Origin of the sequence: Vibrio sp. ABG19 (assembly GCF_029962385.1) — a bacterium.
Lineage (GTDB): Bacteria > Pseudomonadota > Gammaproteobacteria > Enterobacterales > Vibrionaceae > Vibrio > Vibrio ostreae.
Genome location: NZ_CP071708.1, coordinates 2,187,136 through 2,244,453, shown reverse-complemented (window position 1 = coordinate 2,244,453; position 57,318 = coordinate 2,187,136). Strand labels below are relative to the sequence as shown.

At 48.9% G+C, this 57,318-nt stretch carries 56 protein-coding genes, 1 tRNA gene and 3 pseudogenes (2 of these 60 cut by a window edge); 24 read left to right on the top strand and 36 right to left on the bottom strand.

What is annotated here, in order from left to right; genetic code table 11:
* Positions 1–455 carry the beginning of an excinuclease ABC subunit UvrB gene (gene uvrB, locus J0X00_RS16610; RefSeq protein WP_282477246.1) on the bottom strand. The gene continues 1,576 nt to the left of window position 1, outside the view, so only the first 455 of its 2,031 coding nucleotides appear in the window; its start codon is at positions 453–455; its stop codon lies beyond the left edge, outside the window.
* 577 nt (positions 456–1,032) lie between these two features.
* Between uvrB and J0X00_RS16605 the strand changes: the two genes are divergently transcribed.
* Positions 1,033–1,108: transfer RNA gene (locus J0X00_RS16605), tRNA-Asn, on the top strand.
* Positions 1,109–1,273: 165 nt separating this feature from the next.
* Positions 1,274–1,477, top strand: a pseudogene (locus J0X00_RS16600) (integrase arm-type DNA-binding domain-containing protein); the annotation flags it as partial.
* A gap of 4 nt (positions 1,478–1,481) precedes the next feature.
* On the opposite strand, the pseudogene J0X00_RS16595 reads toward J0X00_RS16600, so the two are convergent.
* The 14 genes and pseudogenes from J0X00_RS16595 to J0X00_RS16530 all read right to left on the bottom strand — a co-directional run.
* Positions 1,482–1,877: pseudogene (locus J0X00_RS16595) on the bottom strand (winged helix-turn-helix domain-containing protein); the annotation flags it as partial.
* Positions 1,878–1,961: 84 nt separating this feature from the next.
* On the bottom strand, positions 1,962–2,363 hold the full coding sequence (locus J0X00_RS16590) for a YbaN family protein (RefSeq protein ID WP_282477245.1): 402 nt from the start codon (positions 2,361–2,363) through the stop codon (positions 1,962–1,964).
* On the bottom strand, positions 2,344–2,916 hold the full coding sequence (locus J0X00_RS16585) for a hypothetical protein (protein ID WP_282477244.1): 573 nt from the start codon (positions 2,914–2,916) through the stop codon (positions 2,344–2,346). Before J0X00_RS16585 ends, J0X00_RS16590 begins: the two co-directional genes overlap by 20 nt.
* Positions 2,913–3,443 (bottom strand): TadE family protein, encoded by a 531-nt coding sequence (locus tag J0X00_RS16580; RefSeq protein WP_282477243.1) that lies wholly within the window; start codon positions 3,441–3,443, stop codon positions 2,913–2,915. Before J0X00_RS16580 ends, J0X00_RS16585 begins: the two co-directional genes overlap by 4 nt.
* Positions 3,443–4,285 carry a tetratricopeptide repeat protein gene (locus tag J0X00_RS16575; RefSeq protein ID WP_282477242.1) on the bottom strand — a complete coding sequence of 281 codons (843 nt, stop codon included), beginning with the start codon at positions 4,283–4,285 and terminating at the stop codon, positions 3,443–3,445. The genes J0X00_RS16580 and J0X00_RS16575 overlap by 1 nt, the downstream gene beginning before the upstream one ends.
* A gap of 11 nt (positions 4,286–4,296) precedes the next feature.
* Positions 4,297–5,241 carry a type II secretion system F family protein gene (locus J0X00_RS16570; RefSeq protein WP_282477241.1) on the bottom strand — a complete coding sequence of 315 codons (945 nt, stop codon included), beginning with the start codon at positions 5,239–5,241 and terminating at the stop codon, positions 4,297–4,299.
* Positions 5,238–6,218: a type II secretion system F family protein gene (locus tag J0X00_RS16565; protein ID WP_282477240.1), complete on the bottom strand. Its 981-nt coding sequence runs from the start codon at positions 6,216–6,218 to the stop codon at positions 5,238–5,240. The genes J0X00_RS16570 and J0X00_RS16565 overlap by 4 nt, the downstream gene beginning before the upstream one ends.
* A complete protein-coding gene (locus J0X00_RS16560) occupies positions 6,218–7,582 on the bottom strand; it encodes a CpaF family protein (RefSeq protein ID WP_282477239.1) in 1,365 nt (454 codons plus the stop codon). The genes J0X00_RS16565 and J0X00_RS16560 overlap by 1 nt, the downstream gene beginning before the upstream one ends.
* Positions 7,579–8,790, bottom strand: coding sequence for a hypothetical protein (locus tag J0X00_RS16555; protein ID WP_282477238.1), 1,212 nt, complete (start codon positions 8,788–8,790; stop codon positions 7,579–7,581). Before J0X00_RS16555 ends, J0X00_RS16560 begins: the two co-directional genes overlap by 4 nt.
* A 16-nt stretch (positions 8,791–8,806) precedes the next feature.
* Positions 8,807–9,448 (bottom strand): CpaD family pilus assembly lipoprotein, encoded by a 642-nt coding sequence (locus tag J0X00_RS16550; RefSeq protein ID WP_282477237.1) that lies wholly within the window; start codon positions 9,446–9,448, stop codon positions 8,807–8,809.
* Positions 9,449–9,466: 18 nt separating this feature from the next.
* Positions 9,467–10,822: a type II and III secretion system protein family protein gene (locus tag J0X00_RS16545; RefSeq protein WP_282477236.1), complete on the bottom strand. Its 1,356-nt coding sequence runs from the start codon at positions 10,820–10,822 to the stop codon at positions 9,467–9,469.
* Between the two features lie 128 nt (positions 10,823–10,950).
* Entirely contained in the window at positions 10,951–11,862 is a 912-nt protein-coding gene (gene cpaB / locus J0X00_RS16540) for a Flp pilus assembly protein CpaB (protein ID WP_282477235.1), read from the bottom strand.
* A 14-nt stretch (positions 11,863–11,876) separates the two neighbouring features.
* Positions 11,877–12,440 (bottom strand): prepilin peptidase, encoded by a 564-nt coding sequence (locus J0X00_RS16535; RefSeq protein ID WP_282477234.1) that lies wholly within the window; start codon positions 12,438–12,440, stop codon positions 11,877–11,879.
* Between the two features lie 19 nt (positions 12,441–12,459).
* Positions 12,460–12,657 (bottom strand): Flp family type IVb pilin, encoded by a 198-nt coding sequence (locus tag J0X00_RS16530; RefSeq protein ID WP_068718075.1) that lies wholly within the window; start codon positions 12,655–12,657, stop codon positions 12,460–12,462.
* Positions 12,658–12,987: 330 nt separating this feature from the next.
* Here J0X00_RS16530 and J0X00_RS16525 point away from each other — a divergent pair, with 330 nt between their 5' ends.
* Entirely contained in the window at positions 12,988–13,656 is a 669-nt protein-coding gene (locus tag J0X00_RS16525) for a response regulator transcription factor (protein WP_282477233.1), read from the top strand.
* 9 nt (positions 13,657–13,665) lie between these two features.
* Entirely contained in the window at positions 13,666–15,042 is a 1,377-nt protein-coding gene (locus J0X00_RS16520) for a HAMP domain-containing sensor histidine kinase (RefSeq protein ID WP_282477232.1), read from the top strand.
* Positions 15,043–15,411: 369 nt separating this feature from the next.
* Here the strand turns inward: J0X00_RS16520 and J0X00_RS16515 are convergent, their stop codons facing one another.
* From J0X00_RS16515 to J0X00_RS16470, 10 genes and pseudogenes are all read right to left on the bottom strand, one after another.
* Entirely contained in the window at positions 15,412–17,250 is a 1,839-nt protein-coding gene (locus J0X00_RS16515; protein ID WP_282478311.1) for an HlyD family efflux transporter periplasmic adaptor subunit, read from the bottom strand.
* 272 nt (positions 17,251–17,522) lie between these two features.
* A complete protein-coding gene (locus tag J0X00_RS16510) occupies positions 17,523–18,947 on the bottom strand; it encodes an HlyD family secretion protein (protein WP_282477231.1) in 1,425 nt (474 codons plus the stop codon).
* 12 nt (positions 18,948–18,959) lie between these two features.
* Positions 18,960–19,742: an efflux RND transporter periplasmic adaptor subunit gene (locus tag J0X00_RS16505; protein ID WP_282477230.1), complete on the bottom strand. Its 783-nt coding sequence runs from the start codon at positions 19,740–19,742 to the stop codon at positions 18,960–18,962.
* Positions 19,732–21,444 carry a TolC family protein gene (locus J0X00_RS16500; protein WP_282477229.1) on the bottom strand — a complete coding sequence of 571 codons (1,713 nt, stop codon included), beginning with the start codon at positions 21,442–21,444 and terminating at the stop codon, positions 19,732–19,734. Before J0X00_RS16500 ends, J0X00_RS16505 begins: the two co-directional genes overlap by 11 nt.
* 128 nt (positions 21,445–21,572) lie before the next feature.
* A complete protein-coding gene (locus tag J0X00_RS16495) occupies positions 21,573–26,756 on the bottom strand; it encodes a putative Ig domain-containing protein (protein ID WP_282477228.1) in 5,184 nt (1,727 codons plus the stop codon).
* 18 nt (positions 26,757–26,774) lie between these two features.
* Entirely contained in the window at positions 26,775–28,373 is a 1,599-nt protein-coding gene (locus J0X00_RS16490; protein ID WP_282477227.1) for a Tad domain-containing protein, read from the bottom strand.
* 197 nt (positions 28,374–28,570) lie between these two features.
* Positions 28,571–29,128 carry a heme utilization protein HutZ gene (gene hutZ, locus J0X00_RS16485; RefSeq protein WP_282477226.1) on the bottom strand — a complete coding sequence of 186 codons (558 nt, stop codon included), beginning with the start codon at positions 29,126–29,128 and terminating at the stop codon, positions 28,571–28,573.
* 10 nt (positions 29,129–29,138) lie between these two features.
* The gene (gene hutX, locus J0X00_RS16480) at positions 29,139–29,645 is read right to left on the bottom strand and encodes a heme utilization cystosolic carrier protein HutX (protein WP_282477225.1); all 507 of its coding nucleotides are present in this window, start codon (positions 29,643–29,645) and stop codon (positions 29,139–29,141) included.
* Positions 29,646–29,815: 170 nt separating this feature from the next.
* Positions 29,816–30,139: pseudogene (locus tag J0X00_RS16475) on the bottom strand (hypothetical protein); the annotation flags it as partial.
* Positions 30,140–30,422: 283 nt separating this feature from the next.
* Positions 30,423–31,268 carry a hypothetical protein gene (locus J0X00_RS16470; RefSeq protein WP_282477224.1) on the bottom strand — a complete coding sequence of 282 codons (846 nt, stop codon included), beginning with the start codon at positions 31,266–31,268 and terminating at the stop codon, positions 30,423–30,425.
* Positions 31,269–31,865: 597 nt separating this feature from the next.
* On the opposite strand from J0X00_RS16470, the gene J0X00_RS16465 reads away from it, so the two are divergent.
* From J0X00_RS16465 to J0X00_RS16435, 7 genes are read left to right on the top strand one after another with little or no spacing between them, the layout of a single operon-like run.
* The gene (locus tag J0X00_RS16465; RefSeq protein ID WP_240798153.1) at positions 31,866–32,276 is read left to right on the top strand and encodes a DUF350 domain-containing protein; all 411 of its coding nucleotides are present in this window, start codon (positions 31,866–31,868) and stop codon (positions 32,274–32,276) included.
* A 10-nt stretch (positions 32,277–32,286) separates the two neighbouring features.
* Positions 32,287–33,111 carry a DUF1190 domain-containing protein gene (locus J0X00_RS16460; protein ID WP_282477223.1) on the top strand — a complete coding sequence of 275 codons (825 nt, stop codon included), beginning with the start codon at positions 32,287–32,289 and terminating at the stop codon, positions 33,109–33,111.
* Between the two features lie 9 nt (positions 33,112–33,120).
* Positions 33,121–34,290 carry a glutathionylspermidine synthase family protein gene (locus tag J0X00_RS16455; RefSeq protein ID WP_218562149.1) on the top strand — a complete coding sequence of 390 codons (1,170 nt, stop codon included), beginning with the start codon at positions 33,121–33,123 and terminating at the stop codon, positions 34,288–34,290.
* 12 nt (positions 34,291–34,302) lie between these two features.
* Positions 34,303–34,695, top strand: coding sequence for a DUF2170 family protein (locus J0X00_RS16450; protein ID WP_136484360.1), 393 nt, complete (start codon positions 34,303–34,305; stop codon positions 34,693–34,695).
* A gap of 10 nt (positions 34,696–34,705) precedes the next feature.
* Positions 34,706–35,389, top strand: a complete 684-nt coding sequence (locus J0X00_RS16445) for a PspA/IM30 family protein (protein WP_282477222.1) — start codon at positions 34,706–34,708, stop codon at positions 35,387–35,389.
* Between the two features lie 54 nt (positions 35,390–35,443).
* Complete coding sequence (locus J0X00_RS16440) at positions 35,444–36,094, top strand: DUF2491 family protein (RefSeq protein WP_282477221.1); 651 nt, start codon at positions 35,444–35,446, stop codon at positions 36,092–36,094.
* A gap of 3 nt (positions 36,095–36,097) precedes the next feature.
* Positions 36,098–37,135 carry an ion channel gene (locus J0X00_RS16435; protein ID WP_282477220.1) on the top strand — a complete coding sequence of 346 codons (1,038 nt, stop codon included), beginning with the start codon at positions 36,098–36,100 and terminating at the stop codon, positions 37,133–37,135.
* A gap of 53 nt (positions 37,136–37,188) precedes the next feature.
* On the opposite strand, the gene J0X00_RS16430 is transcribed toward J0X00_RS16435, so the two are convergent.
* Genes J0X00_RS16430 through J0X00_RS16415 form a run of 4 tightly spaced genes read right to left on the bottom strand, consistent with a single transcriptional unit; the run spans position 37,189 to position 39,343 of the window.
* Complete coding sequence (locus tag J0X00_RS16430) at positions 37,189–38,283, bottom strand: AI-2E family transporter (RefSeq protein WP_282477219.1); 1,095 nt, start codon at positions 38,281–38,283, stop codon at positions 37,189–37,191.
* A gap of 48 nt (positions 38,284–38,331) precedes the next feature.
* Positions 38,332–38,622: a hypothetical protein gene (locus J0X00_RS16425; protein WP_282477218.1), complete on the bottom strand. Its 291-nt coding sequence runs from the start codon at positions 38,620–38,622 to the stop codon at positions 38,332–38,334.
* Entirely contained in the window at positions 38,588–39,082 is a 495-nt protein-coding gene (locus tag J0X00_RS16420; protein WP_218562152.1) for a phage holin family protein, read from the bottom strand. The genes J0X00_RS16425 and J0X00_RS16420 overlap by 35 nt, the downstream gene beginning before the upstream one ends.
* Before the next feature lie 12 nt (positions 39,083–39,094).
* The gene (locus tag J0X00_RS16415; protein ID WP_136484367.1) at positions 39,095–39,343 is read right to left on the bottom strand and encodes a hypothetical protein; all 249 of its coding nucleotides are present in this window, start codon (positions 39,341–39,343) and stop codon (positions 39,095–39,097) included.
* Between the two features lie 445 nt (positions 39,344–39,788).
* Between J0X00_RS16415 and J0X00_RS16410 the strand changes: the two genes are divergently transcribed.
* Positions 39,789–40,220, top strand: coding sequence for a DUF2383 domain-containing protein (locus J0X00_RS16410; protein WP_168796992.1), 432 nt, complete (start codon positions 39,789–39,791; stop codon positions 40,218–40,220).
* Between the two features lie 58 nt (positions 40,221–40,278).
* Positions 40,279–40,668, top strand: coding sequence for a hypothetical protein (locus J0X00_RS16405; protein ID WP_218562153.1), 390 nt, complete (start codon positions 40,279–40,281; stop codon positions 40,666–40,668).
* 114 nt (positions 40,669–40,782) lie between these two features.
* Here the strand turns inward: J0X00_RS16405 and J0X00_RS16400 are convergent, their stop codons facing one another.
* The 3 genes from J0X00_RS16400 to J0X00_RS16390 form a co-directional block, all read right to left on the bottom strand.
* The gene (locus tag J0X00_RS16400) at positions 40,783–42,396 is read right to left on the bottom strand and encodes a diacylglycerol kinase family protein (protein WP_282477217.1); all 1,614 of its coding nucleotides are present in this window, start codon (positions 42,394–42,396) and stop codon (positions 40,783–40,785) included.
* Between the two features lie 322 nt (positions 42,397–42,718).
* Positions 42,719–42,898, bottom strand: coding sequence for a hypothetical protein (locus J0X00_RS16395; RefSeq protein WP_256612997.1), 180 nt, complete (start codon positions 42,896–42,898; stop codon positions 42,719–42,721).
* A 105-nt stretch (positions 42,899–43,003) separates the two neighbouring features.
* Positions 43,004–43,555, bottom strand: a complete 552-nt coding sequence (locus J0X00_RS16390) for a BON domain-containing protein (protein ID WP_282477216.1) — start codon at positions 43,553–43,555, stop codon at positions 43,004–43,006.
* 354 nt (positions 43,556–43,909) lie between these two features.
* On the opposite strand from J0X00_RS16390, the gene J0X00_RS16385 reads away from it, so the two are divergent.
* Positions 43,910–45,259 carry a sigma-54 dependent transcriptional regulator gene (locus tag J0X00_RS16385; protein WP_136484373.1) on the top strand — a complete coding sequence of 450 codons (1,350 nt, stop codon included), beginning with the start codon at positions 43,910–43,912 and terminating at the stop codon, positions 45,257–45,259.
* Positions 45,260–45,406: 147 nt separating this feature from the next.
* Here the strand turns inward: J0X00_RS16385 and J0X00_RS16380 are convergent, their stop codons facing one another.
* The 3 genes from J0X00_RS16380 to J0X00_RS16370 all read right to left on the bottom strand — a co-directional run bounded on the left by J0X00_RS16380 (position 45,407) and on the right by J0X00_RS16370 (position 47,511).
* Complete coding sequence (locus J0X00_RS16380; RefSeq protein ID WP_282478310.1) at positions 45,407–45,667, bottom strand: SMP-30/gluconolactonase/LRE family protein; 261 nt, start codon at positions 45,665–45,667, stop codon at positions 45,407–45,409.
* Between the two features lie 109 nt (positions 45,668–45,776).
* The gene (locus tag J0X00_RS16375) at positions 45,777–47,105 is read right to left on the bottom strand and encodes a PepSY-associated TM helix domain-containing protein (protein WP_218562161.1); all 1,329 of its coding nucleotides are present in this window, start codon (positions 47,103–47,105) and stop codon (positions 45,777–45,779) included.
* 37 nt (positions 47,106–47,142) lie between these two features.
* Positions 47,143–47,511, bottom strand: a complete 369-nt coding sequence (locus J0X00_RS16370; protein ID WP_168796993.1) for a DUF2946 domain-containing protein — start codon at positions 47,509–47,511, stop codon at positions 47,143–47,145.
* Positions 47,512–47,892: 381 nt separating this feature from the next.
* On the opposite strand from J0X00_RS16370, the gene rsxA reads away from it, so the two are divergent.
* The 9 genes from rsxA (at position 47,893) to J0X00_RS16325 (ending at position 55,815) form a co-directional block, all read left to right on the top strand.
* Complete coding sequence (gene rsxA / locus J0X00_RS16365) at positions 47,893–48,474, top strand: electron transport complex subunit RsxA (RefSeq protein WP_136484405.1); 582 nt, start codon at positions 47,893–47,895, stop codon at positions 48,472–48,474.
* Positions 48,474–49,082 carry an electron transport complex subunit RsxB gene (gene rsxB / locus J0X00_RS16360; RefSeq protein WP_218562163.1) on the top strand — a complete coding sequence of 203 codons (609 nt, stop codon included), beginning with the start codon at positions 48,474–48,476 and terminating at the stop codon, positions 49,080–49,082. The genes rsxA and rsxB overlap by 1 nt, the downstream gene beginning before the upstream one ends.
* Positions 49,083–49,090: 8 nt before the next feature.
* On the top strand, positions 49,091–51,727 hold the full coding sequence (gene rsxC, locus J0X00_RS16355; RefSeq protein ID WP_282477215.1) for an electron transport complex subunit RsxC: 2,637 nt from the start codon (positions 49,091–49,093) through the stop codon (positions 51,725–51,727).
* On the top strand, positions 51,727–52,773 hold the full coding sequence (rsxD, locus tag J0X00_RS16350) for an electron transport complex subunit RsxD (RefSeq protein ID WP_136487938.1): 1,047 nt from the start codon (positions 51,727–51,729) through the stop codon (positions 52,771–52,773). Before rsxC ends, rsxD begins: the two co-directional genes overlap by 1 nt.
* Before the next feature lie 11 nt (positions 52,774–52,784).
* On the top strand, positions 52,785–53,411 hold the full coding sequence (rsxG, locus tag J0X00_RS16345) for an electron transport complex subunit RsxG (protein WP_136487939.1): 627 nt from the start codon (positions 52,785–52,787) through the stop codon (positions 53,409–53,411).
* A 4-nt stretch (positions 53,412–53,415) separates the two neighbouring features.
* Positions 53,416–54,108: an electron transport complex subunit E gene (locus tag J0X00_RS16340; protein WP_136487940.1), complete on the top strand. Its 693-nt coding sequence runs from the start codon at positions 53,416–53,418 to the stop codon at positions 54,106–54,108.
* A gap of 47 nt (positions 54,109–54,155) precedes the next feature.
* A complete protein-coding gene (nth, locus tag J0X00_RS16335; protein WP_136487941.1) occupies positions 54,156–54,797 on the top strand; it encodes an endonuclease III in 642 nt (213 codons plus the stop codon).
* Between the two features lie 9 nt (positions 54,798–54,806).
* Complete coding sequence (gene gloA / locus J0X00_RS16330) at positions 54,807–55,223, top strand: lactoylglutathione lyase (protein ID WP_282477214.1); 417 nt, start codon at positions 54,807–54,809, stop codon at positions 55,221–55,223.
* Positions 55,224–55,377: 154 nt separating this feature from the next.
* A complete protein-coding gene (locus J0X00_RS16325) occupies positions 55,378–55,815 on the top strand; it encodes a DUF2753 family protein (RefSeq protein ID WP_136487943.1) in 438 nt (145 codons plus the stop codon).
* A gap of 154 nt (positions 55,816–55,969) precedes the next feature.
* Here J0X00_RS16325 and J0X00_RS16320 read toward each other — a convergent pair whose 3' ends face one another.
* Entirely contained in the window at positions 55,970–56,854 is an 885-nt protein-coding gene (locus J0X00_RS16320) for an OmpA family protein (RefSeq protein WP_136487944.1), read from the bottom strand.
* Positions 56,855–57,155: 301 nt separating this feature from the next.
* Between J0X00_RS16320 and rnt the strand changes: the two genes are divergently transcribed.
* Positions 57,156–57,318 carry the beginning of a ribonuclease T gene (gene rnt / locus J0X00_RS16315; protein ID WP_282477213.1) on the top strand. It continues 494 nt past the right edge of the window, so only the first 163 of its 657 coding nucleotides appear in the window; it begins with the start codon at positions 57,156–57,158; its stop codon lies off the right edge, out of view.

Below are 57,318 nucleotides of genomic sequence, written 5' to 3'. Positions count from 1 at the left end.
TCAGGATCGCCCAGACCATAAATCGCAGACACAGACGCAACGATAATGGCATCTTTACGCTCGAGCAGGGCTTTAGTGGCCGACAGACGCATCTGCTCAATGTGTGCGTTGACTGCCGCATCTTTTTCAATAAAAGTATCGGTCGTCGGCACATAAGCTTCTGGCTGATAGTAATCGTAGTAAGAGACGAAATACTCGACCGCATTGTTGGGAAAGAAACTCTTCATTTCGCCATACAGTTGGGCCGCCAGGGTCTTATTGGGCGCCAACAGGATGGCCGGACGCTGAGCCTGAGCAATCACATTAGCCAAGGTAAAAGTTTTCCCCGAACCGGTGACACCAAGCAGGGTCTGGTGGGCCAGTCCGGCGTCTATCCCCTCTAATAACTGTCGAATCGCTTCTGGCTGATCACCGGAAGGTTGATATTCAGACACCAATTCAAATGCTTTGCTCATGTCGTCCTCATCAGGCCTGTTTTTCTGTACAGGTTATTGTCGCCGTTCGCGCCGGGCAATGGCAAGCGAATATTGGCAGCAATGGCCGTTAAGATTAGATACGCAATTGTTGTGCTGCCGATCGACGAAATCACACAAATACTGTTGGCATATGCTGACGGGGTTTGTTATTATCTTCCACCCCATCAGCCGTTCGGCACATAGTTCCCTTTAAAATAATCCACTGGTTTTCCCCAGTTCACCCCATTTTGACTTTTTTCAGCCCTGACGCATCCCGCCACCTAGCAAAGATACAAACAGTGTATAACCTATAAAAAATCAAATAAAACAACAATTTAAAACAAAAAAGCAAACGATTACATTTAGAGTATTCACTTAAGCTTTGCCGATAAACATAATTACTAAGAATCCATTAACACACTTATCCACAAAATTAGTGGATAACTAAATCCAGCGTAAGCCCGGTAAGGGATACAGAAAAGTAAAGCCTTTCTCGCAAAAAAAATCTTATCTTTTTCTCGGAGAAAGGTTGACACATTCCGGCCAGCTGGATACCATCTTTCCCGCTTTAATCAATTCCCCCTTAGTTCAGTCGGTAGAACGGCGGACTGTTAATCCGTATGTCGCAAGTTCAAGTCTTGCAGGGGGAGCCAAATTCCAGAAAAAAGACGTCCTAGGACGTCTTTTTTTGTATCTAAACCTAGCTATTTCAAGGGATTGCATTCTCTTAACGTCTTTTCCCGACTCGTATTAGCTTAGAAGTTTTGGGACACAAATAGGTACATTGTCCGTATGTTCCAATTTACGGTGTACCAATCATGGCAAGAACAACTCAATCTTTAACAGATAAACAAATCTCTAACGCTAAACCACAAGATAAAGAGTACACGCTCTTTGATGGTAACGGTCTTCGTCTACGTGTAAAACCAAACGGCACAAAGACGTGGCTATTCAACTATACACGCCCACACAACGGTAAACGCGCTAACATGACGTTTGGCAGTTACCCTGGCCTTTCCCTAACAAACGCTTGTAGCTAAAACCATTGTGGTGAAGCCATTTGTTCATGCCAGAAACCGTGTAATCAAGTCCAAATGTCTCTTTAACGTAGTCGACAATTTGATGAGTGTGAGAATAGGTTTTCTCAGTCAAATGCTCGATTAGGTGCATGGTTTGAGTAGCAGAAAGTTTGCTTTGGCTTCCACCATTCTCAGGCTTAAGTTTTTCAGAAAGAATGTAGTCACTGAGGTGGCGGGCAACGGTCGATTCATGAATACGAAGAGCTTGTGAAATCATAGTCTGACTCCAGCCTTCAGAAGCCAGTAAAACAGCCTTAATACGGTCGCAGACTCGACTATCACGTTCAATGTCGTGCATTTGTTCGAGTTGTAGTTTCTGCTGAGGAGTCAGTGTAATTTTCATGGTTCATAACATGATCTTGATTCTAAAGAAAATTAAGCATCTTCAATGATCACAGGTATATATCAAGTTCAATGATTTTGTTCATCACAGGTTATCCCGTGTCTCTGGGCGACGCCAAATAAAAAACGCGCTAATACCCATTCCGAATGCAGCAACCGCAAGCCACAGATAGTCAATTTTCATGACCATCAGAAGCGTAAAACACGCCAGCATGGAAAGCGCCGAATGCACTTTGTTGCGTCTTGATATCACTCCACCATGTTGCCAGTTATCGATGATACAACGAAAGTACGGTACTGACATAATCCACTGGTGAATGGTCGGCGAACCTTTGGCTGCGGCCCAAGCGGCTAGAATAACAAACTCCGTTGTTGGTAATCCCGGTAGCAAAATTCCCAGCACTGCCATGGCAAGACTGGCAAGCGCCAAAAGCTTATACAGCCACATGGAGAGCGCTGAACGCTTATTAACTTGAACTGTCATCATCTTCATCGATTCCTAACTCCCCTGCCAGAACCTTATCCACTTCGATGGTTTTTTCTCGCGCTCGGTTAGATGCCACCACTTGAATGGTTTTAGGCGACAATAATGACGCAAAAGGCGTTAGCCCCTCTGACTGACGACAAAGCTGCACCACGATCACTGCGTTTTGATCATCTTCGCTATCCTCTTCTGGCATATCAGCACTGAACCTGCCACCTGCACTGAGCTCAGGACAAATACCCTCCAACGATCCACGTTTTAACGGGCTCCACGCCATACTGCGATCCAATTTCACATTGTAGATATAGAGTTCATACTCTCCGATATCCGCTTCTGGCATGTTTCGCGTAATCAACAGATTCAGATCTTTTGCACTGATATAGCGTTGAATGGAAATAATAGAGGCTAAGTTGTGAGACATTCGGTCGTAGTGGCTACGCAGTTGGCTGGCCGTATAAAGATCAGCAATGATGGCCACCGCCCCCACAAACATCCCCATCATCAGCGTCAATTCCATCAGAGCGAGCCCTTTGGCTTTACGTAAACTGCCTCTCATGATTCGTCCTCATCGTCATCAATGACCAAATCACCTAATACTTGTTGGAATTCATGCTGATACGATGTTCCCAAATTGAAAAGCGAAGGTAATGGGGTGATGAACGTTTGCTGTAACGTCAAGGTCAGGTTTAACACTGGCGAATTGGTATAGTCCGGCGTTTCATCGCTGTCACGGCTGTCGTCGCCGCTTTTGGTTGATGAACCAGAAAACTCACCCAAATTAGAAAACGTGTGCACCTCTAACGAGACATTCTCTTCATTCACCAAGCCATAAGACTGGTTCACGATCTTATCGGTAATCATCTGGTTAAGCTGATTTTGCTTTAGGGCGTAAAAATTGTCTTCAAAGCGCAGTTGTTGCACTGCCCGTTCCAGTGACGTGTTGACAGCGATGATCACCAGCGCAATTCTGGCTAACTCAAAAAACATCACCAAAATAAACAGCAACACCGGAAAAATCAGCGCGGCTTCAACCGACACGATTCCCCTTTGTTTGCGCTCAAACGCACGCAGCAACCTTGCCATCAATGTTCCTCCGCCAATTTCACTGGCGTTTGACTTAGTGCAGCAATTTCTATGCTGAGCGGTGTTCCTTGCTCGACACGCTGGCGCAGCTGTTCAAATTGCGTGATGGCTCGTTCGGTTTGCACTGTCGGTAACTCACTGCTTAACACTTGGCGCGCTTTATCGGTTCGCTCACTCAAAATGTAAGCCAATGCTAAATTCAACTTACCCGACAATGGCAAGGTATTTTGCCGTGCTTGGAGCAATTCAATGGTGCGATGGATATCGCCACTGACCAAGTAAGTCATGGCTAGGTTATTGAGTACCATAGGGTTATTGGCATCCACCTTCATCGCACGTTGCAAATAAGCCAACGCATCGGGTGTGCGCCCTTGATAATTGGCAATCACGCTTAAGCCATTTAACGCCGTCGCGTTATTAGGATTATGACTGAGCACCAGTTCAAAGTGACGCTGTGCTTCTTCTCGTTGTGCCAATTGCAAATAAGCTCGGCCTAAACCAAGTTCAATTGCCTCGCTTTGCTGAGGTTGAATCTTCTGCCCGAGCGCTTGTTGCGCTCGTTGATAAAGATGAATCGCCGTTTCTGGTGGAACCACTAACGCTGCAACGGAGGCGTATTCCAGTAGATACGCATCGCTCAGTTCATGCTTATCATCCATCTTTTGGTACACCTCATAAGAGGCTTTATAACGACCGTTATCACGCAGTAAATGCGCTAGAGTCAGCGCCTCTTGCGCTTCTCCTTGCAGCGGTTTAGTCGCCGCATTGAGGTTCGTTGATTGAGTTGCACAGCCGCTAAGCAGTGCCAATACAAGGCCAGTTAATACCAGTTTAGTGTTCATTGTCATGCTCCTTAATTGGCCAAAATCCGCACAATACGTACCATCGCGGGTGCGCCCATCATCGCGATCACTGGTGGCAAAATCAGCGTCATGAGCGGCACACTTAACTGAGCCGGTAACTTACCGGTTTTCTCTTCCAGCTCTAGTACCAAGGCCTTACGACTCTCTTCAGAAATGGTTTTCAACGCTTGAGATAAGGGGGTTCCGTAACGTTCCGCTTGTACTAATGTCGCTACCATGGCTGAAATGTTGTCGACACCACAACGCTCAGCAAGATTTGTCAGTGCTTTACGGCGATCGGTCAGAATTTGCATTTCCATGTAGGTGTAACCCAATTCTTGCGCCACTTCAGGGGCAGAGAACATCAACTCTTTGGAAATCACTTTCAAAATACGCGCGAGTGGCAGACCGGCCTCAGCACAAATCACCATCAGATCAAGGGCATCAGGCAAGTCATTTGATAGGCGTTCACCACGGCGTGCGGCGCGCACTTTTAGCCACAACTCAATGAAAAAGCCACTAAGGAACATCAGCATCAAGCTCCCCGCAAGACCTGTTAGCGTAAGGCGATGCCCTGCATCCAAGCCAAAGAGCAAAAACGACATCACCAACACCACACCGGTGGCGTATTTACTGGACGTGAGCAGACCAATAAAGCGGCGGTCTTGAAAGCCTGCCATCGCCAATAGGCGGTAGGTTTTCATCCGGTCAGATTGAGTACCTGCCAAACTCTCACCGGCTTTAGCAAAACCGAGCAGAAAAGGGAAACGTTCAAAAAGTGGTTGATTCACTGCGCGTTGCAGATCTTCATCTTTGCTTTGTTCTTGTGACACCGTGGTATTTAAACGTTCTGACAAAGTAACCTGCTTCGCAAAATGGTAGATGCCCATTAGCACTAACCCTACCGCTAAACAGATCAATCCCAAGCCAAGAAACAACACGTTAGATTCCATCATCGCAGCACTCGCTTAATCATAAAGTGAGTAATACCCAACCCAAGTGCCACGCTGCAGACCGCGTAGATCAAGACACTATTGCCGGTGGGATCATTGATTAAAAATTCAAAATCTTTAGGGGAGTTAAACGCCATGTACGCCAAAGAGAGCGGTGCAAGTAACGCCACAATGGTGGCAGAAGCACGGACTTCCGATGTTTTGGCTTTGATTTTTAGCGCTAACTCTTGGCGATCGCGCAAGGTTTCACTCAGCTTTTCTAACGTGTCACTGAGCTTGCCGCCCGTTTCTTGGTTAATCACCAAAATCACCACGAAAAAGCGGTATTCATTTAAAGGCACACGTGCAGCAGAGTCGCGCATCGCTTCACGCAACGGAACCCCGACTTTGAGCCAGTTATCAATCAACATAAATTCGGTTGCTAACGGGCCTGGTAAGTTGCTCGCCACCATGGCAAAGGTATTGGTGACAGGCACGCCCGCACGTGCGGCGCGAATAATCGCATCAATCGCTTGGGGCAAATTTTGCTTAAATTCATGGAGATGGCGTTTCATCGCACGAAAATAGGCAAACCATACCAAGGTGACAAAGAAAATCACCGTTAATCCCAACGCCAGCAGCAAAGGCGAAGTAGAAGATTTTGCTACAAAGATGGCAACCATAAACGATGGCGCCAGCAGCATCATTGCTCGTTTTTTCCATGCGTCTTGCCAGCCCAAGAGCGACAAATCCATCCAAAACCGCTGCGCTGCTTTGCCAATCAAAGGCCAAGAAGAAAAACGATCCTCTTCAATAAAGCGTCGAATTTCATCTTCTTGTTCACTCTTCTCTTCTGGTTGCGGGCCAATAATTTTCTCCCTCAATTGCGAGAAAAATGCAGTGCGCGATGTCTTCTCGTTGTGCGCTACTACAGCGTAACGCACACTTAAAATCGAACTGAAAATCAGCACAAACAGGGCTAATGTGATGAGATCCCACATTATTCATACTCCCTAAAATAGTGAGCATGTGAGCTGTAGAAATTCGGCTGCAAACCCGACGAGACATAGTGACCAATCACTTTGCCGTGACGATCGATTTCCTGAGTGGCAAAACCAAACAGCTCTTGCGTTTGAATCACATCGTCTTCCATGCCACACACTTCGGTAATCGACACCACGCGACGACCACCGTCACTCATACGTTCAACTTGGACGATCAAGTCCACCGCGCTGGCGATTTGGCGACGAATAGCCTCAAGTGGCAACTGCATGTTGGCCATCATCACCATGTTTTCCAAACGCATGATCGCATCTCTGGGTGTATTGGCGTGCACAGTACAGAGCGAGCCATCGTGACCGGTGTTCATGGCTTGCAACATGTCAAAGCTCTCTCCGCCACGTACCTCACCCAAAATAATCCGGTCAGGACGCATACGCAGTGCATTTCGTACCAAATCGCGTTGGTCGACTTTACCCGCGCCTTCTGCGCTCACTGGGCGAGTTTCTAAACGCACCACGTGAATTTGTTGCAGTTGCAGTTCGGCGGCATCTTCAATGGTGATGATGCGGTCTTCATTACTGATGTTTTGTGATAACGCATTGAGCAGCGTGGTTTTACCCGCACCAGTACCACCAGAAATAATCACGTTTAAACGCGCTTTCATCGCGCGTTTTAAGATGGTGATCATCTCGTCGTTCATCGCTCCTTTGTCAGCCAGAATTTCGAGTGACATATTGCGTCGCATGAATTTACGAATCGAAATAGTGGTACCATCAAGCGCCAAAGGATGAGTTATGATGTTCACACGGCTGCCATCTTCCAAACGCGCATCCACCATCGGATGGGTTTCGTCGATACGACGCCCTACTCGCGCAGCAATACGCTGGGCAATGTTGAACACATGCTCTTCATCGATAAAATGAATCGGTGTTAGCACCAATTTGCCAAAGCGTTCAACAAAGACCTGTCCCGCACCGTTGACCAAAATATCGTTGACTGAATCGTCGGCCAATAGCGGTTGGATTGGACCGATACCGATCATCTCATTGAACATCGTCTGACTAATGTGGCGCTCTTCTTCTGCAGAAAACTGCAAGCGATGGGTATCGCAAATCGAGCGGATCAAATCGTTGATCTGCTGCTGCAATTTTTCTGGCTTCATCGACGCCACTTTCATCGGGTCGATCTGCTCGTAAAGATAATCGCGCACCACACGTAAATGGGCATTAGCTGCGGCAGACTCGTTACTCGCTTGCTGTGAAGTACGCTCTACCTTCGTCAGCCCACTCTCTTGATCAGGCTGGATTGGCTCACTTTCTCGTACAGGTTCGCGCACTCTATTGCGCGGCATTTTCAACATCATGATGCTTTCCTCTCAAACACAGTTGAGAAGAGCGCTAAGAGATTACGCTTCTCTTTTTTTACGGTGGGACGACCACACGCTAAATCTACCAAATGCGCTATTGCAGATCTAAATTCTCCTAACTCAGAGACCTTTAACGGGCCTTTAAGCAGCTGCTGTTCCAATACCTTACCCGCGGTTGGCAATTGAAGATCGATACGGCGACCGATGAATTTTTCAAACTCTTCACGGCTGATCGATTGTGACGTCTCTTGACGCAGATTCGCCACGATAACAATGCGCTGACCGTCCGTTTCATCGCCGATACTCTCCAACAGGCGCAAGGTATTGCGCGCTGCAGTCACGGTGTAATCGACTACGATAATGCGACTTTGCGCGCAGTTGAGTACGTCAAGTGAGCCTTGCGGTTGGCTTGCTGGCAAATCCCACACCACTTGATTAAACATTTGGCACAAGGTTGCACCGAGAGTCAGCACGTGATCGTCAGCTAATCGCTCCGCCGCCACTTGATAGTTTGGCGCTTGGTTAAGCAGCGACAATTTATCCGACACTTGGGTCATCGAGCGGTGTAAATAGCGAACGTCCAGATTGTCTGATTTGAGAACGCCATCCAAACCGCCATCTTGATTGATGCCCGCCAGTAGACCTAAACAGCCATTGGTACGGTCATAATCGACCAGCGCCGTTGAAATACGCGACTGATTAGCCAACATTTGCGCAATACCAAAAGCGATAGTTGACGACCCTAAGCCCCCTTTCACACCAGTGACAGCAATTGTCCGGCCGATCAATTGCTCTTCAAGTACGCCTTTCTTCATGCTGCTTAACGTCGCGGCGAGGCGATCTAAGGTGACCGGCTTTAGCAGGTAGTCAAAGATGCCTTGCGCCAACATATTGCGATACAAATCAAGGTTAACCTGCGAGCCTAAGGCAACGATTTTGCACGTTGGGCCAGTCACTTCAACCAGGCTAGCTAGGCTCTCTAATGGGTAGTGCTCCTGATCGATATCAACAAACATCGCCATAGGGATTGCGTTGTCTTTTACCCATTGCGTTGCCTTTTCAATATTGCCGAGAAACACATTTTCCGGCGCACAGTTAAGGCGTTGAAAATCCTCGGAGTACAAGGCCACCTGATCTTTTTGAGTCGTAAACAGGACAATCGAACCGAGCTCATCTGCTGTGTATTGGAGTTGTTGTTCACTCATGATGCTCACCTCGTGGTTAATCTTCGTTGAAATCGATATCGAGCAATTCTTTTAGCTCATCTTCTTGATAACGCTTAACTGCTTGCAAAGCGGCTTCGCCATCGCCTGGCTCAAGCTCCTTGGCACGTAATAAATCGGCAGGATCGCTCACCATGCGAGCAAGGTTAGCGCGCGTTGCACAGCCTAAAGGACCAATCGCTTCATAAGGTTTTATCGTCCATGTGCTTGCATCGTGAATTCGGCAATCTGGCACCGTAACCACCAATGCCTGCGACTGCACGCGCAAGTCCCACTGCGCCTTATCGGCTTGATAGGTCATCGGCAAAATGCGCACATCAATAGCGCCAGCCTGCTGCAATGCGGCATGTAATTTGTTGGCAAACTGCTGACCATCATTGGAATAAGGCTGAATTGTGAGCTGCTGCTTGGTCAATCTGCCCTGATTGGTCAGCAACGAGTTGAGATTTTGCATCGATTCAGGGCTTAATCCCTGATGCTCAGTGAGTTGCAAAGAGACGGCGGATACCGTTGGCGCCACTTTAATCGGGTAATTTTTCCCGGTCGCAACGGTTTCATCACCTTCACGCCAATAGTTGATGGTTTGCTCACACCCGGTCAGCAGAACACATGCAATCGCTAAAGAAATGGTTAAACGCATAATGTCACTCCCAGATGATTAAAATAGGTAGCCAGCAGAGGCTTTTTCAGGAATCGAGTTATCCAGCGGTTTAATGCCTTTACCTGGAGTTTGCAGCTCACCAGCTTGAGTTGGACTCACCACATACGCGGTGGCGATGATCACCAGCTCAGTCTCTTCTTTCTCGTTAGATTCCGATTCAAAAAGACGGCCTAGCATCGGGATATTGCGCAGCCCAGGTACGCCATTGACGGTTTGGCTAACGTTAGAACGCAGCATGCCTCCCAGAGCAAAGCTCTGTCCGCTCGCCAGCTCGACAGTGGTATCAGCGCGGCGCACTTTAAACGCAGGGATAACATTACCCGCTAACTCAACCGACCCCTCATCAGAGAGATCGCTCACTTCTGGCGCAATGTGCAAACTAATGCGATTTGGCGACAGCAGAGTTGGCGTCATACGCATGATCACCCCGTACTGTTTGTAATCGATAGTGATGTTGTTGTTGGTCATAATGATGATTGGCACCTCACCACCCGCCGCAAAGCCAGCGGTTTCACCGGACATAGCGGTTAAGTTCGGCTCAGCCAAAATGCTCGCCATGCCATTCGAAGAGAGCGCCGTTAATACGCCTGCCAATTTACCGCTATGAGAAACACCACCTGCCATTGCATTGGTGACGGTGCTACCGGAAAAGACGCCCGTTGTGGCATCAAACAGAGAGGTGCCAGTATTGCGGATAAAGCTGTTGCCGTTATCAAGCAAGGCTTCCCAGCTAAAGCCCAATTGTGAGCTTAAGCTACGCGCCACTTCGACAATACGGACACTGATATTGATTTGCGCCGACAGTTCCACTTTCAATTGGTTAACCACGCGCACCGCCTGACCTTGACCGCCAGGCGCCCCTTGGCCACCTTGACCACCGCCGCCCTTGTTGTCAGAAGATCCACCGGTAAAGGCAGTAATCGCGTCAATCACTTGTTTAGACTGTTGGGGAGTTTGCACAGAGCCACGAACAATGATGCCGTTTTCCGTTGAACGCATCAGCTTAACGTTAGCACCTTCAATTTCGGTATTGATCTGTTTGGTTAACGCAGGCAAATCAAAATCCGCTTGAATAGCGGCAGCGAGAACCACTTTGTCCTCACTATTTAGCGCATATAAGGTGGTGCTGCCTGCGCTTTCTGCATACACGAAAATGGTATTGGTAGATGGCGTATGAAAACTGGCCACATTTGGATCAGCAATAAGAACGCGTGTCACCCTTTCAGGCATGGTCAGTAACGTGCCGTGTTTTACGGTCAAGTTAATCTTGTCCGTTACTTTGGCTTGCGAAAAAGCCTGAGCTGAGGACATGGTCTGCGGTGTGGTTTGACCCGCAGGGGCTGCTTGTGCCACAGTCATTCCGTAGCATGCGTTGAGCAACATAAAAGCCGTAAAGAGTTTTCTTGAAGAGTGAAAAGTCTTCATTAACGTTATTTCCTTTTATTCAGAAGGCTGTGAGAGATATGGGTAGACTAAACAATCTAGTTAGAGACTTGGGCTGCTTTCATGACTGAACCTTGATATTGAATGACGGTCGCCGCCGGACTCTGTAATTGTTTATAAATATCGGTCGTGTCACTTAAGGTCGTCACATCGCTTGCCGCGAGTTCAACGGTGGAAGCCTCTTCCGTCGTTGAATCGTTCACGGCACGAATCACCAATTGCAACTTGCCAAGCTCTCGCGCAACCGTTAGGCGTTCTGCTTGTTTTGGCGTTACTTCTAAAGTCACTGTTTCTGGGTAAACCGCTTTTTCTTTGGTCTTCTCTTCGACTTCTTTTATGCGCAGGGCACTGCGCTCTTTGTTGTTGAGCGCGAGCACTCGCACGTTAGTCACTAACGTTTGTGAAGCCACAAAAGGAAAGTTCATTAACACATTGTCTTTGTCTGATTTTTTGCCGCTTTGTTTATCTTCAAGTCCCAAAATGACATCGACATGATCCCCGGCTTGCACAAGACCTGAACTACTCGAAACCGCATCAGTCGGTATCGCAACCGCGCGTTTTCCTGGTGTTAATACCGATGCAATAAAGCCCGGCTGACCTGGTTTTACCACCACGTCATACGTAAGCAGTTCACCTTTTGGCACCAGTTGATTGACGGTCGAACCGTAAATTTCAGTTAAACCACCCGCCTCTTTTTTGAAATAAAATTCACTCGGATAATCTCGGTCAACTTGCTTCCAGTACACATCGTTTGCACCGATAAAATCGCCAGGATGAAGCTCACGGCCAGCGGTTAACACAGGGGCATAAATCGGAGCCGGCTCAGGGGTGATATCCACTTTAGGATGAACAGGCTTGGCCGGAGTAACGGTCATTCCTCGGACGATAAACGCGCCACCTAGCGCGAATACCAGAGCACCAGAAACAAACAACACTGATGAAATTTTCATAGAAAAAACAATCTCTAATGAGTTAAAGGAGTAGTTAGGGAGACAATAGCTCCAGCGGTGATCGCTAAGCCGTAAGGCAAACCGGCGGTATTGGGTCTTGTATACGCTGCTTGTGGCACTGGAATTCGTAGCCAAGGCATCATGGTCGAGAATTGCAAAATCCACTTTGCGCCTGCCATTTCAACGATGCGGATAAAGGGCATAAGCAATGCCAGCACGCCACCGGCGAGCGCTGTGATGAGCAGAAATGCGACCTGATTATTGCCACCGACCAAAAGGCACAGTACCGCCATCAACTTGACGTCCCCTGCGCCCATTTGCCCAATTGCAAATAAACCGAAACCGATGCACAACACAGCCAGTGCGCCAACGAGCGACCAACCAAACTGTGCTGCGGCATGCGTCAGCGAAAGTGAGGCATAACTGCCCAGTCCAACGAAAAACAGCACGCCATTACCCAGCGCCAACAACAAAAGAAACAAAATTAAGTGGTTATGGATCTTGCGATAAAACAGGTCACTAACAACGACCACGCCTAATGGAATAAATAAGCTTTGCAGCACCAATAAATTATTCATAACCACGTTTGCCTAGAACTTATTTGCCATCGGTGGTTGCGGTATCGGTAATTTGGTCAGCAATTGAGGCGAAACGCTCTTTCAATGCGGTCACAAATACACCATCAGAACCAAAAATAACGCCGATGGCTGCTGCCATTGCTGCTGCCAAAATTCCATATTCAATCGCCGTTACACCACTTTCATCAGCGATAAATTTTTTCAGTTGAGCTTTCATGTTTTTACTTCCTATTTACAAATGACAAGGAGAGAACCCATTGTGCGGGTGTCTCTCTTTTCTCGTATTAAGAGTCATTCTCATTTGCATTTCAAGATGGCAAACATTAAGAATGCTTAATAATGGAAGTAACAGTCTTTTCTAATTCTCTGTTTTTGCTTAAGTTATTACCCTAATAATGACCTAATAGGTAACATATCAAGCCCTTAGATCCCAATATCAAAAATAATTAAAATCGTTATACAATAACAGTTGATATTGAGAATGGTTATCATTATTATTGTTCGCGTTTTGTAAATATGTGTCAGTTTTGTCAACTAAGGAAAAACCATGCGTGTTCTCATCGTTGAAGATGAAATTCCTGTCAGTCATTGGATCAGCAGTAAACTGCAATCTAACGGGCACACATGTAAGCTCTCTGATAACGGAGCGCAAGCGTTAGCATTAATTCAAAACGAAGTGTTTGATGTGGTGGTATTGGATAATATGCTGCCTGAAATGACCGGGATTGAAGTATTAGAAAATTTGCAAAATACCCCTCACCCACCGGTATTAATTCTCTCGGCAAATGATCAAACATCCGACCGAATATTAGGCCTTAAATCGGGCGCAGATGATTATTTAGGCAAACCTTTCGACTTTACTGAATTATTGCTCAGACTCGAACGACTCTATCATCGTTCGCAAAAAATCACCTCGCAGCACACCACGCAAATTGGCAGTGTGAATATCGATGTAGAACAACAGAAGGTGACACGGAACGGCAAAAATGTATTGCTCACCAGCAAAGAATTCAAACTGTTACAAGTGCTGCTGGAGCATCGGGGCAAAACGGTGACTCGCAACATGCTGCTTGAGCGAGTGTGGGGCTATAACTTTGATCCACAAACCAATATTTTGGATGTGCATCTCTCTAAATTGCGTAATAAATTAAATAGCAATGAGGATGCAGAGCCGCTTATTCGTACTATTCGTTCGAAAGGTTATTCACTAGGGTAAACGTTATCTATGCCTGTTCGTTTAATTATTCACAGTAGCAGTTTTCGCCAAGCTGCTTATGTCGCCTTCTTTTGTCTGATTATTTCATCAGCCTCTATTTTATTAAGCGACAAATTATTAAAAAATGTCATGCTTGATCATGTGAAAAATATGATATTAGATGACATTAAAAATAAGCAAAATATGAATCTCTTCAGTAGCAGCCAGAAATTGGCTGACTACTTAAATCAACGTAAATTGACCAATCAGTACGATGAACTTATTACCTATACCTTTAATCCATTAGGCGATCTGCTCTATGGTGACGCGCAAATTCTCACGTTAGAAGAGATCCAGACAATCCTTACTCGGCAAAAAGCACATATCTCAACGCTCAGTTTTCATAAACCACAGAAAGAGCTGTATGGCATGGTGATTCCCATTGCCGATGGTGGCTCATACTATGCCTCTTACAATATGTCACCAATGCTCAATAGCACGCGTATTATTCCTCTGATGACGGGGGCGGTGTTATTTACGGTATTACTCTCTATTTTATTGATTAGTTTACCTTTTAGTATTAAAAACTTGCTGCGCGTAAACCGCATTTTGAAAGTGATGGAAGAATACGCCAAAGGCGATCACCATGCGCGTATTACCGATGCTGGTTATAACGACGAATTTGGTCGACTCAGCAGTGAAACCAACTTGCTACTAAGCCGCACGAAACTGCTGATGGAGCAAGTCAAAACCGCCAACAGCCACATCGCCCATGAACTAAAAACGCCATTAACGCGTCTCAAGCATCGCCTCATTAACACCTCTGAAATGGTCGATGGTTCAGCCCTTGACGAGCTGGATGCGGCAAGTATGGAAATCGACCGAATCCTCTATCTGTTTCGCGCCATCATGCAGTTGTCTGAAATTGAAAATGGCCAGCTGTCATTGCAACGAGAGTCGATTGACGCGCAACATTTGCTGTCTGAAGTGCGTGATTATTATGAGCCGTTATTAGAAGACAAAGGCATCGAACTGAAAATCAAAGCCACGCACAAGGCCGTGTTTTATGCCGACTACGCCTTGATTTTTCAAGCAGTGGCGAACCTTTTGGATAACGCCATCAAATACGCGCCACAAAGCTCGATGATCAAACTACAAGTTGAGCAGCAGCTCGAAACCACTTATATCCATGTGATTGACGAAGGACCGGGGATTCCAGACGACCAACTCAGCTTGGTGCTCAAACGCTTTCATCGCCTTGAGCGAGTAAAAAGTATCGAAGGTTTTGGCCTTGGCCTACCCTTTGTTCAAGCGGTTGCCGAACGTCATCAAGGTCGCTTTACCCTGGTAAATGGTCAAACAGGACTGATTGCGACCATCAGCTGCCGCGCTATGCCAATGTCCTAATGGGTGTCACTGAGAATCAATTTTTCTCATCCACACTGCGCCAATACGGCTATCACACCGAATCACCGACGCCCAAGTAATTGGTCAAGTATCCAATTCGAGATACACGACACTTCTGCGCACATTCTTTTACTTCCCCCTCTAACTCCCCCCTGATCTGACTGCATCGTATAACGATACTTTTATGCAGGGGGGGAGTTAGAGGGGGGATTGTGCGCAGAAGCCTATATTTGCCTCGTAATACACTGAATTTAAAAATATTAAACAAACACCGGTTTATAACTTGGCAGTCATTCTGTAGCTTCCCTCACACTAAAGCGAACACATCATTTACACAAACCTATCATTACAAACGGTATCGCTGGCACCTTACATCACCGACTCGCGGATCAGGACTTTCATTATGGCTTGCCACACACGACTGAGAATACTTTGCCCTTCTCCTTCGATGGTGACTTGGCCGCGCATTTGAAATGCGGGGGCGTTCGTGTCATGGACTTGCAACGTCGCTAGATAAAGGGCTTGCTCGGGTATCGGTTGATGGATTTTCCGATCAATGGTCGCGGCAATCGGGCCAAGATAAGGAGAGCTGAGTTCCGGGTGAGAGCTAAGGTTATCAATGGTGCCAAGTGATAGCTTGGATAGCTGCAGTGCAACTGGCGGTTGATTGAGATTTTCAGCCATAAACACCGCGGTTGTGCCTGCGTTTAGACGCCCGTATTGATGCTCATCGATATAGGCATCAACGCGGCTCTCTTGATTGCTGATGAGTGTCGCTAATACTTGCCCTGTCGCGAGCCAATCCCCTGCCAAAAGGTAGGGATTCACATCGACGACCTGTCCAGAGAATGGCGCACGCACGGTTAATTCGTCCAGTAATGTTTGCTGCTGAGCCAGTCGCTGAGTAATAACCACCAGCTCATCGCGGATGATGGCTAAATCCGCCGAGGCTTTTTTATCAAAAGGATAGGATTGCAACTGCTTGAGTAAACTCTTCTGGCGGTAGGTCAGCTCGGTTATGCTCTGCAAAAGTAAAGGAGAACTTAGACGAAACAGCACCTCACCCGCTTGCACTTGCTGACCAGATTGAACCTCGATGGTTTGCAACTGGGCATCTTGCGCCACAAACAGAGTTTGCTGCTTGGCTAGCCACATGGCTGGTGCACTGATGGTTTGATGCCACGGCACAATTAAGCCAATCAGTAACAGCAGACTCGTGATAAGTGTCAGTTTGGTATTGAGATTAAAGGTCATTTTTTGTTTTTGGCTCAGCCAATAGCGAATTTCATGAACACAAGGACGAACCAGCAGATACGCGATTTCGACCATAAACAGCACCACACCTAACGCTTTGAACACCAAGTGATAAACCCCAAAGGCAATGCCAAAATAGAGGGTTAAGCGATACAGCCACATGGCAAACGCATAGCTGATAACTAACCGTTGGCGCGCTTTGAGCATTGGTTCTGGTGCTGCATCCTGCCACCCCCACAACCATGAACGAATTTTCCATTGCGCCATTTTGGTTGCGCGCTGCTGCAAATTCGGCATCTCTAGCCAATCAGAAAAAATAAAGTAACCATCAAAACGCATTAAAGGACTGAGGTTGACCGACAGCGACAACAATAGCGACGTGGTGGCAAGGGTGAGTAACACGCTACGCGCGATCCCTGGGTCAAAGAAGTTCCACAGTAGCAGCGCCCACGCGGCAATAACCGCCTCGGTGAGCATACCAGCAGCACTGATCAGCATACGCGGGCGCTGCTGTTTTAGACGCCATGCTGTAGTGACATCGGTATAAAGCACTGGCCAAAACAGAATGAAGTTCACCCCCATGGTCGCCACTCGCCCATGATATTTTTTGCAGACAAATGCGTGTCCCAATTCGTGCAGCACCTTTACGACAATCACTGTAGTAACGGAAAGCACGATTCCAGAAAAGGAAAACAGATACGAAAACCCAGCGCTAAACTCCTGCCACTGATGAGACGCTAACCATAGCCCTATCAGCCAGACTAAGGCACTGAGTTGAATAAAGTGCCGGGACAACAATGGCCTCACCCAAGGCAATGCTTTGGTTAACCACGCATCCGGAGAGCAAAGCGGCACCCGAAAGGAAAGATGACGCTGAAACAGCCATTGCCACCATTTTTGAGCTCTTCGCCGCTGTTTATCTTGTTCGATAAGATCTTCACATTCAGCCTGCACCAATTGGTTGTGTTGCAGAAAACGAATAAACGCCCCAAGCTGTGTGGCATTGGGGCTTAAGGTCGTGGTTTGGCAAATGCGTTTAAGCAGCTCCTCTACCGATGACTGCCAATGGGCCAGAAACTCCGTTTCTAACCAACCCAGTTGAAAGAACAGCCCGCGAACGGGATCTTCCAGTGTCCAGCGCGGCGAGCCATTATCTGCGGCTGGCGCGGCATGCAAACGCAGCTCTTGACGCAGTGGAGGTAAGCATTCAGGCAAGCTTGAGCTCATCATAAGCCGCCCCACCACATGCGTAAGTGTGACAAAGGACGACGCAATAGGTAATACATTAACGAGGTACGCTCACCATAGATTTTTGCCATCCCTTTTAGCCCCATGGTGGGCGAGTCTTGTTCTGCGTCCATTTGTGCTTTGAGTTCAAACGCGTACTGGCCATCGTCTTGTAGAGTCGAGCGATAAGCAACGTTGCTTAACTTAGCAGGAATGGCATCCGTTGGGCGGCTATTAAGAAAAAAGCGCACTTCATCGCCTTGGCTAAGCGCCATTCGATCTTCCACTGCGAGCTGAATTTTAATTACGGTATGGGTAGGATCGGCAATGTCCATCAAGGGTTCACCTAAGCGAATAGGACGTCCAACCCAGTCCCCTTGATCGTCAAAAAGAGCAATACCATCTTGCTGTGCCACTAAACGAGTTTGTGCAACTTTCTCTTGCAGATAAACCACTTGAGAATGAGCAAGAGCCTGTTTCCCTTCCAAAATGGCAAGGCTGGCTTTACGACTGGCATCGTAAAAAGATTGTTGCTGCGCTACCCGCAGTTCCGCACTGGCAATTGAGAGCTGTTGCTGAGCTTGGGCAAGTTGATCATCGAGGGTTTGTGAATCAAGCTCTAGCAGCAGATCGCCCTTTTTCACTGCGCTATTGGGTTTAACCCACAGCTTTTTGACCACACCATCTAATGGCATGCGCACCGTCATTGGCGTAGCAGACACCACTTCTGCCGGAGCCAATACCGATTGACGCACCGGCACAAACAGCGCCCCAACAGCCAATACCGCAACCAAGCACCAAAGCTTTTTGTGATTCACCATTTTGCTACGCAAAGAACGACCTTCAAACCACGCCCGCGTTCGACTTTGCTGGGCTAAGGCTTGCCAAACAAAACCGACTTGTTCGCTCCAAAATGTGAGCAACCTTTTTTCTCTCAAAGAGAGCGCAGTGGAACGAAACAGCCATACCGCCGCTACCAGCTCATGGTGTGAATTAAGTAACGGCACCCACACCGCCACTTGGGTAAAAGCCTCTCTGTTTAAGGAATCTGTATTTGAGGCCTCTGGGTTTAAGCCATCAGCCTCAGCACTGAGTGTATCAAGCTCGACTTTGTGGATCTGTTTGCCCTGCTCTTGGCGAGCAACCTGCTGACTTAATTTGGCAATCCATTGACTAAACGGCGCTTTCGGGTCGACGGTGGTGACAGCCGAAGCGCCGCACACGACTTGGCGTTTGGCGTCCCACAGCACGGCTTGCTCATAATCAAGCAAGATTTTGGTTTGATTCAACACCACAAAATGAAGCTGATTCAGTGACTCGGCCTCGCGCGCTTTTTGCTGCAGTTGTAGCAGTGTCAGCAGGGCTTGCTCAATCTCGTTACTCTGGTGGAAGGTGCTCGTGTGTTGCGAGTGGGTCGTGCTCATCACTTGTTCCTATTACAACTGCGGAGTGAGCGTCATCTGCGCGCTCCCGCTCATACCCGGCATCAGAACCAGCCCTTCATGGGCCTGAATTTCGCCAAACACTTTAAACGATTGGCTTAGCGCATCGATCACACTGCCTAATCGGGTCACTTTGGCGGGATAGGTTTGACCGGTTTCATCCAACTGGACGGTAAAGGCTTGACCAATTTGCAGCGCAGTTACCCAACGCGATGGCACAATCATTTCCACATCGTACGCGTCAGTACTGTAGATATTGAGCAACTTAGTGCCTTCACTGACAAATTCGCCCGGCTCGACCATGCGTTCAGATACCCGCCCGGCAAAGGGCGCGTGAATTGCGCAGCGTTTGACCATGATATCGGCTGCGCGCTGCTCTGCCTTGGCTTTAGCGAAATCGGCACTCGCCTGCCCGACTTCCAGAACACTATTGGATTCGAGGGTATTTAGCCGTTTTGCCACTTGGTATTTTTGCTCAGCCAGCTCGCTTTGCGCCAAGGTTTGTTGGTATTTGGCTTGATACAAATCGCACTCGATGCTGGCGATAACGTCTCCTTTAGCAAAGTGTTGACCCTCTTTAAACGGAACACGTTGCAAGCGCCCAGCAAGTTCACTGGACACCACCAGCTGCGCGGCTGGTTCGAGTTGAATGCGAATGCTGTCTGTTAACTGCTGGCTTGGCATATCACTGGCAGCAGCATGAAAGCCAATCCCAAGGCAAACGCCGCTAAGCAAAGCGGCGCTGCATCCTTTAGTCAGTAAACCCTTACTTGGCATTCGTTTCCTCCACTGGGCGGGTGTAATCATGGATAATCGCCGCTTTCAGTGAACCTAAGGAATCGTAAACCGAAACATACTCAGCAGGCTTGGTGCTGTTGCTCTCGTTAGCCACAGATTGAGCAGGTGAAGTTGACTCGTGAGTGGCCACTTCCCCTTGTTTGACCAGCGCAATCACCTGCTGTTGCTGAGCAGTTAACGTGCCCTTGGTCAGCAGCTGGTTTTGCTCCGCAATCGCTTGAGAGAGCGTGGCGACACTGGCATCGTGAATGGTTTTTGGCAGTGGATCTAACCCTGCTGCTTGGTAAATCGCGCCATACGCAGTGTAAGCCTGTGCCAGCTGTTGATCGCGATGACGAGTGATCAGCGCCGTTTCGGTGAGCATTTTGATCTGCTCTAAACGCGATTTCAGGTCACTTTGGAAAGCACTTTGGGTTTGCTGAGCGATACCTTGTTGCAAACGCAGTAGCTCGGCAGCTTGCGCATATTGCGTTTGCGCTTGGCTATATTGTTGCCACGCCAAGTGAACTTGAGTGAGCACCGCCATGCGCAGCGCCTGACGTCTTAGCTCTGCCACGTCTTCTTTGGCTTTGCCCGCCTGTTTAATCGATGAATAGGAGAAGACATTCATCAAGTTCCAACTCACACGTACTCCAGCATCAGCCCAATGTTGATTAACCAGATAACTGTTGCTGTCGTAGTGACCGCCAACAAACAGCGATGCGCCCGGTAAGAGGTGCGTCAGCTGTGAGCGTGTTTCTAGCACTGCATTACGCGCTTTGTAGATCTCTTCATTGATTTCTGGACGATTAACCATCGCCAAGGTTTCTAAATGATCCAGTTGATAACCCACCGCTGGCAGTTGCGTTTTTGCCGTGGCAATGGGTGCCAGCGTAAACGGAGTACCGGGGGCTAGATTCATTAGGCTAGCCAGTTCGGTTTTCGCCATCACCAACTCTGCCGATAGGTTTTGTAACTGGGCAATCATCTGCAGCAGACTTTTTTGATACTGCATCGCTTCAATTGGCGCGACCAAACGCTCTTGTTCCGTCAACTTCGCTTTGGCTAACGCTTGTTTGGCCTGCGCCAGTGCTTGGTTTACAGTCGGCTCTAGCTGCTGGGCGGTCGCTGCTGCCCAGTAGGCTTTACGCACTTTTTGCATGATGTCGGCAACCACAGCGCGTTTTTGCTCCGCAGCCGCCAACACATTGTTGCCTTGGGCTTTGGCGCCAAAGTAACCAATACCAAAATCAAGTACGTTCCAACTCAATGATAAATCACCATTGGACAGATTGCGGTCTTGGCTGGTGGACGCCTCAAGTGATTGGGTGCCGGTAGATACCGATTCGCTGGATGACGCAGCTTGGTTATCACGGGTACGCCAACCGGCACTGGCTGCCATCGAAGGCAATAGATCATAGCGCTTACTGTCGAGCAATTGATTTTCGTAAGCGTGTTTCATCAGTGCTAAACGCTCTTGTAAGTTGTACTTCACTGCACGCGCCATCGCCTCTTCTAGGGTAATGGCATGCACAATCGGCTCTTGTTGTGCAAACATAGCGAGCTTATCTTGCGCCAACAGTGCACTTTTTTCCTGATCGGTCACGGCTTCAGGTGTTAACGAACAGCCAGATAAAACCACTAGGCTGGCCACAGAAAGACTTAATGCGCTCTTTTTAAAATAACGAGTTGTGTTTTTCACTACGGGTTACCACTGCTGATGAAGCCACTTTCCTTTTTGCTTGTTTAGAACGGGAAAGCTGGCCTCGATTAAAGGTGAATAAGAGTGCGCGGAGCGCGCTCTTATTACGGATTCAATTAGGCAAATCGTTAGCTCAGTTCTGCCAATAGACGTTGATTCTCCACGACCATCGCTTGCTGACTTACCTGTTGGGTTTGCTGCCCTAACGTCATGTGTTCAGAAACGGTGTGTTGCAACATGATGTGCTGCACACTTGCCTGAACTGATTGGCTATCAACCGGCACGCTTTGAATCTGTAAGGTCAGCTCTTTAACCTGACCATTGGCATCTTGCACAGTCACGGTGATGGTTGGGTTCGACAGTCGATTGGCAGCCTCACTGTCCACCGTAAGCACACCCGTCTGTGAGTTAAAACGGATACCATCAGGGAGTGGCTGACCGTGTTCGCCAGTGACATTCACCACTTTTAGCCCTGACAAAGCAGGCAGTTCGAACAGATCGCGTTGCACGCTAGAAGCTTCGTCTTCACTTGCAGATAACTCACTGTTTTCAGATCCATCATTTTGCTGCAGCTCTTGCCACCAAAGCTCCGTTGTTGAAACAGTACTGGCTGAAACCGTATTTAACGCTCCATTAAACAGCCCAGAAGCATCGGCAGTGTTGACTAGTGTCGTATCACCACTTGAGATCAACGATTGAGCTTGTGGCGCGCTATTCACACTATTCATACCCGCGCCCATGATTGGCTCTGGAGCAAACGGCTCTTGCGCCGAAAAATCATGAATATGAGTAAATCGCTCATCTCTGGCAGAATTGTTGCCATCGGGTTGTTCAGGTGAATTAGGATCGGTTGGTGTGCTCGGATCCGTAGGTGTTGACGGTTCACTTGCTGTGCTCACCGCCAAAACAAAGCTAAAGGTCGTGCTCATGCCGCCACTGTTAGTCACGGTGACTGTTATTGAATAATTACCAACTTGCGTTGGCGTACCGCTTAACGTGTGGGTAGTGGCATCAAAGCTTACGCCATCTGGCAAGCCTGCTATCTGCCACGTAAGCGCCAAATCTTGAGGGTCCGTGACGCTATCTTGGGCGAATTGATATTGGAACGCTTGGTCTTGCTCTGAACTTACCGAAGCTTGATCAAAATTCACCAGTGGCGGTTCAATAGCATCCACCACCGCCATCGTCCAACTGTTGCTGTTTTCAGCTCCTTCATTATCGGCCGTGGTTAATGTAAAGGAGAGCTGCTCACCACTGTTGCTATCAGCGCTAACCGTATACTGCACCGCGTGCAACAGAGTATTAATCTGGCTATGACTCACATTACCAGTAATGGTGAGAACCCACTGCCCATTAGTAAAGGCATAGGTGGCGACGGTTTCACCATTGAAAGTGATGTTGCCATCACTGGCAGAAAAACCTGAACTGCTGTCGAGAGAGAGGTTATCTGCCGACAAGTTGGCATCGCTGCTGGTGAGAGTAAAAGTAAATCCCGCGTATGAATCGCTCAACGCACTATCAGGATCGGTCACCTCAATCGTCGGCATGAGAACCCCACTACTGCCAATCGCTAGGCTAGGTTCATAAACCGTATGGTTAAAATAGGTAAACTCATTGCCACCTAGCAACAGATGTCCATCGCTGGTGACCTGTAAATCGGCATCGGTTGACGAGATAGCCACGCTATCGATCAATGTTAAGTTTGAGCCAGAAATCTGGTAACGCTGTAAATTGCCCTCACTGGTGGTGACATAGAGCACAGAGCCATCTGGCGAGAGTGCACTATCGACAACATTACTCAGCTCTGCTGAGCCAACGGTGGTAAAGGTATTACTCTCACTATCAAAGTGATACAGGCTGATGCCACTATTGGTTATTGCATAGATACTTTGCCCATCTTCCGCCACCACCAAATCTTTAATGTCCGTGCTTATCGACATAGTGGCACCGTTAGCATCGGTGTTGCCATTACGAATGTAACCCACCCAGTTCACACCCGAGTCTTCGATCTTATAAGCGATTAAGGTCGCCGATGAGTACTCAGTGGTGACGAACAGATAGTCACCGGAGACAGCAATGGCCGTCACTTGATAAATGTAAGGCTCAGACCAGGCACCACTGTAGGTTTGGACATTTGTTAATTCTCCCGTGGTGCTGTCAACCTGATAAGAGTAAAGACTGTCATCCGACGTAAAGAACAGATAACGACCATCGTCTGATAAAGTAAAGTTACTCATCGCATCGTAAACAGAAAAATCCGTTGAGGTCATAGAGACCACTTGCTGCTGCGTTAACTCGCCTGCGCTATCGACGGTATAGACGGTCACTTCGCTGTAGATAGTGCTGTATTGATTCAATTTAGAAGTAATGGCAAACAGTTGACTCCCGTCGGCATTCGTCACCAAGGTTTGTGCTGTACTCTCACCAGCCAAAGTGTACAGATGGCTAAGGGCACCGGTGGTGCTGTCCAGCGCGTAAACCGCGATATGTCCTTCATTATCAGAAACAAACAAGCGATTACCTGATTCAGATACCACGGTGTCGGCGATATCCGTAAGGTCAGTCAGTTGGTCAGAAGAGGTTATCGAATCAAGCAAACCATGATCGAACAAAGCCCCCAGCGAGGTGATCGGCGCATCATTGACTTGCGTAAACGCTATCGACTTGGTGTACACCTGCGATGCTTCCCCAAATGAATCAGTCACGGTTAACGACACCAGTGTACTATCGGCAAGCGCATCGGCATTGTTGGTGTAATGAATCAGCGATAATACTTGATTGACATCCGCGGTGGTCGGAATGGTTTTATACGCTTCGGTGAAGGTAATCGTAATCCCCGTATCGGTATTTGCGACCGTGGCTATCACTACACCATCTTTAAGAATCTGCTGCGATTTGTAGGTGTACGTATCATCGCCCTCGATTGTGATTTCGCCATCGGTATCACCACTCTCTTTGCTAATGGTGATAAGAGCACCGGCGTAGTTACCTTGCCCATCATTGCGCGCATCCATTTCCGCATCGGAGACGGAAACACCATCGAACAGAGTGTGTGCGCCGCTGTTTTCCGTGTAGGCAAGCGTGCCGCTATCACCGGTGATCTCCGGTAGCTCGTTTGCTGCAGATTGGGCAGTGATATTGACCGTAGCATCCACTGATGTCGTGCTCGCTGATGCATCACTTTCCATCACTTGCAGAGCAAAACTCACCTCACCTTCACTATTTGGTGTCGTGGAGCGATAACTGATGCTATTGATCACATCGGCTGATGACTGAGCGTCTTTATTGAGGAAGATCACCACGGTTTTCACCCCGTCACCACTGTTCATCACCTGATAGCTCAAGCCATTTTCAGTAGTACGAAAACCACTAAAGGTCGCCAAAGTAATAACGTTGCCATCGACTTTGATCGTATCCGTATCACTGGAGCCTTCAACCGTTATGCTCGCTTTCCAAATCGATTGCCCCTCTTCAACGGTATCAATGGTCACATCAGAAAACAGAGGCACATACTCACTACCCGATGTGTAGTCCAACGTGGTATTGGTTCCTTGCAGAACGGGAGCGTCGTTCACATCATTGATATTTAGGGTCACGTTGAGCGTGCTTTGTGCACCATCACCATCTGCCACGGTTACATTCATGGTGACATTGGCACCTGCCGCATCTGGGTCATCACTGGTATTGGTGTAGGCAATTTGTCTTAACACCATCTGCGCCGTGGCTTGAGAAACCGAAGCGGTGAAAGTGACTGAAGCCCCCGCTTCACTGGCGCTCCATGTACCAATGACGACACCATCCAACAGCAAGTTATTGCCATCAACTGTCAGTCCATTGCCCGCCAGTAAAGAGTAACTGTCATTGCTATTTTCTACCGCTTCAGCGCGGCTGATGCTGATCGTTGCGCCGTTATAATCCCCGAGTTGATCCAACTCTGAATCACTGACTAAACCATTAGGCAAAATGGCAACAGGATCGCTACCTTCGATGTAGGTGGTTGCTGCGGTTTGATATTGAAAAACACTAAACGCATTGGCCGTTATGGTGAGGATTTCCCCATTGGCATAGGCAACCCCGGTAACTCCCCCATTCAGTCGACCAGAACTGGAATCCATGGTGGTGCTGGAAGCCAATGTACCATCACTATTCAGGTGATAAGCTGTCACGGATGTGCCGAAGGTAAAGAGGGTTGAGCCATCTTGACTGAGAACTAATTGGCTCACATCACTTGCGACGGTCTCGGTCGCTTTTAGTGAATAACTGTGCTCAGAGGTGGATGATGTATCCTGAGTAATGATTAAGACTTCACGCTCATCACCGTTATAACGCAATAAATAGATGACGCTGGCATCGTCAGTTACCACCACCGACTGGATGTAGTTACTTTCTGCCCCTGTCACACTACCCACATAAGTCAGAGCACCGTTGGTAACAGAAAAAATACTCAAGACTTCACTGTCGCCATTACTGCTGCTGGCAAAGAGCAGCGAGCCATCCGCTGAAAAGGTCATGGAGGTATTATCGCTAATGCCTGCTACTCCATTTTCACCGTTAGTTTCAGTATCAAGCACCGTAAACGTCACACCACTATCCGCCGATTGCAGCGCATAGATTGAGCCGCCCACCGATGCATAGAGATAACCGTTATTCTCTTGGAGATCATCAATGGTTTGGCCGTTTAACGTTGCACTTAGATCCGTTTGACCAGAATAACTTAGCTCTCCACTTGCGCTGTCGCGGGTAAAAGTCAATAAGGTTTGATTGGATTCACTGTAAACATACACATGGGATTGGTCGCTCGAGATCTGCAGTAATGACACTCCACTCAACCCATCCGTTAACGAGGCTGCCAAATCACTGTTATGCAGAGTTTGTACTACCGCTATCGAGCCATCATCGGCAATGGAAAATACCGTGACCACCGAATTGGTATAGGAGATAGAATAGGCGTAATTGCCATCTGCTGACATCACCACACTATCGACGTTAGAGGTAAGATGTCCGTAAAATGTATCATCATACGTTTGCTCTTGTGAGTAACTGACCGCGACAATATTGTCTTGGTTGGTACTCACTTCTGGTGCACTATTGTCGCTGCTTTCATCACTGTTAGTGGTGTTCGTGCTCTCAGAAGCTTGCGTAGTGACGCTATTATCAGCGTGGGTAGTCTCAGTCGTATCAGTGTTCGTTATTTCGGCTGTAACAGCATTGTCAGCAACCTCAGCCACCGTGACAGCGACGTCACCATCAAACACAATTCGCGGCTCTAACATAAATGCGTGCAGCGATGACTCTGTTGGGAAACCTTTCATATCTCTTCCTAATGACGATCAGTTAATCATGCGAACGTAATAGTTACGGCGGATGTCTTTGGCGATATTTTCTAACGCAGTTTGAATTTGCGATTCGCCATCTTTAAAATTGGATGCATCGGCAAAATACATATTGCCCTCACCTTCAGTGCAAATACGCATCCCGGGACCTGCGACTTTATCGAACAACACTCGGCCAAATTCCTCTGGGTCACCGGGACGAACACCAATAAAATAGAGGTGGATATTTTTGGAGCGAATGCTGCGGCATAGGTCGACAAACCGTTGACGCGCAAAATCGGGGGAAGTGCCGGAGACATTTGCACCGCGATAGAAGTTGTAGCTATCGGTATCAAACCAATCGCCGGTGGTGTTAGCTAACATGATGATGGCTTTGTAATTGGTATTGTCTGAGCCAAAGTCCAACGGCAATTCGTTATCGCCCCAACCATTACTACCACGCATTTGCGGTGATAAAGCGGCAGCAGCCCAGCCCATTGCAATCGCATAGTTGAAGTTAAAACGCGATGTCATTTGATTAAGACGCGCTTCAATTTTGTCTTCCTCGTTAGTCAGAGGTAAAAGAGGCGTATTAGGACAACCTTTGTCGGCCACGATCCAGCGCGTATCTATTGCGCCCGTGTCGGGAAATTCTGGGTTTGGCCCCTGCCAAGAGATGGGTGTTGCACCTGGGCTACCGTTTTCTGGTAGATCATGACGGTAATACACGCCAAACTCGCTCACGGGGGATTGATCCCAAAAGAAGTTCTCGCCTTGACCTAGGCCGCGGAAAAGGCAGAGTAGATGAGCAGCTCGGTCGGGAAAACGCTCATCTGCCAGACTGTTGACTTTGCCGGTACGAAACAGACTGCGGAGTTCACTAGGATTAAGCGCGCCGCCAGCAGCCCAGCGAGTCAAACGACCAGGGTCGGATTCATCATAGACGTTAACGGATTGACTAAATGGCACCAAAGCGATCCAACGCTTGAGATCGTCAAGATTCTCGTCACCGCCGGTGTTAAGGAAATCTTTAGCAAACTGTTTGCCCAAACGCTTGAGTGCGGCAATATCACCATCACTTTCTGAGTTGGTATTGGGAAACATCATTGCCACTTCGGTCGGACGAGACATTACTTCCACCGTAGAGAAGATGGTTTTGTCCTCAACTTTCGTACCAAGCTCTGGGGCTTCAAATGAGGTAGTGACACTCACTTTGTAAGTGACCGCCCCGTCACTGGTTTCGCCTTTCTGCACTCGCACGGTACTTAGCTCAACTTGCTCGGCAAGACCAGAATCCAAACCCAAGTTTTGCTCAATGTAGTTTCTTGCCAGCGTAGTGAGGTCGCTATTTTTGCCCGTATTGCTGCTCGCTAATTCGGTATAACCCACCGCCATCGCGGCGGCATCAGTGGCACGCTTGAGCTGTGAAGCACTGTCGATCATCCGTGACGTATCAAAGCTATAAACGCTTACCAGTAACGCGCCAATAAATACCAACACTGGAAATGGCATCGCAGAGCCAGACTCGCACTGGATAAACTCAGCTAACTTAGTTTGAAGTTGGTTGACCGTCACTCGGCCTTTCATACGCTCGCGTACAAACGAAGCAATAGACATCAATGCAGCACACTTTTATGGTGAATAATTGATGAAGATGATAAGCATTCTCAACAAAAAGCGTAGTCCACAATCATTAATATTCGTTAATAATTGTTTTAACGCATTGGCTTATCTAAGGATTTAGGCATAACGAGAAAAAAGGGAACCATGTTCCCTTTTGATAGCAGTTTCAGTTTTAATGCTGGCAATATCCGTTAGGCGTTTTGTAACGCGTCAAATTCAGGGATGGAGGTCATAGGTTGGTGGCCCTCATCAAGATGCACCACATCGACAAGATCCGCGTTAGAGACTTGATACGCTTGACCAAAACCTTTGACATACAAACCATGTTCGGTCGTGAATTGATACAGTTTAAAGTCTTTCATCTGACTCACTTTACCGATGATGTCGCCAAAGCGAGCATCAAGTTGAGTCAATACACGTTGCCACAGCGGTGTATCACGTTCTACTTGGTTAGCATGAGCTGCAAAAGTGAGGCGTTTACGCGCATAAAGCTGCTTAGAGTGGCTTTCGTCTGCAATCATCATCATCGACAATTTTGGATTCTGTTTCAGGTTACGCGCATGTTGGGCGATTTCGGAAATCAGCACAAAGTAACCCAGTTCGTTGTAAACAAACGGAGCATAACTCACGGTCGGTTCACCACTTTCATCAACCGTTGCCAACTGTAACGTGCGACATTGTTGACGAAATTCCACGATCTCCGGCTCTAAGCGAGTTTGGAGGCGCTGCTGTTTTTCATTGGTATCCATAAATGTGCCCTTAATTATTCAAATCATGTTTTAATGCAACAAAGGCACTGACCTGCTCTGGCAGCAGTTTGCCTTGCTTGTCACGCCCCAAATACACTTTAAATACGCACTCACCCGCCTGATTAAAAAAGCCAAGGTAGTGACTGTCTCGCCCCATAAAGGGTTTACTAACCAAAGCGATACTGTCGATGAGATCCAACTTGAGATGACCATGCAACTGACCCGGCTCACCAAGCAAATTGAAATAACCACGGGCATTTTTACCCGCAGGTAACGGCGCTTTAATCTCAAAAATGGAACCGCCGGAGTGCACGATAACCGTCACTGTTGTGCGCCAGTCGGCAATGGTTTGCAGCAGTGGCTGCGCCAAAGCACCGGGTAATACCGTCACCTGCTCGGGTGGATAACAACGAATAATTGCCAGTTCATTGGTATTAAGTGACTGGGCAATCTCGTGGGGTAATTGATGCGGTTGTTGTTCAAGTATGGCGTTAACTTGAACGGCCAAATCGTCCATAAAAGTACCTTAAAGGGCTGTAAAAACGGCCTGCATAAACGACACCTAATGCCGCTGCAGTGGATGATGGGAGCATAATGAATACGAGAAGCGTTCTCAATAAAACACCCAGAGAGGACCATTAATATTTGTTAATGTGCGGCCATCGACGTGTCACATAAGGTCAGAGGTTGGTTTTCAACGTCTTTACCTTCGAGCTTCCAGTAAACCAGAATAGCACTTTGATAAATGTTGTAGCCTTGCTCATCATTGAGCTGCTCGTGAGTGGAACGTGTCGCGTAGAAGGCCCACTTGCCATTTCCAAGCAGCTTGTACTCTTGAACTAAGCGCCCATTGTAGAAATGGTGGTAGTATCCTTCTGTTGGTAGCCCCAAACGCTCACCAAGCTGCGCTGAAGGTACAACTAGGATAAAGGCTTCTCGCACTACACCAGAGCCTAAAGGCTTCACCTGCACATTGTCGGAGACACTAATTCCCAGAGCATTGGAAGCCACTAACCAGCGGGAGTTGCAGCATTTATTACCATGGATTCAGTCTACCAATTGCAGACATTGTGATTTCCACCCACGACACCCAGCTCATTGATAACGACTTAATCATTAACCAACGTATCCCGAACAAAAAATAGGGCATAGCTTGCGAGGTGTTCCCCTCCCAAACTATGCATTCTTGTATTGGTCAGCTTCCGCCGCTTCAACCGCCAACAGGTTAGCCCTTTCAGTCCCTTCAATACCCGAATGCAATTTGACCTTAAGACGCTGCTGCAGGGCGGACCGATTACTTAGACTTCATCCTGATTAAGCGCAGCTGTTCGACTGAGTGACTCGAATGATCGTCACAATCAACAAACTCCGCACAGATAGTGATCATCATCGGGCCATTTGCTTGCTCCGCAGACATTAAAATATTGCCGCTTTTCAGCTCGAGATTAGGTAGATTCCGCGAAGACTTCATGACCAGTTCTGGCCCATCCAGGCTTAACGCCGGATTACTATGATAATCACCACTGACGAGATCAATAATTACCGAAACATCGGCTAAAGGGGCGAGCTTGTGTTTATCGACTTTTGCCAACTGGTTAAAACTTCGTTTCACCCACTGTTCCAGTCGTCTGTCCAAATTCACATTCTGGGATTCATTGATATTTAAGCTGATTGTGTGCGCAGAATAACTGGTCATCTCAGTGCTATACAGCAGGTTACCAGGCAGCAAACCCAGGGCCATCGGATTGAAACGCTGCAGATAGGCCTTACGAGCCAGAGCATAAAGTAGCCACGCAATAAAACCACCGAACAGGGCACCCAAAAATAAAGAGAACGTTAAGCCGGCACCCTCACTCAAGGTTAAATGAGCGCGATAACCAATTACTCCGGCCACATCTTTAGGGCTGAGGGTAAAGTAATAAATCCCGTATTCAATTAAGTAATATCCGAGCACAAAGAAAAGCGCTCTAATCATAAATTTGTAGATTTTAGCCACAAAAGAATAAGTACACTTCTCGATATGTTTCATACTCATTGGATAGCCATCACCATAAAGTACAAATCGAGTAAAAGCCCAATAAAAACCCAGAATTGAACTGGCTAATATCCCTTGGACAAACAGCACAAACCACTCTGCCATAATGTTTCCTTATACGTAGTAAAATCAAATAAAATAACGACGCTGGATCGCATGACTTTTTGTTTATCCATTGATAAAAACGACCAAAGATAAAACCGTCCCATAGCCATTCTTTCGTCAATATCTGTCTCAGTCACCGCCGTTCGTATTCAAGAATCAGACCGCTTCATATGTAAAATAGAATGAGTGATTAATCAGAGTCGTCATTTCGGTAAATAGCCTTAAAACTCACCTTAGTGATGTTTTATTCCGCTCTGCAGCCGATTGTTGTGTAAATCCCATTCAAAACAGGAAATACCATTGCTTGCTGTAGCTTCACCCATCGAGAGAAAACTTGCCCGCCAACACAAAAAATTGCCCACTCCAGGCAACTTTTTACCTCACCAGAATAAAAAATCGCCAAATTCATGCAAATAAATCGCTTTGATTATGGCATAACATTTGAATAGTTAAGCGCATAATTTACAAGGTAAGTTATTGGCAAATTTCATGTTTAATTTGGTCGCCACTGAGCAGTTATTCATATTAGCCTGGCCGTTAATAACTTTATTGAGTTCATTCGGTTAAATTTCACTCAACTCTATGGAAATCACTTCAATGCAATACATCGATCTCGCGGCACTTGGGAACTTCAGTGCTTACATCGGTACCTCTATCGTCGCGTTACTTATCTTCAAATATCTGGTCGTGTTAATTACCCCATACAATGAATGGAAGTTGATCAAAGAACAGAAAAATACAGCTGCAGCAATTGCACTAGGTGGTTCCGTTATTGGTTACGCGATTGCAATTAATGGTGTACTTAGAAATGCGGTTAACTTCTATGACTTTATTACCTGGGCTGTAGTGGCACTTATTACGCAGATCATCATGATCACCATTGTACGCTTTGTATTTATGCCTAAGTTTGTTGCACGCATTGAAAATGATGAAACCGGCGCAGCGGTCATTGCGGCAGCAATGTATATCGCGGTGGGCTTACTGAATGCTGGTTGTATGACTTACTAAGGATAACATCATGAAAACCAAAGGTAACGTCAATATACCCCGCCATTTAATAGGTAAAAGAAAACCGATTGTGATGTTCCTGGGAGTGGGTACGGCATTGACTCTAAGTGGCTGTGACACGACTGACTACCCATACTATGCATTTACTTCGACAGAGAGCTGTAATACCGTCCTGCCCGGCCAGTGCGAAGCGGCCTATCGAAGAGCAGAACAAGAAGCCCGACGCACAGCGTTAAAATATATGCTGGAAAGTGAGTGTCGTCGTGACTTCGGCGACAACGTCTGTTTTCACGCAACGGGGGCATGGCAGCCACATATCGCAGGCTTCATCACCAACAAAAGCCCTACAAACGATTTCACGCAACCGTTTTTCACATCTCGCAATCCGGATTCTCCATTTTTTGGCAAGGCATTTACCGCCGATGGTCTGGTATTTGATGATTTGAAAAACGTAGACGGGAAAAATCTCTATTTAGAGGGGGCCTTAAAGCAAAGTCTGCCCAACTCTCATGTCGATCGCTCCTCCGCTGGTAACCAGGCCGCAACTGCTCTGGCCGCAGCAGCCGGGGGCTATATGGCGTCCCAGGCACTCAATAAGAACGGCACTCAGGCCAACTACCGCCAATGCGCCGATTCAGGACGTGATGACTGCTATACCACGACATCAGGTACTGCGTATGTAGCAACAACCCCCGGCAACAAAACGTACCGCTCCCCGAGCCAACTGGAAAAAACGTCAAAGAAGACGACTTATAAACATATGCAGACGGTCAGGACCCGCAGCAGCGGGGGTTTCGGAAGCTCTGGTCGCTCATTTGGCGGATTCGGAGGTTAATCTTTCATTATGCTGCAACGTGATATTGAACCCAGGCAAAACTGGCAGGAAAGATTATGCGAATTAGGGTTTGATTTTTATGAGGTGTCCAGCCAACACCCTTACTGGACCGATCATCAATACTTTCAGCTTAACCGCACACAAATCGAACAGATCGATTCGGTCACAGAAGAATTGCATCAGTTAACAATCAAGGCCATTGAGTACGTTTTTGAGCATGATTTATTGCATCTTTTTGGACTGCCTGAAAAACATCATGCCCTATTACGTCATTCGTGGGAGACGGATAAAACCTATCTATACGGGCGCTTTGATTTTGCCTGGAATGGCAAGGATGCGCCTAAGCTGCTGGAATATAATGCTCAGACACCGACTTCGTTATTCGAAGCGTCTGTTGCCGCCTGGGATTGGCTGAAACAGAATGTTGATGCGGGTCGCCTGCCTTCGCAAGCTGACCAGTTCAATATTCTTGATGAGCAGCTGATTGTTCAATTCAGCTTACTCAAGACAACGAAAAATCCGCAATCCCCTGTCCTTCATTTCGCCTGTGATGAAACCTCATCGGAAGACGTGCGCACTGTCACTTATATGGCCGCTTGTGCTGAAGAAGCCGGCTGGGAAGCGGTGATCGTCGATATCAACGCCATCCAACTCACCGATGACGAAAGATTCGCAGACCACAATTCCAAGCTGATTAATAACTTATTCTCACTGTATCCGTACGAATTCGCACTGTTGGATGAATACAGCGATTACCTGGCTTGCAGCCATTGCACCTTCATCGAGCCGCTGTGGAAAGTGCTTTTGTCATCCAAAGCTCTGCTGCCCATTTTGTGGCAGCTCCACCCCGGACACCGCAATTTGCTCGAATGCTACTTCGCCGACGATCCTCGTGCAGAGAGTCTGAAAAACAAAGTGATTAAACCCATTTTCAGCCGCGAAGGCGCCAATATCGGCATTTACTGTCAAGGTGAACAAGTTGCAGGCACCTCCGGTAATTACGGCCGCGAAGGTTTTATCTGCCAGCAATATGCGCCTTTAGCCCGCTTCGATGGCAGCCATTGTGTTGTCGGCAGTTGGGTGATTGGTCAGGTCGGTGCGGGTATCTCATTTCGCTTGTCGGACAACCTTATCACCAATGACGTTGCACGCTTCGTCCCTCATCTGATTTTAAACTAAGGACTTTTATTCATGGCAATTCACGATATCCAAACTTACCTCGAGACAGCCGATCATGATTGGCATGTATCTCAACAAGATGGCAGCCTAATCATCACCAACAGCGATGACCTGACCGCCATTTTAGTGCTGGCAGAGCAGCAAATGCTGATTGAATCATTACTTTTCCCGACCTCGGCAATTCAAGACCAGGCTCAATTTGACGACCTGCTGATGTACCTGCAAAAGCATCTTCCCCTGACCACAGTGGGTAAAACCCGATTACAGGGCGAGACCTACTACACCGCTTTTGGCTCTCTCTCCACCGATTCCAAGCTTGAGAACATTGAACTGGAAATCACCATGCTGTTCCAGAACGTTAATGAGCTATTGCACTTCTCTTCTGAGCATTTAACTAACCAATAAGGGCGAAATCATGGCATTTTCACGTTTACTTACTGCGTTTCGCGGTTTTCTTAATGATGCGGCCGAAGCAGAAGCAGATAAACATATGGTGACCGAGCAGCGCCAAAACATCCGTGATGCGAAAAAAGAACTCGATCAAATGGATCTCAACATCGCCAGTACCAAAGGTCAGCGTAAACTTGCAGACAATGAGGTTGCCGAACTGGCACAAAAAATCGACAACTATGAATCGGATGTACGCAACTTTGCCGCGCAGAATAAGATGGATCTCGCCACTGAGATTGCCGGACATATTCCTCAGTACCGTAAACAACTGGAAGCCGCTCAAGGCCGACGGGATATTTTGCTCAGCAATGAAACTAAAATGATCGCTATCGCCCAAGACCTCAAAGAGCGCGTGACCGCAATGGAACAAGAGCTGGCTCAAATTGAAAGCACGGCCCAGATGCAGAAGGCACAAGCCGCAACACTGAATGCCGTTTCTGGATTAGATTCCAAAGCAAAAACTGCACTGGAATCTATGGAGCGTATCAAGCAGAAACAGCAGCAAAAAGCTGCGCAGCTGGAAGCCGCGGCTGAAATGGCTGATGCGCGAAATGCACCCAATGATCTGGATGCCAAAATTGCCCTGGCAAAATCTGAGGCGACGTCGAATGCTCAATCAGAGCTAGAGCGTATTCTCGGCAATCCATAAACACTCCCCTAAGCCACTGGCGAGCAGAAGCTCGCCTTTTAGTCGGACCAACTCATGTTAAACACTCTGAAAAAAATCTTCGCGTTTAAAAACAGCTCCGCTTCTTCTGCGCCAGCCCTGCTCCCTCCGCAGGTACTGGGCCTGAAACTAGGCGGCTCGTTTACCATAGATGCGCTTAAACTTAAGCTGGCAGAGCCAATGCTGACCATCGAAGGGGCAGCCTCTGATCACATCATAGAAGCCGTTGGTGAAGTTCAGCTGGACCCACAGAGAAAGCTGCTGCGTTTTTACACCGATGATGAAGGATTTCTCCAGATTCAGCTGTTTGGTGAGCACATTGAAGAAATTATCCTGTGGTACTTTTATGATGTCAAAGCGATCAGCACTCCGCAGTGGAGCAAGGTATTGAATAATCAGGTGGCTAAATCGCACTATGCATTGGAGGATCAAACCTTTACTCAATTCTGGGAAGGGAATACACCGGTTGTACTCACCGAAAAGACCTATCACCTGGATGGTTCTGTCTCAGAGACCGACCAATTTTGTATGGCTTATACGCGTGAAATTGACAGTCAGCAATGCCCTCGCGAGCTGTTGCTGATTAGTGCGGAGGAAAAATATAACTCAGTGACCAACGACTTCGATCGGGAACTGGTCCGTTCGACCGGTTTTGCCCTCAGTAAAACCGATATCCAAGATAACTAGATCATGAAAATGAACAAAACGTTTATTGATTTGTGGGATAAGTATTTATCAAAAGTTGCTGACAATATTAATCGGCTCAACGTATCCCTGATTGCACTGGTATTTATCCTGCTTGTTTATGGCGCTCTGCACCTGCTAGGAGAAACACACCTGGTCGAAACTCCCGCGCGATTTCTTTATTTCATCGTTGTCGTAGCGTCGACGGTCGGGTTTGGTGACTACAGTCCTCAGACGGAAGGCGGACAACTGTTCACCGCGTTCTTTATTATTCCTATCAGTATTACCTTATTTGCTGTGGTTGCTGCAAAATTAGCGGCTAAAGCGGCAGCGTTGTGGTATCGCAAAATCAAAGGCAGACACACTATGAACTATAAAAATCACATTGTTATTCTGGGCTACAACCGCGAAAAAACCCCTCTTTTGATCCAGCAGTTGAAACGCGAAGAACAGAGAAAAATCGTACTGGTCTCGCGTGAGGAACAAGAAAACCCATTGCCTGAATTTGTTGATTTCATCAATGTAACCTCATTTACCAGTGCAGAAGAACTGAGTCGTTCCAATATAAGTCACGCATCCTGTATCGTGGTTGATACTGATAAAGACGATACAACCTTAACTCTGGCGTTGTTTGTGACGGGTCTGAATAAAGAAGCGCACTTAGTCGCGCACTTTACCGATGATATCAAAGGACAAATACTGAAAAGTATGTATCCCAAATCGGAATGTATTTCTAATCTAAGCACAGAACTGCTGGCGAAATCTGTCATCGACAGTGGCTCATCTCTGGTGCATAGCGAGCTGGTTTCTGCTCACCAGGGGCAGACTCAATATGCGATTCAGGTTCCCGACACCGTCGCACCGTTTCCACTGAGTGAGGTATTTCTATTGTTCAAAACTCAGGTCGAAGCCACCATTATTGGTTTGCGCCGATTCGAAAGTGAACAAATATTGTTAAATGCCAAACTCACGACTGAAGTGCGCCCCGGAGACACCCTTTTCTACATCAGTGACGAACGTATTCAGTTCTCTAGCTGGCCTTAAATCGCAAAAAATGCTTCGGCCTTGTGACTGGGCCTGGGCCTGGGCAGCTTATCTCAGCAAATTTTTTCCGCAGCCGACTTATCCGGGGAGAGGGTGTGCTGGGTATTTGAACATGACGACTCATTGTGCAGCACCTGATACCAGGCACCGAACAGCCAGGTTCTGGCCAGGAAAATATCGACGCAAACCAACAGGGGGACGGCAATCAACACACCCATTGCGCCCCACATCCAGCCCCATAGCACCAGCCAGACAAAAATAACCAAAGGATTCAGATTAAATTTGTCGCCGAGTAGTGTCGGGGTCACAAACTGGCTTTCAATGATGTTGAGAGCCAGGTACGCGGCCATGATGAACAGTGCGTATTGCAAGGAATCAAACTGCAGAAAACCGACCAACCCCAAGCAGGCGACTGAAATCATTGGCCCGAGGTAGGGTGCAAAATTCATCATGGCAGCGAATGCGCCCCACAAAAACGCATCTTCCATCCCCAGCATCGCCAGTACAGTGCCGACCGCGACTCCGAGGCCAATATTGACCGCAGTGATGGTGCTCAGGTAGCGGAATAAGCTGGTCTGGATCTCGCGTACCACTTCTATCGCGACCCTTTTGTCTGCAAAGCTGGGGAGCTGGCGTAAAAACTGTCGCAATAACGTACGTCCATAGCTAAGCATAAAGAACGCCATGAACAGCGCGATAAGCAGCTGAGTCACTATGGTCGGGGTCGCCTTCACCACTTCTTTGGCGACAGACAAAGCAGTATTGGCTTTGATTTCTCCCACATTGGCCTTTTCAATCACTTCCATAAAAGAATCATCGCCACCTGCATTGGCAGCAGAAGTGTGATTGAACTGCTGTGACATCTCTTTCATCACCGAGGGCAGTTTAGACCACCATTGCTGGGCGGGTTCGGCCAGAAAGCCAGCGCTGAGAGACAGTGCCGCTAACAGGGTCATCAGCAGCACCACCACGTTAATCAGGCGCGGGATCCCTATTTTGCTTAATCTTGTCACGATCGGAGCACAGAGCAGTGACACAAACCCGGCGATAAAAATGGGTAACATCAGAGATTGGGTAAAATAGAGTCCGATGAATAGGCTGATCACCGCCATCGTTCGGATCAGTGCAGCAGAATAGTTATGTTTCATCGTCGACTTCCTGTTATTTTTCACCGTTTTGGCTCAGCTGGTCCGACGCTAGCGTGGATCAGGCTGACGTGCCCGGTAAGCGGCCACTTTTTGGCGTATCTGCGGTGCCAGCATACGGGTAATCTGTGAACCCAGGGCAATTAGCGGCCGGAAGCGGCTACGGGTCAGACACACTGCGGCCAGGCACAAAATCCCCCCACTTTGCAGCGGATACGCGGTGGCGTAATTGAGCAGTGAGCGGGTGAACAAATTCCATGACAGCCGACATTGACGGCTCAGCATTCTCCCTTCACTGCGCTTCAACTTAATCGCCGCTTGGCGTTTGCTTACTGACCACATCCCAGCCCTCCTTAACCTGCGCAACGGTATGACGAAATCCAACCAAACTGGCCAGTCTGGCCTGCTGCCAGATAAGTCCGGCCAATACAACACCCAGCGCCACCACAAATCCGGCGTACCCAGCCAGCAGGCTGAGAGTAAAGTGGTACACCACCAGCCCGACCCCTGCACACAAACTCAGAACAAAAAACACCGCCAAACAAATCAGCAGTAGTTGCAGTACTATCATCTGCCGAATCGCCGCCAGGCTGGTCTTCAGCTCAAGCGAAAATAGCTCAGTGGTGGAATCCGCCCATGCCAGGAACCGTTGCTGACACAGGTTCAGTTGTTGCCACAAACTGTGCAGATCATTGACAGGGTCGGCTCCGTCTTGAGCGCTGCCTTTGGGCTGGGCAGACTCACGGGAAGGGGATTGGCCACCCTCATCGGTGGCCATAGTCGGTTGCTGTTCAGGCTTCATATCTATATGGGATTACTTGATGAGCTTTGAGATAGCCCAGCCAGCCAGGAATGCACAGCCCACACTGAGCAGAGGACGTTCTTTGACAAAATTCCCCGCCTGATCGGTGGCTGATCTCAGGCTTTCTTGTCCGGCTTCGATCTCCTCCATCACTTTTTCTTTGATTTGACCGACCGCCTCCAGAGTCGCCTCTTCTGTCTTGTGATAAGCGTCTTCGATTTTTTCCTGGGGTTCATCTTGCTGTTTTCTTGCTGTTGCCATGAGTTCCTCCACTTAATGCAAAATCTTACTGTTTCATCACTACTTGTTGAGCTGAATAACAACTTAAACTGCCAAGTATTTCTGCCGGCTTATGGATTGCTCATAAGCCTTATCCTAAACAAAGCCAAATTCATGCCAGGTTTAAAATGACCGAATAACGGATATTTAAAACAAGTAAATCCAGCAGTACTTGTAATATTTTCAGTCAACGTAACGCAAAACGTGTAAAAAATTCCATCCCCCACTGCCAACTGTTAATCAACACCGGTCTCAGGCCCGAAAATAGCGCCCTCAGATGATTTACCAAGGCTGGCACAATACATGCCTTATAGTAATAGTAAGCAGTAATAGTAAGCAGTAATAGTAAGCAGTAATAGTAAGCAGAAATATTGAGTAAAAAATGTCACTGCGAACAGAAAACCATCAGAGTGAATGTGGAGGCATTATGAAAAATCAAGATCTCGACTTTATTATCAACCTGATTGAAAGCGGTAATAATATCTACGCGAAAGCAATCGACAATATCGATAACCAAGGCTTGGCAAGAGAGCTGAATGAGATCATCCGCATCAAGGAATACGCGGCATTGCAACTGAGAGCGCACCGGGAGCCTGATTCGGACGTTGAGGAGGAAGATACTCCCTCCTATGCCATCAAAGCGCGTGAGTGGTATACGGATACGGTTAAAGATGTCAGCTTTGACAAAGAAAAAATGTATTTAAAGCAGCTACAAATGATTGAAGAAAAAACATTGAATGAGGTGAGCGACGTATTACGCAACGCTCAACCAGGAGATCGACAAGAAGTGTTATTCACGGTTCAGGAAGAACTCATTTCCTGTCAGAAGAAAATAGCCAATATAGCGATTATTGACTAATTCAAAGTGTGAATTGGTCGTAGATCATGGTTAATAGTGACTCGTTATGATTATTTTAATGAACAATCATCAAGAGATAACCGATATCATTGAAAAATTAAACCACCATTACATGGCGAGTATTAATCTCGCCAATAATAACTTGCACTCCAGCCTGGACCGCAGTGTCAACCGCTTTCGTCAGGTCGAGAAATCGATGCTGGATAAACTGGCACCATTTGAGTCATACCGGCGGGAAACAGATACCGGACAGTCCGGCAACAGAGTGACGCCCTTCGCCAGTCACGAGGTCATGTACCAGGCTAATCTCAGCCTGGTCACCTTTCTCAAACACAAACTGGCTGCGATCGAAAACGATGATATTCGGAGTTTTCTCTCTTATTGGGTCGCCGCGTTACAGATGGAAAATGACGAAATGGCTAAATACTTACCAGTTTCGTCCCTCTGACTACAAGTCGTAGTGAAAAAGCCAGGGGCTAACAAAAAATCTCGCCAGCGTAATCATCTACCCTGGCGAGATTTTTTCACGTTCCCACCTCATCAATAGCAACAGCAACGGCTGTTATGGCACACATACCTGTAACGACTGGGGCTTGATCTCAATCGTCAATTTATCGGCACTGTACAGTTCACCATCCACGACATAATCCATCTTTTTATCGGCGCTAATTTCAACCCGCCGCGCACTGGCGTAACTAAACAGTTCGCTTTTATCCTGAAAACCGACTGAAGCGAGAGTGATATCCGACAGTGCCAGTAAACGCTCCGCCACCGAATCAGCCTGCTCAAGATAAGTAATATGCAACAGACCATCCCCCGGCTCAGGCTCTCCGTTACCTTGCGCCAGCAGAGTGGTAAACGGCGCGGTATTGGCGACCACAAAGCTGCGCACCTGTAATGACTGAGGCGCTTGATCATCAAGGCGGCAAGTCAGCTCAATCGGGTTATCCGCCATCACAGCATTAAAGAAGCCGGTCAGATACGCCAGTTGCCCCAGTTGATTTTTCTCCTCACGCTGAGCGTATTCGATCATCTGTTGTTCAAACCCGATCCCCATCACCAATAGCATCAGTTGCTGATTACAATAAGCGGTATCTATCTGGCGGGTATTGCCAGACAAAATAGCTTCACAAGCCTTGTCGATGGGCGCGGTTTTACTGCCGATACCATACAGCACATGGCACAAAGCGTTGGCGGTTCCGAACGGCACTATTGCCAAGCGGGTATCAGAGTGATCAACCTCACCGGCTACCTCACCGACTGTGCCATCACCACCTGCGGCAATGATCAGATCGGGATTATGCTGCAAAGCCTGCCGGGCCAGCGCAGTCGCACTGACATCCGGCTCGGTAAACAGCAACCTTAAACGATAACTGCGGGTTAATTCGCGGATCAAACGCTGACCGAATGCCTGCCATTTTCCGCCGCCGGAAACCGGATTGGCGATCATCCACGCCGGCTCATCAAGCTGCAACAGCCCTTGTTGATGCATAGATTGCAGTGCCCTGACCTGGCGCCGGTTAAGGCGTGCGCTGCTGCGTACCGAGTGGATCTGTTGCAGCACCTGATCGACACTCTGACCGGGATTCTGACTGAGCAGATAAGCGGCAACCACAAACACCGATCGGCCGCGCCCCAAAGCACAGTGAACGACGACAGATCGTGACTGGCTTATTTGCGTATCGATCCAGTTAAGCGCGTGGCGCAGCTGGCGATACTTGGGGGCCTTGTGATCGAGAACCGGAATACTGAGATACTCAAACTGCTTATCTGTCATCGCACTTTCCAGACCGGCAAATTCGGCGGTGACATCGACGATACAGTTGATGTTATTGGCGTGCAGCGCGTCCAGATCAGAACGCAGCAGGCGGCGTGACACATACAGGTGGGGGGCAATCTGATGGATTGCGGCGACCTTATCATTGCGGCGCGAACAGTAATTATACAGCCTGACCGCCGCCAGAAACGGAATAAATGCCCAGCGGATCCACCAGGTCAGTTTTCCGTCACCGGACTTCATAAAAATCGAGGGTAAGTCAAAAAGATAAGCCAGAACGACCAGAAAAACGGACAGGCCTATCCAGCCTAAAACAAGACTGACCGCAAGGTTAGGGATCAGGAATGCAGCAGAGAAACAGGCCAGCACAATCAGGCAATAGTATTTAACGACAAACATTGTAAGCCTCTGATTAATATAAGGGGCCAGAAGCCTGCTGCTGTGTCGTAATGGCTGCGTCTTATCGCGGGCAGACCCGGATTGGCAGGTCAAAACCTCTTATCGGGAACGGCTCACAGGCCGAATATCAATACAGCGCATTCATTACAGACTTCAGGTCAGCATGTCACAGTTCAGGTCAATATTTAATTCTGCGGGTCAAGGTTGACGACTTCAGGCAACCATTAATGTCAGATCAACCATTAATTTCACATTAACCATTAATATAGCGGATCAGACACAGAACAGGGCGGTCACTGCCCGCCCTGTCAACGCTGAAATGTTAGCAATCGGTATCTTCAGCTTTGAGCTCACCTTTAATGTCTTCACATTTATCTTCAATCGCGTTTTGCGTGTCGGTCGCGGCTTCATCAAGCTGCTCGCCAGCCTGTTCCATTGGGCCTTCATCGCCACAGGCGGCCAGCAGACATACCAGACCAAAGGTTGCGAATCCTTTGTACATAACAGAACGTGTAATCATGATAACTCCTAGTACTGAGTGGTAAGGTTTATTAAGTAACGTTATTCGTTTTAGCTAGCGCTATCCCTCATTGGGTAAGATCAGCGGTTATTGAGTCACTTCCAGGTTATCGACTACATCGTTGACCTGGTCGGTATTGCGGGCGATATTGATGGCTAGATCATGCTCGGCATCGGAATCGACACTACCATTGAGAACAACCGTTCCGTTATTGGTTTCCACTTCGATGTCGGTGCCGCTTACATCGCGATTCATTAGTAACTTGGTTTTCACCAACGTGGTGATTTTCGTGTCCTGCAGTGCCCCCAGGGCCTGGTTGTCACTGCTCTGGTCTTGATCTTCCACTGTGAGATCATTATTGACCGACTCAACCCCTTCCAGGCCAGCGACCAATTCACCGGCCAGATCTTTCTCGGTACTGTTACTGACCTGACCGGTTAAGGTCACGACTTTATTTTCGACATCGGTATTAATATCAAACGAATTCAGATTAGTATTTAACAGTAAGGCCGTTTCTGCTTTACCATCGAGCCAAGCATCATAAGACTTATCTTTCCATTGATTGTCTGCTGCCATAACAGCAGAAGAAGAAGACACGAGTACTGATGCTAATATCAATTTAGGTGCGATGTTTTTCATTATTCGTTTCCTCTGTTCAGTGAAATTTATTAACTTCACTCCCACTAAGGCAACTGGCATGCCAAAATCATAACCAACTGATTTAATTTGCTATTTATAAGAATCACTAAAACCACCACAATCTTTCCCGGTTAAAACCTGAATTATTTACACGCAAGATTTGAAAAAATTATCTGCCCCTTAAGCTCTGAATTTATGTAATTAAGCCAAAGCTAAACAAGAGCAGATTAAATATTAATGATATCTTCACCTAACTCTGACTTTATTCTTTACTTGTGCTGAAATATAAGACAATAACTCTCTGGTGTTCGTGTTATGCTCAAAGCTGTTGCTGTGAATTGCAGAGGCGGACACATGCCATTACCTACGCTATTTGTTCATATCGAAGACAAAATACTCAAAGAAAATATTTCTGGTTTGGCAGTATTGGACAGCTTTTCGCTGCAATCCAATCCAGCCGGTCAGGACTGGATCGATCAATTACAACAGATCAGTCCGGATGTGGCAGTGGTCGAAATGACTCACTTCGACCAGGATGATTTACTGCGTTTATCCGGCTCGCAGGTTATTCAGACCACCGAGCTGGTGATCATCAGTGCCGGCATCCCCAATCCGCATATCGATAACTTAATGAAGCTGGGTGCTATCTCCCACTACCGCTTACCGGTCGATGTCAACGTGGTTGCCGATACACTGCTCGATTTCAGCCAGGACTATCAGCAGAAATGGGCTAAAGGCAGTACAATTTCGACCAGCACTCTCGACCAGTTTGGCATGTTAGTTGGCTCTTCAACGCCGATGCATAAGCTGTATCGAACACTGAGACGAGTCGCCAAAACCGATGCCAATGTGCTTATCGTCGGCGAAAGTGGTTCAGGAAAAGAGCTGGTCGCTCAGACCATTCATCTGGCCAGCGAGCGTAACCAACAACCTTTTATTGCCATCAACTGTGGTGCGATCGCGACCGAGCTGGTCGACAGCGAGTTATTCGGCCATGAAAAAGGGGCATTCACCGGAGCAAATAAAGCGCACCAGGGGGTATTTGAACAGGCACAGGGCGGAACCCTATTTCTCGATGAAATCACAGAAATGCCGCTCAGTCATCAGGTCAAATTACTGCGGGTGTTAGAGACTGGTGAATACCGCCCGGTTGGCAGCCAGCAGGTCAAAATTGCCAATGTGCGGGTGATTGCGGCCACCAACCGCGATCCGCAAGTGGCGATTGAACAACAGTACTTACGCGAAGATCTCTATTTCCGGCTGGCTCACTTCCCGATTCATATTCCGCCACTGCGTGAACGCGGCCACGATATCGTCGGGCTGGCCAAGCATTTTATTGCCCATCGCAATGCCAGCGAGGCAGTGACCAAAAGTATTCTCGATTCGGCTCTGGATAAGATTGCCCAGCACAACTGGCCGGGTAATGTGCGCGAACTCAAACATACCATTGAACGGGCATTTATTCTGGCCGATGACGTCATTAAAGACGATCACCTGATCTTTGATACCCCACCGCTGGAAAGCGGTACCGCGCTTGAAGAGATGGTGCCTTCCGGCGTCTCGCTGGAAGAAATAGAAAAGGCTGCGATTTTTAACACGCTAGAGGAGAATGGCGGTAACAAAACCGAAACAGCGCAAGAATTGGGCATCAGCCTGAAGACGCTGTACAACAAACTCGATAAGTACAAGGTCAATCAAGGCTGAGTCGCACCGCTCTGCCTGAGCAAGCGACACGAGAGCCCGTTAAAAATTCAACCCGTCGCATAAAAAGAAAAACCTCGCTGGCCAGGCTGTCCAGCGAGGTTTTTGTTGTTTAACTCAGAGGTGTTGGTCACGCGCAGTCTAATGCCTTTAATGACCACGATAACCGGAGTACATCGGATGACCGGAGATATTCAATTCCGGCGGGAACTCCACTTTAAGTATGGTGCCGGTATCCGACTCAGTGATGAACAGGGTGCGTAACTCTTTGCCGCCAAATGCGCAGTTGGTGGTACCTAAACCTTTTGGTGAACGCACCACCGCCACCGGACGCCCGAGGTTATCGTGCACCCAAACCAGCCCCATCCCTGTCTGACATACCACCACGCCATTTTGCGCCGTCAGCGCCAGCCCATCCGGCCACCGAACACAAAAAAAGAGGAAAGCATATGCCTTCCTCTTTATTTATCTGCCAGGGAGCGAGTCATGCGCTGGCATCACTCAGTTTGCTGTGCCGGACTTAGCTGGTCACCAAACGGCGTTGCGCCATCATTTTCCAGCGCAGCACGTCAACGAGCAAAAATAGCAACAGACTGCAACCGAGCACCGGCAGGGCCAGACCTAAACCAATCGCCACCAGCACGGTCAGCAACTTGCTGAGCGGAGCCAGATGAGACCAGATATAACTGATGGTTTCTTTCTCAGAGTTTACGGCCGGGCGGCGCTTCCACCACATGATGTACCCCATCACGATCATAAAGCACAGAGTCAGGCCGAAAGCAGCCAGCACAATTTGGTTCGGCACGCCAAACAACACCCCCATATGCGCATCAATGCCCCAGCGAATCAATTTGGCAATCAAAGGATAATCGCTAAAATTAGCCCGGCTGGTAATCGTCATCGATTGAGGGTCAACCGACACACTGTCGACCTGGGTCGGCCAGGAGCGGTCAATCTCACTCACTACCCAGGCGCGAGAAGCGTCATAAGAAGGGGTCAGCTCAATTTTGCTCGCTTCGATGCCCGCACTCCTTGCCAGCGCTAGCACAGGATCAAACAGTTGATCGATCAGTTGCGGTTGTGTACTCAGAGCAGAGTCAGCCTCGACAGGTAATGAGCGATTCAGTGACGGCGTGACCCAACCAATGCTCTTACGCCATTCGGCAATATTACTGCCCGCCCATTTTGACCAGGTTAAGCCGGTGGCGGAGAAAAACACCAATCCGACCACAATAATCAAACCCGCTTTCTGATGACGCTGCTTGGCTTTCAGGTACGAGTTTCTGCTGTTGCTCTTCGCCGGGCGTTTTGCACGATACCAGAGCAGTAAGCCGCCCAATGCCGCTAACCACATCCAGGATGCCGCCAGCTCACTGTAAATACGGCCTATTTCGCCGAGCAGCAACCCACGATGAAGGAAATCAAGCGTGGTCATAAACGGCAGGATGCCACTGGTGCCGTAGGTCGGCAACGTATCCTGCACAGCGAGCGTAACCGGATCGACAAATACAGTCAGGCGCTGCAGGCTATAATCCGGATCGGCAAACAACACCCGGGTAGTAAAACCTTCACCTGTCGCGGGCCGCACAGCGGTCAGTTTGAGCGGGCGCTCTAGTGACTGGCGCGCAACCTCGATCTGTTGCTGTAACGAATGCGCCTCACCGTGCGACGTGGTGGTCAGAGCATGCTGATAGAGCTGCTGCTCAATCTGCGGCGAGACCACGTACAGTGTGCCGGTCAGGGCCGCGACGAAAATAAACGGGCCAACGAACAACCCGATGTAAAAATGGAGCCTTTTAATGAGCGCAATGATTCCCAGGCGAGAATCTTGCGATTGATTACCTTTCATAGTGACTTTCTCTTGCTGATTTAATGATAGTTATGCTTCAGGCAGAGAAAAAAGGCGGTGCGCGCGATTGGAGATGGTCCAGCACCCAGCGGTTAACATTAACTGCATAGGGAAAGAGGATATGAAGGGTATTAACTGCATCCGCCACGCTCAGAGAGGCGTCGCTCTGACTATACCAGCTCAGATGCGACAGTAACTTACAGTAGCCACACCAATGATGCAGCAACGAGTTATCATCGCGGACGGCTTGCATTCCACTCTGCTCGGCCGACGCGTGCATATGACTATGCTGCGCCTGGGTCTGACTGGGCAAACCGGCGTCATGCGTCATTACCCATTGCGACACAATAGGTGCGGTATAAAGCAGGGCGACTGACAACAGGGCAGAAAAAACAAACAGCTTCACTGTCCACCCGAGTTGCCGGCGGGTATTTCTCACAAAAATGCAGGCTCTGAGCGTAAAGGAGCGCGTAATGTAACAAAAAACGGCCTGAAGTTACATCCCGGATGGCGGCACAAGCGAGCTTGCTAGGCCACGATTTTGTTAGCGAATGTTGACAGAAAGACCTCGCTACCCTCGGTCGGCACCTTTATCTCACCCACACCATCAGCCTCGCTTATCAGGCACCTCCGACTTCCCGACCCTAGCTATGCATCTGGGTTGAGCCAACCCGCCCCGATTGCGTATAATTTTTGTTCAGCAATCTAAAACCTTAACTTTCCTTGGTTGTTATTAGCGAAACAAAGCTGGATAATATCGGGATCGGAGTTGCAAACTTATAATATTATGACCGAATATCTTTTGTTGTTGGTCGGCACTGTGCTGGTAAACAACTTTGTACTGGTAAAATTTCTGGGCTTGTGTCCTTTCATGGGCGTGTCGAAGAAACTGGAAACCGCAATTGGCATGGGGTTGGCGACCACGTTCGTCCTGACTCTGGCCTCAGTGTGCTCATACCTGGTGGAAAGTTATATCCTGCGTCCGCTCGGCATTGAATACCTGCGCACCATGAGCTTTATCCTGGTGATCGCCGTGGTGGTGCAGTTCACTGAAATGGTGGTGCATAAAACCAGCCCGACCCTGTATCGCTTACTGGGTATCTTCCTGCCGCTGATTACCACCAACTGTGCCGTGCTCGGCGTGGCGCTGCTTAACATCAATGAGAACCATAATTTCATCCAGTCGATCATTTACGGTTTTGGTGCCGCGGTTGGCTTCTCACTGGTTCTTATCCTGTTTGCCTCGATGCGTGAACGTATCCATGTGGCCGATGTCCCAGCGCCATTCAAAGGTGCTTCGATTGCCATGATCACGGCCGGATTAATGTCACTGGCCTTTATGGGCTTTACCGGTCTGGTGAAATTGTAATGACAACTATTTTAATCGCTGTTTTAGCGCTTGCCGCGCTCGCTGCGCTGTTCGGAGCTATTCTCGGTTTTGCCTCAATCCGCTTTAAGGTCGAGGCGGACCCGATTGTTGACCAGATAGACTCTATTCTGCCGCAAACTCAGTGTGGCCAGTGCGGCTACCCGGGTTGCCGCCCGTACGCCGAAGCGATCGCCAATGGCGATGCTGTCAACAAATGCCCTCCGGGCGGCCAGGCCACGATTGAAAAACTGGCTGATTTGATGGGGGTCGATGTACCCGAGTCGGCCCACGATCTGAGCGAAAACGTCAAAACCGTTGCCTTTATTCATGAAGACATGTGTATCGGCTGTACCAAATGCATTCAGGCCTGTCCGGTCGATGCGATCGTTGGCGGCAACAAAGCACTGCATACCGTGATCGAAAGTGAATGTACCGGCTGCGATCTGTGTGTCGCGCCCTGCCCGACCGATTGTATTGAAATGATTCCCGTAGCCACCACTACGGAAACCTGGAAGTGGCAAATGAACGCCATTCCTGTTGTTAATGTGACTGACTCTGCTGCGGATGAAAATAATGTGTCAGGCAGTTCGCACAATAAGGTGAGTTAAGGACGGGTATGTTGTCATTAATCGAACAAATTCGCAGCGGTTACCTGTGGGATTTCCCTGGAGGCATTCATCCGCCGGAAAACAAACACCAATCGACCAAAACGCCACTGGTTGAAGCCAGTCTGAGCAAGGAGCTGGTGTTGCCGGTCAAACAGCACATCGGTAAACCGGGTGATCTGCAGGTCAAAGTCGGCGATAAAGTGCTTAAAGGCCAGCCGCTCACCACATTTTCTACCACCTTTATGTTGCCGGTCCATGCACCGACATCCGGCGTGGTCAGTGCCATTGAACCACGCACCGTTGCCCATCCGTCCGGTCTGAGCGAGTTGTGCGTGGTGATTGAGCCGGATGGCGAAGACACCTGGTGCCAACGCCACCCTGTGGCTGACTACACCCAATCCAGTCCGGAAGCGCTGATCGAAATCATCCGCAACTCAGGTATTGCCGGTCTCGGCGGTGCGGGTTTCCCGACTGCGAAAAAAATCCACTCCGGCCTGTCACGGGTCGAGATGCTGATCGTCAACGCCGCCGAATGTGAACCTTACATTACCGCCGATGATGCCCTGATGCGCGAACATGCCGAGGAAATCATTGCCGGTATTGGTGTGGTCGAACACATCCTGCAGCCTAAGCTGACCATTATCGGCGTAGAAGATAATAAGCCGGAAGCGATTCGTGCCCTGGAACAAGCGGCACAAGGCAAAGATATTGTGATTCGCGCCATCCCGACCAAATACCCTTCCGGTGGCGCCAAACAGCTGATTAAGCTGCTGACCAACCAGGAAGTCCCGGCCGGAAAGCACTCCGCTGATATCGGTGTCATCGTACAGAACGTCGGTTCTATCCATGCGATTAAACGTGCGGTGATTGACGGCGAGCCGCTGATCAGCCGTGTCGTCACCTTAACCGGTAACTCATTTAAACAGCCACGCAATGTCTGGGTACGTCTGGGTACGCCGATTCGTGCGCTATTGGAAGAGTTTGGTTATCAGCCGGATAAAAAGCTGCCGCGCCTGATCCTGGGCGGCTCCATGATGGGCTTCACCCTGCCGCACGCTGATGTGCCGATCGTCAAGATCGCCAACTGTATTCTGGCGCCGACCCGGAGAGAAATCCCCGAGCAGTCCTATGAGATGGCCTGTATCCGTTGTGGTCAGTGTGCTGATGCTTGTCCGGCGTCCTTGTTGCCGCAGCAGTTGTACTGGCACTCCAAAGCGGAAGAGTACGACAAGTGCGAAGAGCTCAATATCAAAGACTGTATCGAATGTGGTGCCTGTGCCTACGTCTGCCCGAGTGAAATTCCGCTGGTACAGTACTATCGTCAGTCCAAAGCGGAGATCAAAACCCGCCAGCGTGAGGCCGAAGCCGCCGAACGTGCTAAACAGCGTTTTGAAGAGAAAAACGCGCGTATGGAACGCGAAAAAGCTGAGCGGGAAAACCGCTTTAAGAAAGCTGCTGATGAGCGTCGCACAGAGATGAAAGCCAGCGGTGGTGATGATGCTATCGCCGCCGCTATTGCCCGGGTGAAAGCGCAGAAAGCCCAGGCAAGCAGCAGTGAAGAGGCACCGGTCAAACCTGCGGTCGCCGCTGCAATTGCCAAAGCGAAAGCCAAGCAGGCTGAAGCTGCCAAAGCTGGCGCGGCCGAACCGGACAACTCTGAAATGGCCAAGCTGCGTGAAGAGCGCAAACGCCAGGCCAGAGAGCGTAAAGCTGAAAAAGCTTCGGATACAGACAGCAGTGCAGAGCGCAGCGATAAACAAGATGCGGTTGCCGCGGCCATTGCCCGCGCCAAAGCACGCAAAGCGCAAGCCGCCGACGAAGTCAGTGAAACGCAGCCTGCAACAGACAGCGCCGAGCAGGATCCGAAGCAAGCCGCGGTCGCTGCGGCCATTGCCCGCGCCAAAGCACGTAAAGCGCAAGCTGCTGACGAAGTCAGTGAAACGCAGCCTGAAGCAGACAGCGCCGAGCAGGATCCGAAGCAAGCCGCGGTCGCTGCGGCCATTGCCCGCGCCAAAGCACGTAAAGCAGCCCAGCAGGCGCAAGAAGCGACTGACGCTGAGCCAGAATCGGACAGCGCTGAAGAGGATCCGAAAAAGGCCGCTGTCGCTGCTGCCATCGCCCGCGCCAAAGCGCGTAAAGCAGCCCAGCAGGCGCAAGAAGCGACTGACGCTGAGCCAGAATCGGACAGCGCTGAAGAGGATCCGAAGAAAGCCGCTGTCGCCGCGGCCATCGCCCGCGCCAAAGCGCGTAAAGCAGCCCAGCAGGCGCAAGAAGCGACTGACGCTGAGCCAGAATCGGACAGCGCTGAAGAGGATCCGAAGAAAGCCGCTGTCGCCGCGGCCATCGCCCGCGCCAAAGCGCGTAAAGCAGCCCAGCAGGCGCAAGAAGCGACTGACGCTGAGCCAGAATCGGACAGCGCTGAAGAGGATCCGAAAAAGGCCGCGGTCACCGCTGCCATCGCCCGCGCCAAAGCGCGTAAAGCAGCCCAGCAGGCGCAAGAAGCGACTGACACTAAGCCCGAATCGGACCTCGCTGAAGAGGATCCGAAAAAGGCCGCCGTCGCCGCCGCCATTGCCCGTGCCAAAGCGCGTAAAGCAGCTCAACAGGCACAAAATAGTGAACCGAATTCTGAGGAGAATAACTAGTGGGCTTTTTTATTGCCAGCTCCCCACATGCGCGTGTTAAGCGTAGCACCGCTGATATGATGAAATGGGTTGCCCTGTGCGCTCTGCCAGGTTTACTGGCGCAAAGTTATTTCTTTGGTTTTGGTACCCTGATTCAACTGACTTTTGCCATCATCATTGCCCTGTTGCTCGAAGCCGGGGTGATGCTGCTGCGCAAGCGACCGGCCTCATTTGCACTGCGTGACTACAGCGCTGTCGTCACGGCCTGGCTGTTGGCGGTTGCGATTCCGCCCTTATCCCCTTGGTGGATAGTGGTGATAGGCCTGATTTTTGCGATTCTGATCGGTAAGCACTTGTACGGCGGCCTAGGGCAGAACCCGTTTAACCCGGCCATGGTTGCTTACGTGGTCCTGCTGATCTCGTTTCCGGTTCAGATGACCAGTTGGCTGGCTCCGGGTGAACTGACGGCGGAACCTGTATCTCTGCTCAACTCGTTCTCTCTGATCTTTACCGGTTTTAATGTTGACGGCCTGTCGCTGCAGCAGATCCGGACCGGCATTGACGGCGTCACCATGGCCACACCGCTTGATTCGCTGAAAACGTCGCTGCGAGCCGGACACACAATGGCAGAAGCGATGGCGCAACCTCAGTTCAGCGGCCTGGCCGGTGTGGGCTGGGAATGGGTCAACCTGGCGTATCTGGCCGGCGGCCTGGCGCTGCTGAAACTCAGAGTCATCAACTGGCATATTCCTTTTTCTTACCTTGGTGGCCTGCTGGTGGCCAGCGTATTGATGATGTTGCTGGCACCCGGCACGACGGCATCACCTATGATGCATATGTTATCCGGTGCAACCATGCTCGGTGCGTTTTTCATTGCTACCGACCCGGTGACGGCGTCAACCACCACCAGAGGTCGCCTGATTTACGGTGCCTTTATCGGCGTGATGGTATTTATTATCCGCAGTTGGGGCGGTTTCCCTGACGGTGTCGCATTCGCAGTATTACTGGCCAACATGTGCGTGCCGCTGATCGACTACTACAGCAAACCACGTACCTACGGACATTAAGGAAGCGCACTATGTTATCTGCAATTCGCAAAAATGGCCTGATCCTGGCAGCCTTTGCCTGTGCATCAACTGGCGTAGTAGCCTTGACCAGCTATCTGACCCAGGATCAGATTAAAGCGCAGGAAAATGCCCAGTTACTGTCGGTTCTGAATCAGGTGGTACCCAAGCGCCTGCATGATAATGAACTGTCTCAGGCCTGTACCCTGGTCCGCGATCCGCTGCTCGGAACCGATCAGGCAATGCCGGTTTACCTGGCCAGCCGCAATGGTCAACCAACCGCGCTGGCGATTGAGTCCATCGCTCCGGACGGCTATAACGGTGCGATTAAAATTATCGTTGGTATCCAGAATGACGGCACCATAACCGGAACCCGTGTACTGGCACATCAGGAGACTCCGGGCCTCGGTGACAAAATTGATCTGCGTATTACCGACTGGATTCTCAACTTCAGCGGGAAAAAAGTCACCGCCGATAATCAGGCTGACTGGCGCGTACGTAAAGACGGCGGCCAGTTTGACCAGTTCACCGGCGCGACCATTACACCGCGGGCTGTGGTTAAAGCCGTGAAACAGACCGTACAGTTCGTCAATCAGAATCGTGCTCAGATTCAGGCGCAACCATTAAACTGCGGAGAATAAGACGATGAGTGATCATAAAACTCTGATCAAAAATGGCATGTGGAATAACAACCCGGCGCTGGTGCAGCTACTGGGCTTGTGTCCGCTGCTGGCGGTCTCTTCAACCGTGACTAACGCGCTGGGACTAGGCATTGCGACCCTGCTGGTGCTGGTTGGCTCAAACGTGACCGTCTCGCTGGTGCGTGATTATGTGCCGAAAGAGGTTCGTATCCCGGTCTTCGTGATGATCATTGCGTCCTTGGTAACCTGTGTTCAACTGTTGATGAACGCCTATGCTCATGGCCTGTATCTGTCACTGGGTATCTTTATCCCGCTCATCGTCACCAACTGTATCATTATCGGCCGAGCTGAAGCCTTCGCGTCAAAAAATAATGTACTGCCTTCAGCCCAGGACGGATTCTGGATGGGACTGGGCATGACCTCGGTTCTGGTGGTTCTGGGTACGCTGCGCGAAGTGATCGGTCAGGGTACCCTGTTTGACGGCGCTGACCTGCTGCTGGGCGACTGGGCAAAAGCCCTGCGCATCGAGATTTTCCATTTCGATAACAGCTTTTTGCTGGCCTTGTTACCGCCCGGTGCGTTTATCGGTGTCGGTCTGCTGATTGCGGCAAAAAACATCATCGATAAAAAAATTGCTGAGCGTCAGCCGAAACAGGAAAAACCAGCCATCGAACGTGTCCGAGTGACCAATGTGTAACACCGCACTGATGCCAGACAGCACCCGTCAAGGAAACCATCATCACAATGAATAACAGTAAACGTGTCGAAATTCTGCAGCGACTGAGAGACAACAACCCCAATCCGCAGACCGAGCTTAACTGGAACTCACCGTTTGAACTGCTGATCGCCGTGCTGCTGTCGGCTCAGGCGACTGACGTGAGTGTCAATAAAGCCACCGATAAGCTGTATGCGGTGGCCAATACTCCGCAGGCCATGTGGGACCTCGGCGTGGATGGCGTCAAAGACTATATCAAGACCATAGGTCTGTTTAACTCCAAAGCAGAAAACGTCATTAAAACCTGTCGTATTCTGCTCGATCAACATCAGGGTGAAGTGCCGGAAAACCGCGAAGCACTGGAAGCCCTGCCGGGTGTCGGACGCAAAACCGCCAATGTGGTGCTCAACACGGCATTTGGCTGGCCGACGATTGCCGTCGACACCCATATTTTTCGAGTTTCGAACCGTACTAAATTTGCCATGGGCAAAACGGTGGATGACGTTGAGCACAAACTGCTGAAAGTTGTTCCGAAGGAGTTCAAACTCGATGTACACCACTGGCTGATATTGCACGGCCGCTACACTTGCGTAGCACGCAAGCCACGTTGTGGCAGTTGCATTATTGAAGACCTGTGCGAATTCAAAGAGAAAGTTTACCCGGAAAGCTAGGAGTCCATTATGTCAAACAACCGTATTCTTCATACCATGCTACGCGTTGGCGATCTTGATCGTTCAATTGAGTTTTACACTCAGGTTATGGGTATGAAACTGCTGCGTAAAAACGAAAATACCGAATACAAATACACTCTGGCGTTCGTAGGTTACGGCGATGAGTCAGAAGCCGCTGTTATCGAGCTGACTTACAACTGGGGTGTGGAAGAGTACGAGCTGGGTAACGCATTCGGCCATATCGCGATCGGCGCAGATGACATCTACGCAACCTGTGAAGCGATCACAGCAGCGGGCGGCAACGTTACACGTGAACCAGGTCCGGTAAAAGGCGGCAGCACCCATATTGCGTTCGTTAAAGATCCGGACGGCTACATGATTGAGCTGATCCAGAACAAGCAAGCCAATGCTGGCCTGGAAGGCTGATTGTGCGGCTATCCGCCGCTAATTTGTCTGTCAACAAAACCGCCCGAGTGGCGGTTTTGTTTTATCTCCCTGCAATATACATGGTTTACATGATAATAATTATCATTTAGATTGTATTAATCCGTGTTATGTTGGTTGATGAGGAGAATCATTCATGACAATCAAAGAGTGGGAGCAACACACATTACTGGCCGATATCGCCATGCAGCAAGCCGATCATCTGCGTGGTATCCTGCACTACCAGCAGGCCCTGACCTTAAGCGATCGTATCGGTACCCGCTATGACGTTGAAATGGAAGATCGCCTGCTGATCTCCGTCATCTCCTGTCACAACATGGCCAGTTTCTGGCGCACGGTCGGCGATGATCAGTATGAGCTCAAGTATCTGGAGCTGGCATCAGAGCGGGTGCTGACGCTGATCCCGCAATGCCAAAATCCAAGCTGTGAAGCCTTCGTCGATTCATTGGGCTGCTGCAAAAAAGCCCTGATAGAATTTATGAAACGCCACCCGAATCCAGAGTTAGCGAAATTGGTTAAAGACATCGACAGCGCCTCCAGTTGCAACCTGATTGCCAAGTTCCGTCTGAACTAATTGCGTCTGAGCTAACTGCGTCTTAACGAATTGCGTCTTAACTAAGTGCGCCTTAACTCATTCCGTCGAAACTCATTTTGTGAAACAAATGAGCCGGCATAAACAGGGCTGACCAATCAGCCCCTCAGTCATGACCACTTTCCAGGCTGCGGTCTCAGACCTGAGTGCGGCCGAGAGAAATGACTACCCGACGGTTTTTGTCTCTACCGATTGGTGAGGCGTTGTCGGCAACAGGACGACGTTTGCCATAACCCTGAACCTGGATTCGGTCCGCAGACAACCCCAGAGACTGGAAGTAATTCTGCAGCGATTCAGCGCGCTTCTCAGACAGGCTCTGGCTTTCTCCTTTACCCAGCTCGGAATCGGTATAGGTCGACACCAGAACCAGATCGATGTCCTGATTGTAACGAATGTACTCGGCAATCTGCGCCAGACGTTTCTGCGAGGCTTTATTGAGCTCAATGCTGTCACCCCGGTCGTAATGCAGAATGGTGAACGAAATGTCTTCAAAGCTGTATGGCAGCAGGTTGGCGATACAGTCACTAAAGACATTATACTGTGGCTGGAACAACACCGAAGACAACGCCACTTCAATGCGCTGATTGCGACTCTGCCAATCCTGATAGCTGAAAGTCGGATAACGCCCCTGCTCCAGTTCGCTGAGCAGAGTCCAGGCAGTCTGTCCACCAATATAACCATCAAACTGCTTGAAAAACTGAATGTTGGTGATGCGGTCGGCACTTTCCCCCGGCCGCCAGGCCGGCGGCATGGAAATCAGGCTGACATCCCGCGTTTCGCCCATCGGACGACGCATTTTCAGTTCAAAGTCGAGGTTCATTTTTTTACTGGCGTGAGCCGTAAACACCGCATCGCCGTAATTGGGAATCGGGTGCACCAGCTGACACTCGAGTGGAGTGTTGGTCAGCATCTGCCAGCTTGACTGTTCCGGTTTTGCCACATAGCGTTTTTCCATTGCCGCTGCAGACATAGCGCTACAGACACTGACCGTCACCAGACTTGATACAACCCATTTATTCATAAGGACTTACTTCTCTTTTCCTGCTGCGTGGCAATGACGGTATTTTGCCACTGCACTGTTTCTTAGTACTAGGATGCAAAAAGCTCGCCAATCCTTAATTTTTAATGTGCAAAATAGCCGCGTCCGCCATACCGCTCAGGCTTTGACTGCTGTTTTTCTCGCACAGGAAACGGATTCGATCCCTTTGTGCTATCAGGCTCGCATCGGGCATCAATTAATTGCGTTTTAATCCGCTGTGTTGGTTTTTCTTACTGGGAGAATCTGCAATAATGCTGCCCCTATCACATAAGCTAGGGATCACATGACGGATACAAATGAAGCTCTGACCTTGAAAAAACGTTTTCGTGGCTATTTCCCGGTGGTTATCGATGTCGAGACCGCAGGATTTAACCCACACACCGATGCACTGCTGGAGATCTGTGCGGTGACGTTAAGTATGGATGAAAACGGTGACCTTCACCCGG

What these genes read in the sequence shown, in the direction of transcription:
- nth (WP_136487941.1), top strand. Translation starts at nt 54,156, where the DNA reads ATGAATAACAGTAAACGTGTCGAAATTCTGCAGCGACTGAGAGACAAC.
- J0X00_RS16490 (WP_282477227.1), bottom strand. Translation starts at nt 28,373, where the DNA reads ATGTCTATTGCTTCGTTTGTACGCGAGCGTATGAAAGGCCGAGTGACG.
- J0X00_RS16560 (WP_282477239.1), bottom strand. Translation starts at nt 7,582, where the DNA reads ATGATGTTGAAAATGCCGCGCAATAGAGTGCGCGAACCTGTACGAGAA.
- J0X00_RS16530 (WP_068718075.1), bottom strand. Translation starts at nt 12,657, where the DNA reads ATGAAAGCTCAACTGAAAAAATTTATCGCTGATGAAAGTGGTGTAACG.
- J0X00_RS16520 (WP_282477232.1), top strand. Translation starts at nt 13,666, where the DNA reads ATGCCTGTTCGTTTAATTATTCACAGTAGCAGTTTTCGCCAAGCTGCT.
- hutX (WP_282477225.1), bottom strand. Translation starts at nt 29,645, where the DNA reads ATGGACGATTTGGCCGTTCAAGTTAACGCCATACTTGAACAACAACCG.
- J0X00_RS16550 (WP_282477237.1), bottom strand. Translation starts at nt 9,448, where the DNA reads ATGCGTTTAACCATTTCTTTAGCGATTGCATGTGTTCTGCTGACCGGG.
- J0X00_RS16415 (WP_136484367.1), bottom strand. Translation starts at nt 39,343, where the DNA reads ATGGCAACAGCAAGAAAACAGCAAGATGAACCCCAGGAAAAAATCGAA.
- J0X00_RS16565 (WP_282477240.1), bottom strand. Translation starts at nt 6,218, where the DNA reads ATGTGGGATCTCATCACATTAGCCCTGTTTGTGCTGATTTTCAGTTCG.
- J0X00_RS16390 (WP_282477216.1), bottom strand. Translation starts at nt 43,555, where the DNA reads ATGAAAAACATCGCACCTAAATTGATATTAGCATCAGTACTCGTGTCT.
- J0X00_RS16505 (WP_282477230.1), bottom strand. Translation starts at nt 19,742, where the DNA reads ATGCCAAGTAAGGGTTTACTGACTAAAGGATGCAGCGCCGCTTTGCTT.
- J0X00_RS16445 (WP_282477222.1), top strand. Translation starts at nt 34,706, where the DNA reads ATGGCATTTTCACGTTTACTTACTGCGTTTCGCGGTTTTCTTAATGAT.
- cpaB (WP_282477235.1), bottom strand. Translation starts at nt 11,862, where the DNA reads ATGAAAATTTCATCAGTGTTGTTTGTTTCTGGTGCTCTGGTATTCGCG.
- J0X00_RS16320 (WP_136487944.1), bottom strand. Translation starts at nt 56,854, where the DNA reads ATGAATAAATGGGTTGTATCAAGTCTGGTGACGGTCAGTGTCTGTAGC.
- J0X00_RS16385 (WP_136484373.1), top strand. Translation starts at nt 43,910, where the DNA reads ATGCCATTACCTACGCTATTTGTTCATATCGAAGACAAAATACTCAAA.
- J0X00_RS16570 (WP_282477241.1), bottom strand. Translation starts at nt 5,241, where the DNA reads ATGATGGAATCTAACGTGTTGTTTCTTGGCTTGGGATTGATCTGTTTA.
- J0X00_RS16510 (WP_282477231.1), bottom strand. Translation starts at nt 18,947, where the DNA reads ATGAGCACGACCCACTCGCAACACACGAGCACCTTCCACCAGAGTAAC.
- J0X00_RS16425 (WP_282477218.1), bottom strand. Translation starts at nt 38,622, where the DNA reads ATGTGGTCAGTAAGCAAACGCCAAGCGGCGATTAAGTTGAAGCGCAGT.
- J0X00_RS16555 (WP_282477238.1), bottom strand. Translation starts at nt 8,790, where the DNA reads ATGAGTGAACAACAACTCCAATACACAGCAGATGAGCTCGGTTCGATT.
- rsxC (WP_282477215.1), top strand. Translation starts at nt 49,091, where the DNA reads ATGTTGTCATTAATCGAACAAATTCGCAGCGGTTACCTGTGGGATTTC.
- J0X00_RS16575 (WP_282477242.1), bottom strand. Translation starts at nt 4,285, where the DNA reads ATGAACACTAAACTGGTATTAACTGGCCTTGTATTGGCACTGCTTAGC.
- J0X00_RS16470 (WP_282477224.1), bottom strand. Translation starts at nt 31,268, where the DNA reads ATGGCAGAGTGGTTTGTGCTGTTTGTCCAAGGGATATTAGCCAGTTCA.
- J0X00_RS16340 (WP_136487940.1), top strand. Translation starts at nt 53,416, where the DNA reads ATGAGTGATCATAAAACTCTGATCAAAAATGGCATGTGGAATAACAAC.
- hutZ (WP_282477226.1), bottom strand. Translation starts at nt 29,128, where the DNA reads ATGGATACCAATGAAAAACAGCAGCGCCTCCAAACTCGCTTAGAGCCG.
- rsxG (WP_136487939.1), top strand. Translation starts at nt 52,785, where the DNA reads ATGTTATCTGCAATTCGCAAAAATGGCCTGATCCTGGCAGCCTTTGCC.
- J0X00_RS16325 (WP_136487943.1), top strand. Translation starts at nt 55,378, where the DNA reads ATGACAATCAAAGAGTGGGAGCAACACACATTACTGGCCGATATCGCC.
- J0X00_RS16400 (WP_282477217.1), bottom strand. Translation starts at nt 42,396, where the DNA reads ATGTTTGTCGTTAAATACTATTGCCTGATTGTGCTGGCCTGTTTCTCT.
- rsxB (WP_218562163.1), top strand. Translation starts at nt 48,474, where the DNA reads ATGACAACTATTTTAATCGCTGTTTTAGCGCTTGCCGCGCTCGCTGCG.
- J0X00_RS16405 (WP_218562153.1), top strand. Translation starts at nt 40,279, where the DNA reads ATGAACAATCATCAAGAGATAACCGATATCATTGAAAAATTAAACCAC.
- J0X00_RS16585 (WP_282477244.1), bottom strand. Translation starts at nt 2,916, where the DNA reads ATGAGAGGCAGTTTACGTAAAGCCAAAGGGCTCGCTCTGATGGAATTG.
- gloA (WP_282477214.1), top strand. Translation starts at nt 54,807, where the DNA reads ATGTCAAACAACCGTATTCTTCATACCATGCTACGCGTTGGCGATCTT.
- J0X00_RS16440 (WP_282477221.1), top strand. Translation starts at nt 35,444, where the DNA reads ATGTTAAACACTCTGAAAAAAATCTTCGCGTTTAAAAACAGCTCCGCT.
- J0X00_RS16460 (WP_282477223.1), top strand. Translation starts at nt 32,287, where the DNA reads ATGAAAACCAAAGGTAACGTCAATATACCCCGCCATTTAATAGGTAAA.
- J0X00_RS16580 (WP_282477243.1), bottom strand. Translation starts at nt 3,443, where the DNA reads ATGGCAAGGTTGCTGCGTGCGTTTGAGCGCAAACAAAGGGGAATCGTG.
- J0X00_RS16535 (WP_282477234.1), bottom strand. Translation starts at nt 12,440, where the DNA reads ATGAATAATTTATTGGTGCTGCAAAGCTTATTTATTCCATTAGGCGTG.
- rsxA (WP_136484405.1), top strand. Translation starts at nt 47,893, where the DNA reads ATGACCGAATATCTTTTGTTGTTGGTCGGCACTGTGCTGGTAAACAAC.
- J0X00_RS16525 (WP_282477233.1), top strand. Translation starts at nt 12,988, where the DNA reads ATGCGTGTTCTCATCGTTGAAGATGAAATTCCTGTCAGTCATTGGATC.
- J0X00_RS16430 (WP_282477219.1), bottom strand. Translation starts at nt 38,283, where the DNA reads ATGAAACATAACTATTCTGCTGCACTGATCCGAACGATGGCGGTGATC.
- J0X00_RS16450 (WP_136484360.1), top strand. Translation starts at nt 34,303, where the DNA reads ATGGCAATTCACGATATCCAAACTTACCTCGAGACAGCCGATCATGAT.
- J0X00_RS16435 (WP_282477220.1), top strand. Translation starts at nt 36,098, where the DNA reads ATGAAAATGAACAAAACGTTTATTGATTTGTGGGATAAGTATTTATCA.
- J0X00_RS16395 (WP_256612997.1), bottom strand. Translation starts at nt 42,898, where the DNA reads ATGTACAAAGGATTCGCAACCTTTGGTCTGGTATGTCTGCTGGCCGCC.
- J0X00_RS16410 (WP_168796992.1), top strand. Translation starts at nt 39,789, where the DNA reads ATGAAAAATCAAGATCTCGACTTTATTATCAACCTGATTGAAAGCGGT.
- J0X00_RS16590 (WP_282477245.1), bottom strand. Translation starts at nt 2,363, where the DNA reads ATGATGACAGTTCAAGTTAATAAGCGTTCAGCGCTCTCCATGTGGCTG.
- J0X00_RS16375 (WP_218562161.1), bottom strand. Translation starts at nt 47,105, where the DNA reads ATGAAAGGTAATCAATCGCAAGATTCTCGCCTGGGAATCATTGCGCTC.
- J0X00_RS16465 (WP_240798153.1), top strand. Translation starts at nt 31,866, where the DNA reads ATGCAATACATCGATCTCGCGGCACTTGGGAACTTCAGTGCTTACATC.
- J0X00_RS16420 (WP_218562152.1), bottom strand. Translation starts at nt 39,082, where the DNA reads ATGAAGCCTGAACAGCAACCGACTATGGCCACCGATGAGGGTGGCCAA.
- J0X00_RS16455 (WP_218562149.1), top strand. Translation starts at nt 33,121, where the DNA reads ATGCTGCAACGTGATATTGAACCCAGGCAAAACTGGCAGGAAAGATTA.
- J0X00_RS16495 (WP_282477228.1), bottom strand. Translation starts at nt 26,756, where the DNA reads ATGAAAGGTTTCCCAACAGAGTCATCGCTGCACGCATTTATGTTAGAG.